This window comes from Kluyvera sp. 142486, assembly GCF_046569695.1.
In the GTDB taxonomy this organism is placed as follows: Bacteria; Pseudomonadota; Gammaproteobacteria; order Enterobacterales; family Enterobacteriaceae; genus Kluyvera.
The window spans coordinates 1-57351 of the sequence record NZ_JBKHUI010000002.1; the positions used below are offsets into that span (position 1 = coordinate 1).

48 protein-coding genes (1 of these 48 only partly in view) are annotated in these 57351 nt (G+C 58.6%); 18 read left to right on the forward strand and 30 right to left on the reverse strand.

Annotation, left to right across the window (positions count from 1 at the left end; translation table 11 throughout):
* Positions 1–176: 176 nt before the first annotated feature.
* The 5 genes from entH to entC form a co-directional block, all read right to left on the reverse strand.
* Positions 177–590: a proofreading thioesterase EntH gene (gene entH / locus ACLGE8_RS02270; RefSeq protein ID WP_185669593.1), complete on the reverse strand. Its 414-nt coding sequence runs from the start codon at positions 588–590 to the stop codon at positions 177–179.
* A gap of 1 nt (position 591) precedes the next feature.
* Positions 592–1347, reverse strand: a complete 756-nt coding sequence (entA, locus tag ACLGE8_RS02275; protein WP_410996114.1) for a 2,3-dihydro-2,3-dihydroxybenzoate dehydrogenase EntA — start codon at positions 1345–1347, stop codon at positions 592–594.
* Entirely contained in the window at positions 1347–2201 is an 855-nt protein-coding gene (locus tag ACLGE8_RS02280) for an isochorismatase family protein (RefSeq protein ID WP_410996116.1), read from the reverse strand. Before ACLGE8_RS02280 ends, entA begins: the two co-directional genes overlap by 1 nt.
* A 13-nt stretch (positions 2202–2214) precedes the next feature.
* A complete protein-coding gene (gene entE, locus ACLGE8_RS02285; RefSeq protein WP_410996118.1) occupies positions 2215–3825 on the reverse strand; it encodes a (2,3-dihydroxybenzoyl)adenylate synthase EntE in 1611 nt (536 codons plus the stop codon).
* Positions 3826–3981: 156 nt separating this feature from the next.
* Positions 3982–5163: an isochorismate synthase EntC gene (entC, locus tag ACLGE8_RS02290; protein WP_410996120.1), complete on the reverse strand. Its 1182-nt coding sequence runs from the start codon at positions 5161–5163 to the stop codon at positions 3982–3984.
* Positions 5164–5396: 233 nt separating this feature from the next.
* Between entC and fepB the strand changes: the two genes are divergently transcribed.
* Positions 5397–6356, forward strand: a complete 960-nt coding sequence (fepB, locus tag ACLGE8_RS02295) for a Fe2+-enterobactin ABC transporter substrate-binding protein (protein WP_410996122.1) — start codon at positions 5397–5399, stop codon at positions 6354–6356.
* Between the two features lie 99 nt (positions 6357–6455).
* Here the strand turns inward: fepB and entS are convergent, their stop codons facing one another.
* On the reverse strand, positions 6456–7694 hold the full coding sequence (entS, locus tag ACLGE8_RS02300; protein WP_410996124.1) for an enterobactin transporter EntS: 1239 nt from the start codon (positions 7692–7694) through the stop codon (positions 6456–6458).
* Between the two features lie 110 nt (positions 7695–7804).
* On the opposite strand from entS, the gene fepD reads away from it, so the two are divergent.
* The 3 genes from fepD to fepC are packed head-to-tail and all read left to right on the forward strand — an operon-like array spanning position 7805 to position 10592.
* Complete coding sequence (gene fepD, locus ACLGE8_RS02305) at positions 7805–8812, forward strand: Fe(3+)-siderophore ABC transporter permease (protein ID WP_410996126.1); 1008 nt, start codon at positions 7805–7807, stop codon at positions 8810–8812.
* A complete protein-coding gene (fepG, locus tag ACLGE8_RS02310; RefSeq protein WP_410996128.1) occupies positions 8809–9801 on the forward strand; it encodes an iron-enterobactin ABC transporter permease in 993 nt (330 codons plus the stop codon). Before fepD ends, fepG begins: the two co-directional genes overlap by 4 nt.
* Positions 9798–10592 carry an iron-enterobactin ABC transporter ATP-binding protein gene (gene fepC, locus ACLGE8_RS02315; RefSeq protein WP_410996130.1) on the forward strand — a complete coding sequence of 265 codons (795 nt, stop codon included), beginning with the start codon at positions 9798–9800 and terminating at the stop codon, positions 10590–10592. Before fepG ends, fepC begins: the two co-directional genes overlap by 4 nt.
* A 134-nt stretch (positions 10593–10726) precedes the next feature.
* Here the strand turns inward: fepC and entF are convergent, their stop codons facing one another.
* Genes entF through fes form a run of 3 tightly spaced genes read right to left on the reverse strand, consistent with a single transcriptional unit; the run spans position 10727 to position 16035 of the window.
* A complete protein-coding gene (entF, locus tag ACLGE8_RS02320) occupies positions 10727–14590 on the reverse strand; it encodes an enterobactin non-ribosomal peptide synthetase EntF (protein WP_410996132.1) in 3864 nt (1287 codons plus the stop codon).
* Positions 14587–14805, reverse strand: a complete 219-nt coding sequence (locus ACLGE8_RS02325; protein ID WP_410996134.1) for an MbtH family protein — start codon at positions 14803–14805, stop codon at positions 14587–14589. The genes entF and ACLGE8_RS02325 overlap by 4 nt, the downstream gene beginning before the upstream one ends.
* 15 nt (positions 14806–14820) lie before the next feature.
* Positions 14821–16035, reverse strand: coding sequence for an enterochelin esterase (fes, locus tag ACLGE8_RS02330; protein WP_410996136.1), 1215 nt, complete (start codon positions 16033–16035; stop codon positions 14821–14823).
* A gap of 195 nt (positions 16036–16230) precedes the next feature.
* Between fes and ACLGE8_RS02335 the strand changes: the two genes are divergently transcribed.
* The 3 genes from ACLGE8_RS02335 to ACLGE8_RS02345 all read left to right on the forward strand — a co-directional run bounded on the left by ACLGE8_RS02335 (position 16231) and on the right by ACLGE8_RS02345 (position 20929).
* Positions 16231–18504: a TonB-dependent siderophore receptor gene (locus tag ACLGE8_RS02335; protein ID WP_410996138.1), complete on the forward strand. Its 2274-nt coding sequence runs from the start codon at positions 16231–16233 to the stop codon at positions 18502–18504.
* A 47-nt stretch (positions 18505–18551) separates the two neighbouring features.
* Entirely contained in the window at positions 18552–19175 is a 624-nt protein-coding gene (gene entD, locus ACLGE8_RS02340; protein ID WP_410996140.1) for an enterobactin synthase subunit EntD, read from the forward strand.
* Positions 19176–19366: 191 nt separating this feature from the next.
* Positions 19367–20929, forward strand: a complete 1563-nt coding sequence (locus ACLGE8_RS02345; RefSeq protein WP_410996142.1) for an AbgT family transporter — start codon at positions 19367–19369, stop codon at positions 20927–20929.
* Positions 20930–21038: 109 nt separating this feature from the next.
* On the opposite strand, the gene ACLGE8_RS02350 is transcribed toward ACLGE8_RS02345, so the two are convergent.
* The gene (locus ACLGE8_RS02350) at positions 21039–22355 is read right to left on the reverse strand and encodes an aspartate aminotransferase family protein (RefSeq protein ID WP_410996144.1); all 1317 of its coding nucleotides are present in this window, start codon (positions 22353–22355) and stop codon (positions 21039–21041) included.
* 181 nt (positions 22356–22536) lie between these two features.
* Between ACLGE8_RS02350 and ACLGE8_RS02355 the strand changes: the two genes are divergently transcribed.
* Positions 22537–23301: an SDR family NAD(P)-dependent oxidoreductase gene (locus ACLGE8_RS02355; RefSeq protein ID WP_410996146.1), complete on the forward strand. Its 765-nt coding sequence runs from the start codon at positions 22537–22539 to the stop codon at positions 23299–23301.
* Between the two features lie 620 nt (positions 23302–23921).
* On the opposite strand, the gene ACLGE8_RS02360 is transcribed toward ACLGE8_RS02355, so the two are convergent.
* The 4 genes from ACLGE8_RS02360 to ACLGE8_RS02375 form a co-directional block, all read right to left on the reverse strand.
* A complete protein-coding gene (locus tag ACLGE8_RS02360) occupies positions 23922–24683 on the reverse strand; it encodes an amino acid ABC transporter ATP-binding protein (protein WP_410996148.1) in 762 nt (253 codons plus the stop codon).
* Positions 24676–25341: an amino acid ABC transporter permease gene (locus ACLGE8_RS02365; protein WP_123650079.1), complete on the reverse strand. Its 666-nt coding sequence runs from the start codon at positions 25339–25341 to the stop codon at positions 24676–24678. The genes ACLGE8_RS02360 and ACLGE8_RS02365 overlap by 8 nt, the downstream gene beginning before the upstream one ends.
* 15 nt (positions 25342–25356) lie before the next feature.
* A complete protein-coding gene (locus tag ACLGE8_RS02370; RefSeq protein WP_185669560.1) occupies positions 25357–25998 on the reverse strand; it encodes an amino acid ABC transporter permease in 642 nt (213 codons plus the stop codon).
* Between the two features lie 65 nt (positions 25999–26063).
* Positions 26064–26915 carry a transporter substrate-binding domain-containing protein gene (locus ACLGE8_RS02375; protein ID WP_410996151.1) on the reverse strand — a complete coding sequence of 284 codons (852 nt, stop codon included), beginning with the start codon at positions 26913–26915 and terminating at the stop codon, positions 26064–26066.
* A gap of 235 nt (positions 26916–27150) precedes the next feature.
* Between ACLGE8_RS02375 and ACLGE8_RS02380 the strand changes: the two genes are divergently transcribed.
* Entirely contained in the window at positions 27151–28614 is a 1464-nt protein-coding gene (locus tag ACLGE8_RS02380) for a PLP-dependent aminotransferase family protein (RefSeq protein ID WP_410996153.1), read from the forward strand.
* Here the strand turns inward: ACLGE8_RS02380 and ACLGE8_RS02385 are convergent.
* From ACLGE8_RS02385 to ACLGE8_RS02395, 3 genes are read right to left on the reverse strand one after another with little or no spacing between them, the layout of a single operon-like run.
* Positions 28611–31706, reverse strand: coding sequence for an efflux RND transporter permease subunit (locus tag ACLGE8_RS02385; protein ID WP_410996155.1), 3096 nt, complete (start codon positions 31704–31706; stop codon positions 28611–28613). The two genes, ACLGE8_RS02380 and ACLGE8_RS02385, sit on opposite strands and share 4 nt — an antisense overlap.
* A gap of 9 nt (positions 31707–31715) precedes the next feature.
* A complete protein-coding gene (locus ACLGE8_RS02390) occupies positions 31716–32786 on the reverse strand; it encodes an efflux RND transporter periplasmic adaptor subunit (RefSeq protein WP_410996157.1) in 1071 nt (356 codons plus the stop codon).
* Positions 32787–32841: 55 nt separating this feature from the next.
* Positions 32842–35559 (reverse strand): cation-transporting P-type ATPase, encoded by a 2718-nt coding sequence (locus ACLGE8_RS02395; RefSeq protein ID WP_410996621.1) that lies wholly within the window; start codon positions 35557–35559, stop codon positions 32842–32844.
* A 515-nt stretch (positions 35560–36074) separates the two neighbouring features.
* Here ACLGE8_RS02395 and ACLGE8_RS02400 point away from each other — a divergent pair.
* A complete protein-coding gene (locus ACLGE8_RS02400; RefSeq protein WP_185669556.1) occupies positions 36075–36323 on the forward strand; it encodes a DUF1158 domain-containing protein in 249 nt (82 codons plus the stop codon).
* 99 nt (positions 36324–36422) lie between these two features.
* On the opposite strand, the gene ACLGE8_RS02405 is transcribed toward ACLGE8_RS02400, so the two are convergent.
* Both ACLGE8_RS02405 and ACLGE8_RS02410 read right to left on the reverse strand, forming a co-directional pair.
* Complete coding sequence (locus tag ACLGE8_RS02405; RefSeq protein ID WP_410996159.1) at positions 36423–36770, reverse strand: RamA family antibiotic efflux transcriptional regulator; 348 nt, start codon at positions 36768–36770, stop codon at positions 36423–36425.
* A 34-nt stretch (positions 36771–36804) separates the two neighbouring features.
* Complete coding sequence (locus ACLGE8_RS02410; protein WP_410996161.1) at positions 36805–37905, reverse strand: MBL fold metallo-hydrolase; 1101 nt, start codon at positions 37903–37905, stop codon at positions 36805–36807.
* Positions 37906–38094: 189 nt separating this feature from the next.
* Here ACLGE8_RS02410 and ACLGE8_RS02415 point away from each other — a divergent pair, with 189 nt between their 5' ends.
* The 3 genes from ACLGE8_RS02415 (at position 38095) to nfsB (ending at position 39814) form a co-directional block, all read left to right on the forward strand.
* Entirely contained in the window at positions 38095–38670 is a 576-nt protein-coding gene (locus ACLGE8_RS02415) for a TetR/AcrR family transcriptional regulator (protein WP_410996163.1), read from the forward strand.
* Positions 38670–39038 (forward strand): MmcQ/YjbR family DNA-binding protein, encoded by a 369-nt coding sequence (locus tag ACLGE8_RS02420; protein ID WP_410996165.1) that lies wholly within the window; start codon positions 38670–38672, stop codon positions 39036–39038. The genes ACLGE8_RS02415 and ACLGE8_RS02420 overlap by 1 nt, the downstream gene beginning before the upstream one ends.
* Positions 39039–39160: 122 nt before the next feature.
* A complete protein-coding gene (nfsB, locus tag ACLGE8_RS02425) occupies positions 39161–39814 on the forward strand; it encodes an oxygen-insensitive NAD(P)H nitroreductase (protein WP_185669551.1) in 654 nt (217 codons plus the stop codon).
* Between the two features lie 76 nt (positions 39815–39890).
* Here nfsB and ACLGE8_RS02430 read toward each other — a convergent pair whose 3' ends face one another.
* The 3 genes from ACLGE8_RS02430 to ACLGE8_RS02440 form a co-directional block, all read right to left on the reverse strand.
* A complete protein-coding gene (locus ACLGE8_RS02430) occupies positions 39891–40178 on the reverse strand; it encodes a helix-turn-helix domain-containing protein (RefSeq protein WP_410996167.1) in 288 nt (95 codons plus the stop codon).
* Complete coding sequence (locus ACLGE8_RS02435) at positions 40159–40488, reverse strand: type II toxin-antitoxin system RelE/ParE family toxin (protein ID WP_410996169.1); 330 nt, start codon at positions 40486–40488, stop codon at positions 40159–40161. Before ACLGE8_RS02435 ends, ACLGE8_RS02430 begins: the two co-directional genes overlap by 20 nt.
* Positions 40489–40673: 185 nt before the next feature.
* Positions 40674–41513, reverse strand: coding sequence for a helix-turn-helix transcriptional regulator (locus ACLGE8_RS02440; protein ID WP_410996622.1), 840 nt, complete (start codon positions 41511–41513; stop codon positions 40674–40676).
* 131 nt (positions 41514–41644) lie between these two features.
* On the opposite strand from ACLGE8_RS02440, the gene ACLGE8_RS02445 reads away from it, so the two are divergent.
* A complete protein-coding gene (locus tag ACLGE8_RS02445) occupies positions 41645–43072 on the forward strand; it encodes an MFS transporter (RefSeq protein ID WP_410996171.1) in 1428 nt (475 codons plus the stop codon).
* Positions 43073–43150: 78 nt separating this feature from the next.
* Positions 43151–44395, forward strand: coding sequence for a mechanosensitive ion channel family protein (locus ACLGE8_RS02450; protein WP_410996173.1), 1245 nt, complete (start codon positions 43151–43153; stop codon positions 44393–44395).
* Here the strand turns inward: ACLGE8_RS02450 and ACLGE8_RS02455 are convergent, their stop codons facing one another.
* Positions 44396–45295, reverse strand: a complete 900-nt coding sequence (locus ACLGE8_RS02455; RefSeq protein WP_410996175.1) for a LysR family transcriptional regulator — start codon at positions 45293–45295, stop codon at positions 44396–44398.
* Between the two features lie 133 nt (positions 45296–45428).
* Here ACLGE8_RS02455 and ACLGE8_RS02460 point away from each other — a divergent pair, with 133 nt between their 5' ends.
* Complete coding sequence (locus ACLGE8_RS02460) at positions 45429–46235, forward strand: alpha/beta fold hydrolase (protein ID WP_410996177.1); 807 nt, start codon at positions 45429–45431, stop codon at positions 46233–46235.
* Entirely contained in the window at positions 46232–47128 is an 897-nt protein-coding gene (locus ACLGE8_RS02465) for a DMT family transporter (RefSeq protein ID WP_410996179.1), read from the forward strand. Before ACLGE8_RS02460 ends, ACLGE8_RS02465 begins: the two co-directional genes overlap by 4 nt.
* Before the next feature lie 123 nt (positions 47129–47251).
* Here the strand turns inward: ACLGE8_RS02465 and ACLGE8_RS02470 are convergent, their stop codons facing one another.
* The 6 genes from ACLGE8_RS02470 to ACLGE8_RS02495 all read right to left on the reverse strand — a co-directional run bounded on the left by ACLGE8_RS02470 (position 47252) and on the right by ACLGE8_RS02495 (position 55712).
* Positions 47252–48232, reverse strand: a complete 981-nt coding sequence (locus tag ACLGE8_RS02470; RefSeq protein WP_410996181.1) for a LacI family DNA-binding transcriptional regulator — start codon at positions 48230–48232, stop codon at positions 47252–47254.
* Positions 48233–48307: 75 nt separating this feature from the next.
* Complete coding sequence (locus ACLGE8_RS02475; RefSeq protein ID WP_410996183.1) at positions 48308–49459, reverse strand: Gfo/Idh/MocA family protein; 1152 nt, start codon at positions 49457–49459, stop codon at positions 48308–48310.
* On the reverse strand, positions 49456–50484 hold the full coding sequence (locus ACLGE8_RS02480) for a sugar phosphate isomerase/epimerase family protein (RefSeq protein ID WP_410996185.1): 1029 nt from the start codon (positions 50482–50484) through the stop codon (positions 49456–49458). The genes ACLGE8_RS02475 and ACLGE8_RS02480 overlap by 4 nt, the downstream gene beginning before the upstream one ends.
* 21 nt (positions 50485–50505) lie before the next feature.
* Positions 50506–51747, reverse strand: coding sequence for an MFS transporter (locus tag ACLGE8_RS02485; RefSeq protein ID WP_410996187.1), 1242 nt, complete (start codon positions 51745–51747; stop codon positions 50506–50508).
* A 236-nt stretch (positions 51748–51983) separates the two neighbouring features.
* Positions 51984–53375 (reverse strand): phenylalanine transporter, encoded by a 1392-nt coding sequence (pheP, locus tag ACLGE8_RS02490; RefSeq protein WP_410996189.1) that lies wholly within the window; start codon positions 53373–53375, stop codon positions 51984–51986.
* A 144-nt stretch (positions 53376–53519) separates the two neighbouring features.
* On the reverse strand, positions 53520–55712 hold the full coding sequence (locus ACLGE8_RS02495; RefSeq protein ID WP_410996191.1) for a TonB-dependent receptor: 2193 nt from the start codon (positions 55710–55712) through the stop codon (positions 53520–53522).
* A 310-nt stretch (positions 55713–56022) separates the two neighbouring features.
* Here ACLGE8_RS02495 and ACLGE8_RS02500 point away from each other — a divergent pair, with 310 nt between their 5' ends.
* The gene (locus tag ACLGE8_RS02500) at positions 56023–56853 is read left to right on the forward strand and encodes an EamA family transporter (RefSeq protein ID WP_410996193.1); all 831 of its coding nucleotides are present in this window, start codon (positions 56023–56025) and stop codon (positions 56851–56853) included.
* Here the strand turns inward: ACLGE8_RS02500 and ACLGE8_RS02505 are convergent.
* On the reverse strand, positions 56850–57351 hold the 3' portion of the coding sequence (locus ACLGE8_RS02505) for a LysR family transcriptional regulator (RefSeq protein ID WP_410996195.1). Its footprint extends 401 nt past the window's final position; 502 of the gene's 903 nt are visible here — the last part of the coding sequence; its start codon lies off the right edge, out of view; it ends in the stop codon at positions 56850–56852. The two genes, ACLGE8_RS02500 and ACLGE8_RS02505, sit on opposite strands and share 4 nt — an antisense overlap.

The window sequence follows — 57351 nt, forward strand, 5'->3', positions numbered from 1 at the left end:
CAGTCCAGGGCATAGCGAGTCTCCTCTTCTATGCCAGTTATAACTGTTACCCATGTATCCGGTCTAAAGTGTTACCTATGTTTCCGGTTCATACCGCAGCGCCATCCGGCAATGTGCCGCATCATGCCGGATGGCGCTTCGCTTATCCGGCCTACGGCTTATTCGATGCTCGAAATCTAACCAAGCACCGCCGTGCCTAACCGGCAGGTACAGCAACGCCGCCCCTGCTCGTCAAAAACGACAATCTCCCAGCTCTGACTCTGACGCCCCAGATGCAGCGGCTGGCACACCGCCCGAACCTGCCCTTGAGAGACCGGGCGGTGGTGAGAGGCGTTAAGCTCGGTGCCTACCACACACTGCCCTTCGCGGGTCATCAGAAAACCCGCCATCGAGCCCAGCGTCTCCGCCAGTGCCGCCGATGCGCCGCCGTGCAGCAGGCCAAACGGCTGATGGGTACGGCTATCCACCGGCATCACCGCTTCCAGGCTGTCGTCACCGATATGGGTATAAACAATCCCCAGATGCGCCACCATGGTGTTCTCACTGGTGGCGTTCAGTTCATCGAGGGTTAAATGACGTTTCCAGATCATCCTACGCTCCCAGCGTTGAGCCGCCATCCACCACGATATCCTGCAGCGTGATGTGGCTGGCGCTGCTCGACGCGAGGAACAGAATGGTATTGGCGATTTCCTGCGGGCGGGCAATTTTCCCCAACGGAATGCCGAGCTTAAACTGCTCGCCAAAGCCGCGAATACGCTGCTGTTCGGCATCGTCGCTGACCCACAGTACGCGCTGCATATCGGTGTCGGTCGAACCCGGCGAGACGATGTTACAGCGCACGCCGGCGCTGGAAAGTTCCAACCCGACGGTCAGCGCCAGGCTTTTCAGCGCCGCCTTCGACGCACCATACGCGCTCATGCCGATACGCGGCGTATGCGCCGCGTCGGATGCCACGGTGACAATCGCCCCGCCCTGCTGACGGCGGAACTGCGCCATCGTCTGCTGGAACAGGTTGAACGCGCCGCCGACGTTGACCGCAAAGGTCTGCTGCCAGTCTTCCAGGCTCAACGCATCCGTAGCGCCCATCCGCAAAATTCCGGCGGCGTTGACCAGCACGTCCAGCCGCTCAGTGGTGGCGAGCAGGCGTTCGCACACCTGCGCCACCTGCTGGGCATCCGCCACGTTCAGCACTTCGGTGGCGAACGGATAATCCTCGCCGTCGAAGGCCAGGTCGAAGCCCGTCACCTTCGCGCCCGCTTCCACAAACGCCAGCGCGGTAGCGTAACCGATACCTTTCCCGGCCCCGGTCACCCACACGGTCTGGCCGTTAAAATCGAACCCGGCCATTACTTCACCTCGCGGGAGAGCAGCGCCCACCAGGCGTCGATGCTTGGATTTTTTGCCAGCATCACAAAGTCGATATCGCCGTGCACCTTACGCCAGCGAGCGGCCAGCGCCATCATGCGCACGGAGTCGAGACCGTAATCAATCAGGTTATCATCGTCGAGCGGCTCGTCAGATTCATCCAGCAGCGGCAGCACCAGCGCACGCAGCGCCGCTTTGCTGGTTGGGACAGACGGCAGCAGCTCATCGGTCATCACCACGCGGCCGCTACGACCGGCAACGTATTTCAGCGACATCAGGTGCTCATCGCGGCTAAAGTCCGCCAGCGCATCGGCGACAAAGAACGGCTTAATGTCGCGCATAAACGCGTCGGTGGCGGTGGTCATGCAGCCAATGTGCGCATACACGCCGGTGATGATCAGCTGATTACGCCCGGTCTCTTTGAGCATCTGCTCCAGCGGCGAGCGGTGGAACGCGCTGTAGCGCCACTTCACCAGCACGGTATCCTGCGTATCTGGCGCCAGCGCCGCAATCACCTGCTGCTGCTCCGGTGAACGGGTCAGCCCCGGCCCCCACATATCGTTCAGCAGCGCGCGGTCTTCATCGCTCTGCTCTTTCGGCTGGGCGGTGTAGTACACCGGAATGCCGTTTTTCTTACAGAAATCACGCAGCGCGGCAATGTTCGCCACCACGGTCTCCATCATTTCGCTATCGTCGCCCCAGAAGTTGAGGAAATACTCCTGCATATCGTGGATCAACAGCGCGGCGCGCGAGGGTTCAAACGCCCAGTTAACCTTGTTCTCGGGAAGATCCAGCGCGGTTGGCAGCGCGTAGCCCTGTAGTTTTGGAATCGCCATGTTGTTCTCTCCTTCAGCCCTGCGAGCGGCTCGCTAGCCACTGACGTAATTGTTTTTTATCGACTTTCCCGACGTGGGTCAGCGGCAGTTCATCTACGCACTCGACGCGGTCAGGCAGTTTAAATTCGGCCACGCCCTGCTCGCGCAGGAAACGGCGGACGGCCACGGCGCGCAGGGGTTCTTTCACCACCAGATAGGCGCAGCTTTTCTCGCCGAGCAGGCTGTCTTCCATGCTCACCAAGGCCGCGTAGACCACCGCGTCATGACGCAGCAGCAGGTTCTCGATCTCTTCGGCGGCAATCTTCTCGCCGCCGCGGTTAATCTGATCTTTCTCGCGCCCTTCCACGGTGATGTAGCCATCTTCGTCGATGGAGATAAGATCGCCCGAGCAATAAAAGCCGTCGGCATCAAAGGCGCTGGCGTTATGCTGCGGGCTCTTGTAGTAGCCGCGGAAGGTGTACGGGCCACGAGTCATCAGGCGACCCACTTCACCGCGCGGCAGCGGGTTGCCGTCGGCATCCGCCACCCACACTTCGTCGTCCGGGCACATCGGGTAGCCCTGGGTGTTGAGGATCTTCTCCTCTGCATCGTCCAGACGGGTGTAGTTCACCAGCCCTTCCGCCATGCCGAAGACCTGCTGCAGCTGGCAGCCAATCTCCGCCGGAATACGTGCCGCCAGGGTCGCAGACAGACGCGCGCCGCCCACCTGGAGCAGCGTCAGCGAACGTAGCTGGGCGTTGCTCCCCCACTCGGTAATCGCCTGCAACCACAGGCTGACCGCAGGCGGCACCAGCGCCGCCACGTTGACCTGATGCTTTTCAATCAACGGGAAGCAAAGCGTGGCGCTTGGGTCAGCCGCCAGCACCACCGTGCCTTGCGCCAGGAACACACCCAGCGCACCAGGCGAGCTCATGGCGTAGTTATGCGCCGACGGGATCGCGCACAGATAGCGCGTCTGCGCATCAAAGCGGCAAATCTCATTACTGCGGCGAATGCTGTAGTAATAGTCGTTGTGGGTGCGGGGGATAAGCTTCGGCGTGCCGGTACTGCCGCCGGAAAGCTGAAAAAAGGCCACTTCGTCGGCGGCGGTGGGCGTTGGGGTAAAATCAACGGCCGGACGCGCAATCGCCGCTTCCAGCGCGTGTTCACCCTCGCCTTTGCGCAGCAGCACCATGCGCAGGGAGCGATGTTGTTCGCAAAACGCGTTGAGGAAACTATCGTCACTAAACAACGTATGCGAACGGTCAGCAATCAGCGCCGCCGGGGCAATCTGCTCGGCGTAGGCGTTCAGCTCGCTGCGCTGATGGCTGAACAGCGCGTTCACCGGCGCCACGCCCAGTTTCAGCAGCGCAAACAGCGTGATGTAAAACTCGACGATATTGCCCAACTGCACCAGCGCGGTTTCGCCACGCTTAAGGCCTTTGTGCTGCAACGAAGCCGCCAGGTTATCGACGTAATGATTCAGCTGGCGATAGCTAATCTGATGGTCGCCATCAATCACCGCAACCGCGTCGCTGTCCGCGTGGCGGGTCAGCATTTCGGTGAGCGGCAGATCCTGCCAGTAGCCTTTTTCGCGGTAGCGCGCCGCCAGCGCATCCGGCCAGCGGGTAAATTCCACGGTCATTCTGATTCCTTGCCGCCTATCCCTGTAGGCGTAATTGTTGAAGCCAGTTTGACATCGGACAGCGTGCAGAAACCGGAACGTACACATAGTACGTGAGGATTTCGAGCACTGCCCGGCGCCAAAATGGCGAATAAAATAGCCTAATGGGATAGGCTCTTAATGCAGGCCGAAAACATTTAGCATGGTCGAAAGTTTGACGCCGGTTTCACGCCACTCGGACTCCGGCGATGACGCCGGCACAATGCCCGCCCCGGCAAACAGACGCACGCTATTGGCTTTAACGCGCGCGCAGCGGATAGTCACTACCCACTCGCCGTTACCTTCGGCGTCACACCAGCCGACAATGCCGCCGAACAGGTCTCGCTCGAACGGCTCCAGTTCAGCAATCAGCTGCTTCGCCGCCTGATGCGGGAAACCGCTCAACGCCGGCGTTGGGTGCAGCAGGCAGGCCAGCGTCAGTGCGTTTTCTTCCGCTTTGGCCTGGCCTTCAATTGGCGTCGCGAGGTGCCACAAGGTTGGCGTGGTGATCAACTGCGGCGTGCTCGGCAGCGTAAGCTGCAGGCTGCGCGGTGCCAGCGTCTTTTTCATCGACTGGGTCACCAACTCATGCTCGTGACGGTCTTTTTCTGAAGCCAGCAGGCGATTACCCGCTTCGCGATCCAGCATGTCGTCCGGCTGACGGCGCGCGGAGCCCGCCAGCGGCAGAGAATGGAACATCGCCCCTTCTTTACGCAGCAGCAGTTCCGGGCTCGCGCCCAGCAGCACGCCGCCATCCGGCAGCGGCACGTGAAAGTTAAAGCTCGCCGGGTTTTGCGCCACCAGACGCTCCAGCAGCGCGCCGCTGTCCAGCGTCTGCTCGGCTTCAATATCAATCAGGCGGGAAAGCACCACTTTATTGACCTGCGGGGTCGCAGTCAGCGCCGCCGCGCGGGCTACCATATCGAGGAACAGCGGGCTTTCGGGGATTTCACGGCGCGCCACAACCGCCAGCGGATCGCGCGAGGCGTGATAGCGGGAAGAGTGTTGCTTTGCGGTACGCGAAAACGCGTCACAGCGTTCAGGGATATACAGCGCGGAAGGCTGCGTGGTGTCGAACGGGATGGCACCGACCATCACCGGATTGGCAATCCCGGCGGCTTTGGCTGCGGCAAACGCCGAGGCTAGCCCCTGCTGGAATGCGCTATCTGGCGCATCGCCGCCTTCAGCCGGGCAGGTGAAGCGCTGAAAGCAGCCCGAGGTGGTAAAACTACGGAACGGCGACATAAAGAAAAAGCTATCGGCCGAGAGCGTAGCCTGGTGGTGTTGTTCTTGTGTATCCGCAGCAAGTGACGTTTCCATATCATCCTCCAAAAACGATAAAGATATTACGAATAATTATCATTTATATTTTGGTTGGGTAACCTAAAAGTAAACGCCTCGTATGTCAACAGCGCTAAGCAGCATCTTGTGCTTAATAAAAAGCGCGTAGCCCTGATATTGCCCTGCCCCGACGATGGAAGAGGGCTTGCATCCAGCGCGAACAATAGTTGAAAATGAGAAGCATTAACCAATAACAATCAGGATGCTTATTCGTGAATTTCTCCGCTTTATGGCGCACCGTCGCGCTCATCGCCGGTTTCAGTGTTTTAGGAATATCCTCAGCCCAGGCAGCCGAATGGCCGCGCCAGATTAGCGACAGCCACGGCGTCCACACGCTGGAGCACAAGCCGACGCGCATCGTTTCCACCAGCGTCACCCTCACCGGTTCTCTGCTGGCGATTGATGCGCCGGTGATTGCTAGCGGCGCGACTACACCTAATAACCGCGTAGCCGATGATCAGGGCTTCCTGCGCCAGTGGGGCGACGTCGCAAAAGCGCGTAAGGTATCCCGTCTTTATATCGGCGAACCAAGCGCTGAAGCCGTCGCCGCACAAATGCCGGACCTGATCCTGATTAGCGCTACCGGCGGCGACTCCGCGCTGGCGCTGTACGACCAGCTCTCCACCATCGCCCCAACGCTTATCGTTAACTACGACGATAAAAGCTGGCAGGCGCTGTTAACCCAGCTTGGTACCATTACCGGGCAGGAGAAGCAGGCTGCCGCGCGTATAGCCGAGTTTGATAAGCAACTGGCGACGGTGAAACAGCAGATGAAACTGCCGCCGCAGCCGGTAAGCGCGCTGGTCTATACCGCCGCCGCGCATAGCGCCAACCTGTGGACCAGCGAGTCCGCGCAGGGGCAATTCCTCTCCCAGCTCGGCTTTACCCTTGCTACGCTGCCGGAAGGTCTGCACGCCAGCCAAAGCCAGGGTAAACGCCACGACATCATCCAGCTTGGCGGTGAAAACCTGGCAACCGGTCTGAACGGTAACAGCCTGTTCCTGTTCGCCGGTGACCAGAAAGACGTGGACGCGATCTACGCCAACCCGCTGCTGGCGCACCTGCCCGCGGTAAAAGAGAAACAGGTTTACGCGTTAGGCACCGAGACGTTCCGCCTTGATTATTACAGTGCGACGCGAGTGTTAGCACGGTTGTCGGCGCTGTTTGGTTAAGCTCCGAGCCGTTCCCGGCGGCGCTTCGCCTGGCCGGGCTACACGGTTTCAGTAGGCCGGATAAGGCGAAGCCGCCATCCGGCATCCCGGACGAAGCGTTTACGCCGACTCCGGGATCTCGCGCCGGAACCGTCGCAACTCGCCCAGCACCAACAGCAAAATCCCACCAACCATCGCCAGCCCCCAGCCGCTCACGCTTGCCGACGCCACCGGGGTCAACATCGCCCCCAGCCCGCCGAGCAGCGCCGCGCCGATGGCATCACCGGTGACGTTCTGCGCCGTCCACAGCCCGTTAATGCGCCCGAGCATCGCTTCCGGCGTCTGGGTCTGAATCAAGGTATATTGCAGCAGCGAACTGATGGCGCTCAGCCAGCCAAACAGCGCCAGACAGACCATCCCCAACGCCCAGTGCGGCATCATGGCAAACAGCCCGATCGCCACAAACGCGCCAACCGTCGCCAGCAGCATGATCCAGCCCGGACGCTCGTTCTGCGCTAGCCTTCCGCTGGTGAGCGCACCAAAAGCCGCCCCCAGTGGGATAGCCGCATACAGCAGGCCAATCTGTGCCGCCGACATCTGCCAGCCCTGCGCCAGCGCGGGATAAAGCACGCGCACGGCGCTGGCCATCGTCACCAGCCCGCCCAGCAGCGCAATGCCGCCAATCAGCGGGCTACCGAGCAGAAAACGGAACCCGGCCACCAGGGAAGAGAACGGATGTTCGCGCTTCTGCGGCGGTGGCGGCAGCTGCGGTAAACGCAGCAGCGTCAACGTGGTGATAAAAGTACCCAGCGCCGCCAGCAGGTAGTTCCACGACACGCCACCGGAAGCCAGCAGCAGGCCGCCGACCATCGGCGAAATCACCGAACCCAGGCGCACCGTCAGCATGGTGATCGCCCCGGCCTGCATCAGGTTTTCACGCCCCACCAGCGCAGGCGTCGCGGCCAGCAGCGCCGTTACGCCCAGCGAGGCAAAGAAACCATCCCATAATCCCAGCAGATAAATCGCCACCAGCGACGGCTCCGGCAGCAGCGCGTTCAGCCACAGGCCGATAAACCCCACGCCGCAGGTACCGCGCGCCAGCAGAATCAGCTTGCGGCGCTCGTAGCGATCAGCCAGCACGCCGCCGACCATCAGCCCGACAAACATCGCCCCGCCGGTCAGCGTGACCGAAAGCCCCACCTGCCAGGTGGAGTGGGTCATCATCTGGATTTGAACGGGTACCGCCACGCCGAGCAGGCCAAGCGAGAGAATGGAGATAAAGCGAGCAATAAAGACGGCGCGAAAGGCCGGATGCGTTTTTAGCAGGCTCAGATTCAGCAGCCAGGATTGTCGATTCATTACAAAACCTTGAACGTTTTTTCTTACCCTTTCCGAGGGCGCTCATGCTAACATAAGCGAATAAGATAGATAACGATAATTACTATCATTATCAAATCAGGGATGTCGCCATGTCGTTTTCCACCCCGGTGCTGCGCGCCCTTGCGCTGCCTGGATTGTTGATACTGCTGTTTCTCGCCGCCACGCTCAGTTTATTGATTGGTGCTAAGCCGCTCCCGGTTCACGTCGTTATCGACGCGCTTAGTGGCACCTGCCAGGGCGCCGACTGCACCATCGTGCTTGATGCCCGACTGCCGCGAACGCTGGCCGGTCTGCTGGCCGGTGGCGCGCTGGGGCTTGCCGGGGCGCTGATGCAAACCCTCACCCGCAACCCGCTTGCCGATCCCGGCATTCTTGGCGTTAACGCCGGCGCTAGCTTTGCCATCGTGTTAGGGGCAGCGCTGCTCGGCATTACTTCGCCGCAGGAACAGCTGGCGATGGCCTTTTGCGGCGCCTTGGTGGCCTCATTAATCGTCGCCTTTACCGGCAGCCAGGGCGGCGGCCAGCTTAGCCCGGTGCGCTTAACGCTGGCAGGCGTGGCGCTCGCCGCCGTGCTGGAAGGTTTCTCCAGCGGCATCGCCCTGCTCAATCAGGATGTCTACGATCAGCTGCGCTTCTGGCAGGCCGGTTCATTGGATATTCGCACCCTGCAACCCCTGAAAACGGTGCTGATCCCGGTGCTGATTGCCGGTGCCGTCGCGCTGATGATGAGCCGCTCGCTTAACAGCCTGAGCCTGGGTGCCGACACCGCTACCGCGCTCGGCAGCAAAGTGGCACGCACGCAAATTATGGGGCTGCTGGTGATCACCATTCTGTGCGCCAGCGCGACCTCGGTGGTAGGCCCGATTGCCTTTATCGGCCTGATGATGCCGCACATTGCCCGCTGGCTGGTGGGTTCAGATCACCGCTGGTCGCTGCCGGTTACACTGCTCGCCACGCCGTCGCTGCTGCTGTTTGCCGATATTATTGGTCGCCTGCTGGTGCCAGGCGAACTGCGGGTCTCGGTGGTCAGCGCCTTTATCGGCGCGCCGGTGCTGATTTTCCTCGTCCGCCGTAAATCGAACGGAGGTGGCCGATGAACGCCCCTTCTCGTCGTCTGGTCGCCAGCTGTCTTCTGCTGGTCGCCGCATGCCTGCTGCTCACGCTGCTGAGCCTGCGCAGCGGTGCGGTTACGCTGGAATTTTCCCAAATCTTCGCCGCGCTGTTCGGCGACGCGCCGCGCGCCATCACCCTGGTCGTGACCGAGTGGCGTCTGCCGCGCGTGTTGATGGCGTTATTGATTGGCGCCGCGCTCGGCGTCAGCGGCGCGATTTTCCAGTCGCTGATGCGCAACCCACTGGGCAGCCCGGATGTGATGGGCTTTAACACCGGGGCGTGGAGCGGCGTATTGGTGGCTTTGGTCTTCTTCGGCCAGAACCTCACCACCATCACCCTCGCCGCCATGGCAGGCGGCATCGCCACCTCGCTTATCGTCTGGGCGCTGGCGTGGCGCGACGGTATTGAAACCTTCCGGCTGATTATTATCGGCATCGGCATCCGCGCGATGCTGATGGCTTTCAACACCTGGCTACTGCTGCGCGCATCGCTGGAGACCGCCGTCTCCGCCGGGCTGTGGTTTGCCGGTTCGCTTAACGGCCTGACGTGGGCCAAAATCTGGCCCGCCGCACCGATGATGGTCATCGCCCTCGCCTGCTCAGCGCTGTTGGTACGCCGTCTGCGCCTGTTAGAAATGGGCGATGACAGCGCCTGTGCGCTGGGGGTTCGCGTCGAGTGGTCTCGTCTGCTGCTGATGCTGGTCGCCGTGGTGTTGACCGCCACCGCCACCGCGCTGGCCGGGCCAATTTCCTTTATTGCGCTGGTCGCCCCGCACATCGCCCGCCGCCTCTGCGGCACCGCGCGCTGGGGTCTTACCCAGGCGGCGCTCTGCGGCGCGCTGCTGCTGGCCGCCGCCGATTACTGCGCCCAGCAGCTGTTCTTGCCTTACCAGCTTCAGGTGGGCGTGGTCACCGTTAGCCTTGGCGGTATCTACCTCATCGTGCTGCTTATTCAGGAGTCTCGTAAAAAATGACCGACACCGTCGCTCGCCTGCGCGGCGAGGGGTTAACCCTTGCCTACGGTAAAAAGACCATCGCCGAGTCGCTGAACGTCACCATTCCTGACGGTCATTTCACCGCCATTATCGGCCCCAACGGCTGCGGAAAATCAACGCTGCTGCGCACGCTCAGCCGCCTGATGACGCCGGTTCACGGCCATGTCTATCTCGACGGTGAAGAGATCCAGCGCTACGCCAGCAAAGAAGTAGCGCGTCGCGTCGGCCTGCTGGCGCAAAACGCCACCACGCCGGGCGATATTTCGGTACAGGAGCTGGTTGCGCGTGGCCGCTATCCGCATCAGCCGCTGTTTACCCGCTGGCGGCAGGAAGATGAGGACGCGGTGCAGCGTGCAATGAAGGCCACCGGCATTATTAATCTGGCAGGTCAGAGCGTGGATACCCTCTCCGGCGGCCAACGTCAGCGCGCGTGGATAGCCATGGTGCTGGCGCAGGATACGTCGATTATGCTGCTTGACGAGCCAACGACCTGGCTTGATATCAGCCATCAGATTGACCTGCTGGAGTTATTAAGCGAACTGAACCGCGAGCGCGGCTATACGCTGGCGGCGGTGTTGCACGATTTAAACCAGGCGTGCCGCTACGCGACGCACCTGATTGCACTCCGTGATGGAAAAATTGTGGCGGAAGGCGCGCCGAAAGAGATAGTCACTCCGGCGCTGATTGAGGCGATTTACGGCCTGCGCTGCATGATTATTGATGACCCAGTGGCAAATACGCCGCTGGTGGTGCCACTCGGGCGGCGATAGTACTCCCTCTCCCTTCCAGGGAGAGGGCCGGGGTGAGGGTACATCGCGCATATTTCCCCTCACCCTAACCCTCGCCCCAAAGGGGCGAGGGGATCAAACCGGACGCGCTTTCCGGACGGAGAAAAATCGTACACCTACCCCAATATCTCCCGCATCACCGGCCCAATCGCCTCAAATGCCGCAGGCGTAATGATGTCGACGTGTGCACAATCCTGACTGTACACCTCCAGCTCACCCACCCACGGCCCCCAGGCCGCCTGCGGGTCCGCCTGGCGGGTTTTCTCAGCGACAAACAACGTCGCTTTGCCATCAAACGTCGCGCTGTGCGCGGTGGTCAGCAGGCGCACGGCGTCGGCGTAGTTGCCTTCAATTGCGCTGAACAATTCACTGGAGCCTTGCCCCTGCTGGGCAGCGATAAACGCTTCACGCTCGCGGTCAATCTCTGCCAATACCGCCGGGTCGAGACCGTTAGCCTCTTTTTCCGCCCAGTTCTGCGTTTCCGGCGGCCAGGTATCCAGCAGGCCGAGGAACGCCACCGCTTCACCGCGCTGACGTAAACGCGCGGCAATACCCTGCGCCAGCGTACCGCCGAGCGAATAGCCGAGCAGGTAATACGGCCCGTGCGGCTGCTGGGCGAGCAAGGTTGCCAGATGATGCTCGCACACTTCGTCCAGCGTCGTGGCGGTCTGCATTGGCCCTTCCGGGCGCGGCGACTGAATGCCGGTAATCGACCAGCGCGGTGACAGATAGCGCGACAGTACGCTGAACTGCCAGGCAAAACCGGATGCTGGATGGAAGCAAAACAGCGTCGGGCCATCGCCGGTGCGCAGCGGCAGCAGCGGCTCATAGCCCAGACGCTGCGCCTGCTCGTCGTCGCTATTTTCCAACAGCGCGCTGAGCTGGCCGACGGTCGATGACACCATCACCTGCCCCGGCGTCACCTTGCGCCCGGTTTGCTGGCTCAGCGTGGCGGCAAGCCGCATGGCGAGCAGCGAGTGGCCGCCAAGCGCGAAGAAATCGGCGTCGATATCCTGAATGTCGCAGCCGAGCAGTTGGCTGAACGCCGCGGCGACCTGCACTTCGGTTGCCGTTTGCGGCGCGCGGCCGCTGGTTTTCTGCGTCAGCGACGGCAGCGGCAGCGCTTTACGATCCAGCTTGCCGTTGGCGCTCAGCGGCAGTTCGCTCAGCTGTAACAGCACCACCGGCACCATGTGCGGCGGTAGCTGTTCGCACAGGCGAGCCAGGAGCGCATCGGTATCTAGCGGTAGACCGGAAATCGACACCACATAGCCCACCAGCTGGCGGGCATCGCCGCCGGTAGCTGCCGCCTGATTGATAACACAAGCATGCGTCACCGCCTGCTCCACGTCCGGCAGGCTCTGCATCACCCGGTCGATTTCGCCAAGCTCGATGCGCTGACCGCGGATTTTGAGCTGATCGTCGCTGCGGCCGAGATATTCCACCGCACCGTTATCCAGCCAGCGCGCCACGTCGCCGGTACGGTACATCCGCTCGCCGGGGGCAAACGGGTCGGCAATAAAGCGGCTGGCGGTGAGATCCGGTCTGCCCAGATAGCCCTGCGCCAATTGAATGCCGGTGAGATAGAGATCGCCCGCCACGCCAAACGGCACCGGGCGCATCATGGCGTCGAGGATACGCAGGCCGGTATTCCATACCGGGAAGCCAATCGGCACGCTGTTACCGGACACCGCCGCCAGCGTTTCACCGTAGGCCGGGTACCAGCTCACGTCCACCGCCGCTTCCGTTGGCCCATATAGGTTGTGCAGCGGCACGTGGGTCAGCACTTCCCACTCGCGGCATAGCGCGGTCGGCAGCGCTTCACCGCTACAGAACACCCGCTGTAGCGAGCAGCAGCTATCCACCGTTTCCGGCGTCAGCGACGCCACAAAAGCCGCCAGCATCGACGGCACGAAATGGGTCGTGGTGACGCCGTAGTCGGCAAAGAAGCGCTGCATCGCCAGCGGGTCGCGGTGCGCTTCCGGCTCGGCCATCACCAGGCTTGCGCCGGTAATAAACGGCCACCAGAATTCCCATACCGAAACGTCAAAACTGCACGGGGTTTTCTGCGCCACCACGTCATCGGCGGTCAGCGGATAGTGATCCTGCATCCACAGCAGGCGGTTAACGATAGCCTCATGGCCGACCATCACCCCTTTAGGGCGGCCGGTTGAGCCTGAGGTAAAGATGATATAGGCCGTCTGTTCCGGCGTCGCCAGCGCGAGCGGTTGGTCATCGCCCGCCGCCAGCGGCGCGTTCAGGCACAGGCTGTCGATATTCGGGAAGCGGTGCAACTGATCGGCGGCGGTGATCAGCAAGGTCGGGCGCGCGTCTTCCAGCATCATTTGCAGGCGGTCGTCCGGGTAGCCGGTATCGAGCGGCAGCCAGGCCGCACCGGCCTCAACAATGGCGTGCAGCGCCAGCGTCAGGAATACCGAACGCGGCAATGCGACGGCGACGCTATCACCGGGCTTCACCCCGCGTTCACGCAGGATGTTTGCCAGCGCGACCACCTGCTGGCGCATCTCGCGGTAGGTGAAGCGATAGTTCGCGTCCACCAGCGCTACGGCATCCGGCGTTTTCGCCGCCTGCTCAGCCACCAGCGAACTGAGCGTGGCGCGCGGCAGGGATTTTTCGGTAGCGTTAATTTGCGCCAGACGCTGATATTCGTCAGGCGAAAGCAGTTCTGCATCGGCACACATCAGCGCTGGATTATCGGCGAACTGCTGTAAAAGTGCGGTTAAACGAGCGATATGCTGGTGCAACGTCGCTTCATCATAGCGCTGCTGGTTGGCTAGAATTTCCAGCGACAGGCCGCCCTCTTCATCGGGGAACAGCGCCAGCTCAAGATCGTTGACCGGCCCGGTGGCAAGCGTATGCGTTATTGCCTCAACGTCGGCGAAACCGAGACGATAATCAAACATCTTGACGTTAAATACCGGTCCGAACAGCGCTTCATCGCCTGCCGCTTTTCCGGCATCGCGCACAATCTGCTCTGCATCATAGCGCTGATGGCGGCGCATCTTTTTCAGTTGCCCGGAGAGGCGAGTGGCTAGCTCCGGCAAGGTTTCCTGACCGTTTAGCGTCACCCCCAGCGGCAGCACGTTAAGCACCGGCCCGGTGGCCGTTAGCGCGGCCGATCCCATGCGGCGCATAAAGATAAACCCGGCGGCATAATCGCTGCGCCCGCAAAGACGACCCAGCCAGAGTGCCACCAGCGCCAGCGCCAGGTCCGCGGGCTGGCACTGCGGAGCGGAGACGGTCAGGCGGGTAAACGCCCGACGGTCGGCGGTGAGCTTCAGCCGCCAGATAGCGGTGCTTTGCGCGCGACCCGGCAGCGGCGCAGAGGAGAGCGAGGTCGGAGACGGCAAGGCTTTACGCTGCTCGGCCCAGAAGGTTTTATCGCGCTGGAACGCCTCGCTGTCACGGTAGCGTTGATACTCGTCCACTACTTCGGTAAACGGTGTGAACGCTGGTTCCGGCAGCGTATCACCCGTGACCAGCGCCTGGTAAATCAGGCTTATCTGGCGCGTTATTGCCGGGAAGCTGAAGCCGTCTACCAGCAGATGATGGTAACGCTGATACCAGAACCACTGGTTTTCGCCCACGCGGAAAAGCTGATGGCAATAGAGCGGGTTGCCGCTGTCAACGCGGCTATTTTGCGAGAGGTCACGCTGCATCAGGGCCAGCGCCGCCTGCTGTGGGTCAGACTCACCGCGCAGGTCGTGGCACGCCGGTTCGGCAATCGCCATGCTTTCATCCAGCCACTGCCAGACTTCGCCGTTCTCTTCGCTAAAGCGCATGCGCAGCGTGTCGGCCTGATTCAGACCCATCACGATAGCGCGCGCCAGCAGGCCGCCGTCAATCTTCCCGTTCAGCTCAACGTAGTGCGCCACGCTCCAGGCGTTAGGTAATGTCGACAGCGCTTCCGCCATCCAGATCCCCGGTTGAGCGGCAATCAGCGGTAAACGCGGGCTCATGAGCGGCCTCCAGCGGCGGAGAAATGGTCAGGATAAAGCGTCGTCCAGTTATGGGTGAGCCAGGCGTTGCATGCCTCAAGTGGCTGCGGCTCGCAGACCACCGTCCAGCCTTCCGGCACTGAACACTGCTGGGGCCAGAGGCTGAACTGCCGTTGAGGATTTTGCAGAAGGTAAAACTGCCCTTGCGCCACGTCGAAGGGGTTACTGACTTGCATACCAAACTCCTGTCGTTAATCGCGCGTTGCCGCCTGGGGGTTCCAGAGCGTTATCAGCCCGGCGGTCAGCCCGCCGCGCCAGCAAAGCGCATCATGTCCGCCATCAACCTGATGCCAGAAAATCGGCTGCTGTGTGCGCTGTAACTGCGCCAAAAGCGCCTGGTTGGCGCGAAAAATAATCGGTTCACGGATGCCCGCTTCCAGCACAATCCGCAGCCCCTGCGGGTTCAACTCACCGCTTTCAAGCTGCTGTATAACTTCTCCGGTCTGCTGCCCGCCGCGATGCGGCCACCAGTACGAGCCCGACTGGCTAAGCACGCAGCCAAAGCGTTCCGGCCAATGCAGCCCGGCGTAAAGCGCAGAGAGACCGCCGAAGCTTTGCCCGGCAACGATCGTCCGGTCAGCGCGGTTGCTGAACGGCGCTATTGTCTGTACCTGCGGCAGCAATTCCTGCTGCACCGCCAGCCAGAAATCCGCATTGCAGGGCAGTTCGACGCTGCGGAGCGCGTTATCAATCACGTCAATCAGCAGATAGACCGCGGCGGGCAGTTTTTTGGCTTCGGTGAGCGAGGTTAACGCGGGCCATACCGGCATGCTTTCGGCCCAGAACTGGCCGTCGAGCAGCACCGCCAGCGGTCTCTCGGTTTCGTTGACGTCGCCGGTGGTAAAAATCCACACCCGACGCTGGTTACCCAGCCGTTCGCTTTGCCAGGTGATGCACTGCGGTTCGGGCCAGATTGTCGCAGGTGCAGACCAGCCGGGCTGTTCCGGGGCCTGCGGCATTTCCAGCGCGGAAACCGCATGGCCGCGCCCGCCCTTCCAGCTTTGTGGATTCAGCGGGTCAGAGATGGCCTGCGGCAACAGCTTGCGCCAGCCTTCGCGCAGCTTCTGACGATCGGGCTCGGCGGCGGTAAAAATGTCAGGGGAGAAATCATCGTCGCGCTCGCTGGGAGCAAAGCAGTAGCTGCCGCGCCAGGTGGATGGCAGCGTGGTTGTCCAGCGCCAGACGTCGGTATCGGGAACACGTTCAAGAGTCTGCGGGGCAGAGTTGTGGTGGTGATCGGTGACGCCGGTAATGTAAATCCATACCCGGCGAATAGGCGATGTAAGCGGGCCTCCAGCAGGGTCGCGCCACCAGAACGTGACACGATAATTATCATCAACCCGTTCATATTGTGGGCCTTTTATGGTTTCCCACCACGCATCACTTCCTGTTGCTAACTTTTCCACCACGTTAACCCCATGTTTCTTGTGGAATTTATTTTTACATCTTAAAATTTATTGATAATATTATTGATAACTATTTGCATTTGCAATAGCGTATTGCCGCGCACTTTCACATGCTTCTGGCATACAACCTTGCCGCGTCTCCCCTTTTGGGAATGGATCACGACGGGACGTTGGCGACGAAAAGCAGGACACACAATGAATAATAAAATCAAATCCCTGGCCTTCCTGGTCAACCTGGGTATTTATGGCGTTGCATCTCCGGCTTTTGCCGCCGAGACTACCAGCAATAAAGACGTCGACGGTGAAACCATGGTCGTGACCGCTGCCGAGCAGAACCTGCAGGCACCGGGCGTCTCCACCATCACCGCCGACGAAATTCGCAAGCGCCCACCGGCTCGCGATGTTTCTGAAATCATCCGTACCATGCCGGGCGTTAACCTGACCGGTAACTCCACCAGCGGCCAGCGCGGTAACAACCGCCAGATCGATATTCGCGGTATGGGTCCGGAAAACACCCTGATTCTGATCGACGGCAAGCCGGTCACCAGCCGTAACTCGGTCCGTCAGGGCTGGCGTGGCGAGCGTGATACCCGTGGCGACACCGGCTGGGTGCCGCCAGAAATGATTGAACGCATTGAAGTCCTGCGTGGCCCAGCGGCTGCTCGTTACGGTAACGGCGCGGCGGGCGGCGTGGTGAATATCATCACCAAAAAAGGCGGTGATGAGTGGCACGGTTCCTGGAACACCTATTTCAACGCACCGGAGCACAAAGAAGAAGGCTCCACCAAGCGTACTAACTTCAGCCTGACTGGCCCGATGGGCGAAGGTTTCAGCTTCCGCCTGTACGGTAACCTCGATAAAACGCAGGCCGATGCCTGGGACATCAACGATGGGCATCAGTCAGAGCGTACCAAGGCCTACGCCGATACGATGCCAGCCGGTCGTGAAGGGGTGGAAAACAAGGACATCAACGGCCAGCTGCGCTGGGACTTTGCCCCGATGCAGTCGCTGGAATTTGAAGCGGGCTACAGCCGTCAGGGCAACCTGTACGCTGGAGATACCCAGAACACCAATAACGACAACACCGGCAAAGGCCTGGTGAAAAAATACTACGGTAAAGAGACTAACCGTATGTATCGCCAGAACTATGCGCTGACCTGGAACGGCGGCTGGGATAACGGCATCACCACCAGCAACTGGGCACAGTACGAACACACCCGTAACTCCCGTCTTGGTGAAGGTCTGGCCGGTGGCCTGGAAGGGCTGTTTAACAGCGACCAGTTCAGCGATACGGATCTGGCTGATGTGACGCTGCACAGTGAAATCAACATTCCATTCGATTTCGTGGTGAATCAGAACCTGACACTGGGCACCGAGTGGAACCAGCAGCGTATGAAGGACTCCAGTTCCAACACGCAGACCTTTATGGGCGGTAATATTCCGGGCTACAGCAGCACCGACCGTAGCCCGTATTCTCAGGCGGAGATCTTCTCGCTGTTTGCTGAGAACAACATGGAAGTGACCGACAGTACCATGCTGACCCCGGCGCTGCGCTTCGATCACCACAGCGTCGTGGGTAACAACTGGAGCCCATCGCTGAACCTGTCTCAGGGCTTAGGCGATGACTTCACGCTGAAAATGGGCATTGCTCGTGCTTATAAAGCACCGAGCCTGTATCAGCTCAACCCGAACTACATTCTGTACAGCAAAGGCCAGGGCTGTTACGCCACCGGCGCAGCTACCGGCATTGGCTGTTACATGCTGGGTAACGATGACCTGAAGGCCGAGACCAGTATCAACAAAGAAATTGGTCTGGAGTTCAAACGTGACGGCTGGCTGGCGGGCGTGACCTGGTTCCGTAACGATTACCGCAACAAAATTGAAGCGGGTACCACTCCGCTGAGCCGCACCTCCATTACCAGCGGCACGACCACCACCTACACCGACATCTACCAGTGGGAAAATATTCCTAAAGCGGTGGTTGAAGGGCTGGAAGGGACGCTGAACGTTCCGGTAAGCGAGACGGTGAGCTGGACCAACAACATCACCTACATGCTGCAAAGTAAGAACAAAGAGACCGGCGAACGTCTGTCGATCATTCCTGAGTACACGCTGAACTCTACTCTGAGCTGGCAGGTTCGTCAGGATGTGTCGCTGCAGTCTACCTTTACCTGGTACGGCAAACAGCAGCCTAAGAAATATGACTACCAGGGCAAACCGGTTACTGGCACCTCCGCCTCAGAAGTCAGCCCGTACAGCATCGTGGGCCTGAGCGCGACCTGGGACGTCAACAAAAACGTCAGCCTGACCGGCGGCGTGGACAACGTCTTCGACAAACGCCTGTGGCGTGAAGGTAACGCCCAGACCGTGAGCGACACCAAAACCGGTGCCTACATGGCCGGTGCGGGTGCTTACACCTACAACGAACCGGGCCGTACCTGGTACATGAGTATCAACACCCACTTCTGATAATCTGTTCTTCCCCTCCCCCTCCGGGGAGGGTTTTCAGGAGCCCTATGCTTACCCACCACAGCACGTTTCACGCCATTCAGCGTATCGACTTCCAGCCTGAAACCTTCGTACCGCAGGATCTGCTGTGGCTTCCCCATCACGCGCAGCTTTCCCGTACGGGTAAAAAACGTCAAACCGAGCATCTGGCCGGGCGCATTGCCGCCGTTTACGCACTACAAACCGTAGGTGAGAAATCAGTGCCAGGCATCGGAGAAAACCGTGAGCCGCTTTGGCCAGCCAGGATTTTTGGCAGCATCAGCCACTGTGGGCATACGGCACTGGCTATTGTCTCCCGCTTGCCCGTCGGAATTGATATGGAAGAAGCGCTAACTGATTCGCTTGCTGAATCTCTCGCAGACCAGATAGTTGATGGCCCAGAACTCACTTATCTCCGTGCCAATACGCTCCCCTTCCCACTGGCGTTGACGCTGGCCTTTTCCGCAAAAGAGAGTTTGTACAAAGCCCTTTCCGCCCATTACCCTCATCTGCTCCATTTTTACGATGCCGCCGTTACCCATCTTGACGCACAGCGCATTACCCTGCACGTCCCGACGATTAAACGCACGTTCACGCTTAACTGGTATGCCGCTGATGCCCAACGCATCATCACCCTATACCATCAGCCATAAATATGACCAGCCATCGAAAATACCGAACCAACCGCCAGTCATAACCTCGTTGATAAAATAAAAAATCAAAAAATGCGGCTTTAGTCAGATTTATCCACCACAAAAATATAGTTCCGCGCGGCAATTACCCCTATTATTCCTCTGAAACATTCATACAAACAATGAAACAATTGTCTGAATTAAGGAACCGAATGAATACCCAAACACGGACACGGAATGAAGTGGGTGAAAGCCGCCTGATGACGGGCTTTCTTAACGCGATTGAAAAAGCCGGTAACCGGTTACCCGAACCGGCGCTGATTTTCTTCTACTTTTTACTGGTGGTGATGGGCCTGTCGGCAGTGCTGTCGATGGTGACCTTTGATGTGATAAACCCGATGACCCAGGAAGCGGTGAAGGTGAATAACCTGCTCTCTCCTGAAGCGCTGACCAATACGCTGGCTAATATGGTCACCACCTTCACCGGCTTTGCACCGCTGGGGATCGTGCTGGTGGCAATGCTGGGCGTAGGCGTGGCGGAAAGCTCCGGCTTTATTAACGTCGCGCTGAAAAAGATGCTGCGCGTCACGCCAAAGCGCCTGCTGACGCCAATGCTGATTTTTGTGGCGATGTTCAGCCACGTGGCGGCAGATGCGGGCTACGTGCTGGTTATTCCGCTGGGCGCGATTATCTTTATGTCTGCCGGTCGTCACCCGCTGGTGGGGATTGCCGCCGCATTCTCCGGCGTATCCGGTGGCTTTGCTGCCAACATGGTACCCACCGGTAACGATGCGCTGCTGCAAGGCTTTACCCAGGCTGCCGCCCAACTGCTGGACAGCACCTACACCGTAAACACGCTGTGTAACCTGTTCTTCGGCATCGCCTCCTCCATCATCATTACGCTGGTTGGCTGGTGGGTCACCGAGCGTATCGTCGAGCCACGCGTCAGCAAAATGGCTATCGACGGCGACTTCAAACACGATGAAGATATGTCCAGCGTCACCCCGCAGGAGAGCCGCGCCTTTAGCCGAGCTTCCCTGGTGATGCTGCTGGGTCTGGCGGCGCTGGCCGCGGCAGCCTGGCCGGAAGGGTCGATGCTGCGTGGCACCGACGGTTCACTGACTTCCTATAGCGCGCCGATCATGAAGTCTATCGTGCCGCTGATTTTCCTGATCTTTATTCTGCCGGGTATCGTCTACGGCTTTGTCTCCGGGACCTTTAAATCTGGCAAAGACGTGATTGGCGCAATGAACGATTCCATGAGCAAAATGGGTTCGTACATGGTGATGGCCTTCTTCTGCGCCATGTTTATCAAAGCGTTCAGCGACTCTAATATCGGTACGCTGGTGGCACTGATGGGCGCCGACGGTCTGAAAGCGCTTGCGCTGCCGGGTCAGGCAACGATTATCGGTATGATTGTACTGACGGCGGTGGTGAACCTGCTGATTGGATCGGCATCGGCTAAATGGGCGCTGCTGTCGCCAATTATGGTGCCAATGCTGATGGCGGTAGGGATTTCTCCGGAACTGACTCAGGCGGCGTTCCGTATCGGCGACTCCTGCACCAACATCATCACCCCGCTGATGGTCTTCTTCCCGCTGATCGTTATCTACTGCCAGCGCTACGTGAAAGGCGCGGGTGTGGGTACGCTGGTCTCGATGATGATGCCGTACTCCATCGCCTTCTTCGTGGCGTGGAGCATTCTGCTGCTGGTGTGGTGGGGTGTGGGAATGCCGCTGGGTATCGCGGCGCCGTATACCTGGAGCCCGAGTTAAGCATCAGGTTCAACGTTGCCCCCTCACCCTAACCCTCTCCCCAATGGGGAGAGGGAACCGATCGTAGCCCGGACGAGGCGCAGCCGACTCCGGGGAACCCCGGCACAAACTACACGGCTAAATGGGCAAAATTGCCTAATACGTTGTGCAAAATCCCCACCCCTTTCTGCACCTGCTCGGCGCTGATGGTACATGGCGGCACCACGTGAATCCGGTTTTCCACCACAAAGCTCAACAGCCCCGCTTCGGTTAACGCGCCTTTAATTTCCGCCATATCCCCGGCAGCCAGCGGCGTTTTCTTCACCCGGTCGCTCACCAGTTCCAGCGCCTGGAATACGCCACGCCCGCGCACTTCACCTATCAGCGGTGACGCTGCGGCCAGCGCCTCCAGCCCCTGACGCAGCACGCCGTTGCCGATACGCGCCGCATTCTCCACGATCCCTTCGTCCTTCATCGCATCAAGGGTGGCAATAATCGCCGCCATCGCCAGCGGATGCCCGGAATAGGTCAGCCCACCGGCAAAGAAGTGATCGTCAAAATAGTGGGCGATCTTGTCGCTAATGATCACCCCACCGGCCGGAACGTACCCGGCGTTCACCCCTTTAGCGAAGGTGACAAGATCCGGCACGATCCCATCCTGCTCGAAGGCAAACCAGCTGCCGGTGCGTCCAAACCCGGCCATCACTTCATCGAGGATCAGGATAATCCCGAACTCATCCGCCAGCGCCCGCACGCCCTTCATATAGCCTTCCGGCGGCACCAGAATCCCCGCCGTGCCCGGAATGGATTCCAGTAAAATGGCGGCAATGGAAGATGGGCCTTCGCACTCGATCATCCGCCGCAGGTGCGCCAGCGCGCGGCTGCACTCCTCCTGCTCGGAGATGGCGTTAAATTCCGTGCGGTAGAGGTACGGGTTAAAGAAGTGGACGTGACCGCGCGAATATTCGTTTGGCACGCGACGCCAGTCGCCGGTGGCGGCAATCGCGCTGCCGGTGTTGCCGTGATAGGAGCGGTAGGCCGACAGCACCTTATCTCGCCCGGTGTAAAGACGCGCCATACGGATGGCGTTCTCATTGGCATCAGCCCCGGCGTTAGTAAAGAACACCTTGCTAAAGCCCTCCGGCGCCAGCCCAATAATGCGTTTTGCCGCTTCGCCGCGCGCCAGGTTGGCGGTGGCCGGGGCAATCGTCACCAGCGATTCGAGCTGATCTTTCATTGCTGCCAGCACGCGAGGGTGCTGGTAGCCGAGGTTAACGTTCACCAGTTGGCTGCTGAAATCCAGATAGGTTTTCCCATCGTAATCCCACAGTTCGCACCCTTTCGCACCGGCAATCACCAGCGGGCTCAGGTTGCCCTGCATCGACCAGGAATGAAAAACATACTCTCTGTCCAGTTGGCGAACCGCTTTGTTGTTCAACTCTGTCATTCGTCGTTCCTCGCATACCGTTGGCTGTGATTCATTATGTCGTCGGCGGAAAAAAAAGTGATAGAGCCAGTGTAGCTGCGGCGCTGTGACAACGGTGTCACATCGTCATGCGCCGACTGGCTCTCGGCAGCCCGCGCGACGGTTTTTATAGTGGCCGGAACAACCTGCACAGGAGAGCACAATGCAAAAGCGTAAAGTGGTGTTTATTACCGGAGCGACCTCCGGTTTTGGGGAAGCGGCGGCGCACGTGTTTGCACGCGCTGGCTGGGCGTTGGTGCTGAGCGGGCGGCGGCTGGCGAGGCTACAGGCGCTACAGGCCGAGCTGGCATCGCGGGTGCCGGTGCATGTGATTGAGCTGGACGTGCGCGACAGCGCCGCAGTCGACGCCGCCGTCGCCGCGCTGCCGCTGGATTTTGCCGATGTCACCGCGCTTATCAACAACGCCGGGCTGGCGCTGGCACCGCAGCCGGCGCAAAAGGTGGATCTGTCCGACTGGCATACCATGATTGATACCAACGTCACCGGGCTGGTGAACGTCACCCACGCCCTGCTGCCAACGCTGATTCGCCACGGTGCGGGGGCGAGCATTATTAATATCGGCTCGATTGCCGGACAATGGCCCTATCCCGGCAGCCACGTTTACGGCGCCAGCAAGGCGTTTGTGAAGCAGTTCAGCTATAACCTGCGCTGTGACCTGTTAGGCACCGGCGTGCGCGTCACCGACCTGGCGCCGGGGATTGCCGAGACCGAGTTTACGCTGGTGCGCACCAAGGGAGACCAGGCGGCATCCGATGCGCTGTATCGCGGCACCACGCCGCTGTCGGCAATGGATATCGCCGAGCAGATGTTCTATATCGCCACCCTGCCGGATCATATGAATATTAACCGCGTGGAGGTGATGCCGGTGCGTCAGGCGTGGCAGCCATTTGCGATTGATAGAGATTAATGGGGTTTTCTCCATAAGTGGAGATGCATTTGGGTTGAGCACTCTGTTGCGCTCTCTTCCAGCACCAGCCATATAAATTGCGCTGGCGCAGAGAGCGCGCAAGGGGCGGCCAATCGCCGCCGCCCCCTGCACCCCCGGGCTCTGGCGGCAAAATCGCCACTTCGTGGTTCCCTCAGCTTATCCCTTTCGGCTTCGGCGATTTAGACGCCACCAAAAACCGTGCGGTCTTTCAGTTAACAGCAAAAATCAGTCTTTCTGAAACCGATGAGTCCCCGCTGGAAATCGGCGAGACGGAGAATGGAAGACAAGGTCAGGACGCCATGGATGGCGGACTGAGGCGAACCGAGACAGGACGTCGAGTTTCGCCGTGCCGCAGGCTGGAGTTCGTAGGCGAGCGCAGTGCGAAGCACCGATTTCCCTGCGGGGCCGCGGGGATTGTTAAGGGGGATGCGGTTATCCCCCTTAACACGTTCACCGGTGAAGAGCCTTCATATTCCACCGGACGTATAGTGAACGGAACCTATCACTAGACTGGCATATATTCAGTTTTTCCCCTGAAGTTTGTGTAAAAGAGACCGCATCTAGGGGGAAAAGCTGGAGAGCAGCCCGCGCTGCTTGTATTAACGACTGCTTTGCAAAAACTGCCTCACACGCTCCGACTTCGGCGCGGTAAAGAAAATCTCCGGCGGCGCTTTCTCAATCAAAATCCCCTTCTCCAGAAACACCACTTCGTTCGACACCTGGCGGGCAAACTCCATTTCGTGCGTCACCACCACCATGGTATACCCCTCCGCCGCCAGCGATTTCATCACGCTCAGCACTTCGTTCACGCGCTCCGGGTCGAGCGCCGAGGTCGGTTCATCAAACAGCAGCACCTCTGGCGACATCGCCAGCGAACGAGCAATCGCCACCCGCTGCTTTTGCCCACCGGAGAGCGTAATCGGATAGGCATCCGCTTTATGCTCCATCCCCACCTTCTCCAGTTGCTGATGGGCAATCTGCCGCGCGTCGTCGCGCTTCATGCCTTTTACATGCAGCAGCGCTTCCATCACGTTTTGCAACACCGTCAGGTGTGGCCACAGGTTGAAGCTCTGGAACACCATCCCTACCCGCTCGCGAATCTTCGACAGCTCGCGGTGCGACATGCTTTTCCCGGAGCGTTCGTCAACGCCAATGCGCTGCCCGCCGATGCGGATTTCACCGCGGTCGGGCTGCTCCAGCCAGTTCATGCAGCGCAGCAGCGTTGATTTTCCTGAACCGGACGAGCCGAGAATGCTGACCACCGTCCCCTTCTCCACCGTCAGGTTGATATCGCGTAGCACCTCAACGTTATCAAACTGCTTGGAGACATTTTTTACGCTTACCGCCGTGGTATCAGACATGGCTCATTCCTCTTTTGGCGCTATAAACACTCAACCGTTTCACCAGCAGTTCCAGCACGATGCTGATAGCCCAATACAGCGCAATGGCGACAATAAAGGCGTTAAACGGAATAAAATAGGTTGCCTGCACGCTGTTCGCGGCGGCGGTAATTTCCTGCACGGTAATAATGCTGAGAAACGCGGTGTCCTTCAGGCAGATAATCAGCTGATTACCCAGAAGCGGCAGCGCGGAGGAGAAAATATTCGGCAGGACGATGCGGCGGAAAATAGTGTAGCGGGAAAAACCCTGCACCACGGCGGCCTCAATATAGCCGTTGGAGAATACTCGCCGCTGGCTGCGGAGAATTTCAAAGAAATAAGCGCCGTGGTAGATAATTAACGCCACCAGCCCCGCCGTCCACGCGTCCAGGCTAATCCCCAGTTCCGGCAGACCGTAATAGAGCAAATAGGCCAGAATCAAAAACGGAATCGCCCGCATCAGATTCACAAACCCGACAATAACGTTATTCAGCACCCGCTTCTGGTATTCGGTGAAATAGCACAGCAGCGTGCCAATCAATAACCCACAGACGGCGGCAATAATAAACAGTTCAAGCGTCGCCAGCAGCCCGGCAATAAAATTGTCGTGCTCGGCCCAAATAATGGCCCATTGGTTCATATGTCCTCCCGAGGCTTATCGCGCCAGTCGTTTCGCTTTGCGTTCCGCCATGCTCTGAAGCTTGAGCAGCAGGCCAATAATCACCACGTACAGCAGGCCCGCCGCTAGGATGGGTGACAGCGGTTCATAGGTGACGGAGGCGATGCGGTTGGTGACACGGGTGAGATCCACCACGCCTATCACCGCGATCGCCGGGCTGCCCTTAATCAGGAAGGACATTTCGTTCACCAGCGCGGGCAGGCTCTCCAGCCACATTTGCGGCAGCATGATGTAGCGGAAATAGGGCCAGCGGCGCATTCCCACCGACTCCGCCGCTTCGCGCTGTTCACGCGGGAAGGTGCGAAAGGCGTTGCGCCAGATTTCAGCGTTAAACGCCGAGGTATTGAGGGTCAGCGCAACGATAGCCGCCACCGTTTTGTCGAGATTAATGCCCACCGTCGGCAGCGATAAAAAGAGAAACAGCACCAGAGTCACCAGCGGCGTGGCGCGGGCAAGGCTGATATAGATAACCAGAATCTGGTCGATGACCGGGATTTTCATCATACGCACAAAGGCGATAATCAGCCCTATCACCACCCCAAAGGCGATGGCGATGGCCGAAATCCAGAGGGTCGTCCATGCGCCTTCAATCAGTAACTGCCATGCTATTGCGTCCATGGTGCCCTCCTGAGATTAATTGGGTGACGTACCCGGCGTCGCGCTGCTCGGCCGGGCGACACAACTTACTGTCCGGCGAGATTGTGGAACTGCGCGGCGCTGGTGATAGGTTCTGTTGGCAGGTCGTCATAGGTTTCGCCAAACCATTTTTTCTGCAGCTCGGCGAGCTTGCCGGTTTCACGCATGTGATTGATAAATTTGGTCATGTACGCCAGCAGTTCCGGCGAGTTTTTCGGAATTGGCCAGGCCATATAGCCCGGACCGGAGACCGGCAGCCCCTTGGCGAACACTTTCGGCTTGGCTTTTACCAGGTCGTTGACGGAAATCACCACGTTAATCACGTAGTCGAGACGTTTATTGGCTAAATCGGCGTAGGCTTCCGGGTAAGACGGGTATTCCACCACCGGGCCCAGTTTGCCACCGGTTTTCTCAATCATCGCTTTCAGTTCCGGCAGGCGAGCTAATAGCGCGCTGCCCGCCTGGAGGCCGACTTTTTTACCGCTGAGATCGGCAATGGTATTTAACGAATTATCGCCTGCACGCTTCACGAAATAGTGCTGCGCCGAAGCCCACGGCGGGGTGAAATTAAAGACATTGAGGCGTTCGTCGGTCACCACGGCACCGGTTAATGCCATATCGTATTGCCCGGTGGAGACCGCCGCTAATAACCCGGTCCACGGCAGAATACTTTGCGTAACGTTGAATTTGGCGTATTCGCGCAGCGCCGCCAGCATATCTTTGTTAAACCCATCGGCATTGCCGTTATTCATAAAGTTAAACGGCGCGTAATCATCCTCGGTGGCCACTTTTAAGGTCCCGGACTTTTCAATTTCTGGCAAATCAGCGGCGGCGACCTGTAATGAAAAGGTCATCGCCATCACGGCGGCCAGATAATACGAACCCATCGTTTTTTTCATCGTTTGACCCCTACGTAAATATGCCGAACACGTTTATTCCAGACGCCCTGAAAGCGTTGCAAGATGTGTGCCGCCTGGCGCCATTTTTTTTAATCTGGCTGACGACGTTTTTACTGTAGGGAGACTTTTTGCATTCTGAATAGAGCCAGTTTTCGCGCGCGCTTGTGTCAGACAATTTCAGGCTGGTACAGAAATTGCTGCACTCAGGGAAAGCAGATATTGGAAGGAGCAGCGTATGATTCGGCACTTATTGCACGTGGATTTTGACCACCAGCGCGGGTTGCAGGAGCAGGTTCGCGAATCGCTGGTCAACGCCATTCTCGGCGGCATTTTCGCCGTCGACACGCCGCTGCCGTCGTGTCGGCAACTGGCGCAGCAGCTTCAGGTTTCGCGCAACACCACCGCGCTGGTGTTTGAAAGCCTGGTCAACGAAGGCTATCTGGTGAGCCGCCCGCGCAGCGGGTATTACCTTCATCCGGACTACCACGCGCCGCGCCTTTCTGCCGCCGCGCCTGCACCCACCAGCGGCGATTCTGCACCATCGTGGGGCAAACGGCTCAACATTACCCCTAGCCAGCAGGAGTCGATCCTCAAACCCGCCGGCTGGATGAACTACCGCTATCCGTTTATCTACGGCCAGCCCGATACCCGTCAGTTTCCGCTAGCCAGCTGGCGGTCGGCGGCGAACTGGCTGCACGGCGGCATGCGCGACCCGGCGTGGGTCGTCGACCATATCGACCAGGACGTGCCAATGCTGATTGAGCAAATCCGCACCCGCGTGCTGCCCAAGCGCGGCATCGTCGCCGCGCCGGATGAAATTTTGATTACCCTCGGTTCACAGAATGCGCTCTACCTGCTCACCCGCCTGCTGATGTCGCGCCAGACCCGCGTCGGCGTAGAGAACCCCGGATTTCGCGAGGCGATTAATACCTTTTTGCTTGGTGAGAGCAACATCGTGCCGCACCCGGTGGATGAAGAAGGGATCGTGCTCAGCAACGCGCCGTGCGATTACTACTACGTGACGCCCGGCCATCAGGTGCCGACCGGCGTTACCATGAGCAAGGCCAGACGCAGCCAGCTGCTGGCGCACGCCGCGCAGCATGATGCGGTGATTATCGAGGATGATTACGATTCGGAGAGTAACTTCCAGGCCAATCCACTGCCCGCGCTGAAGGCCAGCGACCGCAGCGGACGGGTGATTTACGTCAGCAGCCTGTCGAAGGCGCTATCGCCCGGATTACGGTTAGGATTTATGGTCGCCGACCCGGATCTGATTGATGAAGCCCGCGCGCTGCGCCGGCTGGTTTACCGCCATCCGCCGACCAACATTCAGTACCAGATGGCGCACTTTCTTGCCCAGGGCCATTACGAAACGCACCTGCGGCGCTACCGTGATGATTCCGCCCGGCGCTGGGACCGGCTGCATACCGCCCTGTCTACCCTGTTGCCGGAGTGTCAGCCGCTGCCCGGCAGCGAACACGCCAACGCCTTCTGGCTGCGTACGCCAGCCAGCATCAGCACCCAGCAGCTCACCTGGCGCGCGGCCCATACCGGGGTACTAATCGAACCCGGTGCGCGGCATTTTCTTGATGCCACGCCGCCGGACAATTTCTTCCGTATGGGCTTTCACGCCATTAACCCCGACGCCATTGCGCCGGGGGTGGATGTGCTGCGCAGCCAACTGGCGCAGATGGGTTAGCCCGCCTTGCGGTGCGCCCACTCGCGCAGACGCTGGAACAGAACGTAGAGCGACGGGATAAACAGGATGCCAATCACCGTCGCCACCAGCATACCGCTAAACACCGTGGTGCCGATGATCCGGCGGCTCTGCGCCCCGGCCCCGGTGGAGAACATCATCGGCATGATACCGATAATAAACGACACTGCGGTCATCATCACCGCCCGGAAGCGGCGCGTTGCCCCTTCGCGAGCGGCCTCAACGATAGAGAGCCCCGACTGCCTGCGCTCGCGGGCAAACTCAACGATTAATATCGCGTTTTTTGCCGCCAGCGCGATAAGTAGCACCAGGCCAATCTGCACGTACACGTCGTTAGCGTAACCCGCCGACCACAGCCACAGCAGCGCGCCGCCGATGGCAAACAGCACAGACAGCATCACGCTCGCCGGTAGCGTCCAGCTCTCATACTGGGCGACAAGGAACAGCCACGCCATTGCCACCGCCGCCAGCACAATCCACACCGCCTGGTTGCCGGTCTGCTGCTCCTGCCAGGAGAGCCCGCTCCAGGCGTAGTCGTAGCCTTCCGGCAGATTGGCCTTAAGCAGGTTTTCCATCTCGGTCATCGCCGTACGGCTGCTGACGCCTTCCGCTGCCGAACCGCTGACCGATACCGACGGGAACTGGTTGAACTGCTGGATAAACGGCGCGCCGACGGTTGGCGTTACCGTCACCAGGTTGCTCAGGCGCACTCGCTCGCCCTGGTTGCTGCGCACAAACAGCTCACTGATTTGCTCAGCGCGCTCGCGCCACTGCATCTCGTTTTGCATCACCACGTGGTAGACGCGGTTGTTGATGCTGAAGTCGCCGGCACGCGCGCCGCCAAAGGCCGTTTGCAGGCTGTTAAAGATGCGCGAAACCGGCACGTCCAGCCGCGCGGCCTGATCGCGGTCGACGGTTAAGGTCAACTGCGGAACGTTGCTGCTCCAGGTGGTGAACACGCGGCTCAGCTGCGGGTGCTGGTTGGCCTTCATCAGAATGGTGCGCGTCACCTGCTCCAGCTCGGCAGGCGTTTGCCCGGCCTGCGCCAGAATACGTAGATCGAAACCTGCGGCGCTGCCAAGCCCCGGCAGCGTCGGTGGCGCAAACAGCATAATGTTGGCTTCCGGCATCGCCATCAATTGGCGCTGAAGCTCGCCCATCACCGTTTCCAGCGGCGCACGCTGTGACCAGTCTTTCAGCATCAGCGAGATAAAGCCGCCGTTCGACGCGCTGGTGCCGCTCAGGATGCTAAAGCCGGACACCTGAATCACATCCTCTACCGCCGGATGTGCGCCCAGAAGCTCGCGTGCCTGCGCCATCACCGCTTCGGTTCGCTCCAGCGACGCGGATTCCGGCAGCTGAATATTGGCAAACAGATAGCCCTGATCTTCCTGCGGCAGGAAGCCTTTCGGCATACTGGTGAAGCTAAACGCCACCAGCAGCGCGGCGAGCGTCGTCGCGACCACCGCCACCAGCGGGCGACGGTTCATCCACGCTACCAGCCTGCCGTAGCCGTCGCGGGTGGCGTTCAGCCCGAGATTAAACCCCTGGAAGAAACGGGCAGGCTGCTTGAGACGCGGGCGCAGCAGCAGCACGCACAGCGCCGGGGTCAGCGTCAGCGCCACAATACTGGAGAGCGTGACCGCCGTAGAGAGCGTGACCGCAAACTGGCGATACAGCTCGCCAACAATGCCCGGCAGCATCGCCACCGGCACAAACACCGCCAGCAGCACCAGCGTAGTGGCAATCACCGGCCCGGCAATCTGGCGCAGCGCCAGCCCGGTGGCCTCCAGGCGGTTCATCCCTTCCGCCATATGCCCTTCGACGCTTTCTACCACCACGATGGCGTCATCCACCACCATGGTCAGCGCCAGAATAATCGCGAACAGGCTGAGCGTGTTGGCGCTGTAGCCGAGCAGATAGAGCACGGCAAAGGTACCCACCAGCGACACCGGGATCGCCAGCGCCACAATCAGCGTGGCACGCAGGCTTTGCAGGAACAGGGAGACGACCGCTACTACCGCCAGCAGCGTCAGCGCCAGCGAGGTGCCGATCTCTTTAATCGTCGCCGCCACAAAGCGGGTGGTATCGAACTTCACTTCCCACATCAGATCCGCCGGGAAGCGGCTTTGCAGACGGGTGAGTTCGGCACGCACCACGTTTGCCACCTGTAAGGCGTTGGCGGTTGGCGTGGGATAAATCCCCATATATGCCGACTCCACGCCGTTAAGCTGAGCGCTGGAGCTGTAGCTACGCGCGCCAAGCTCAATGGTCGCCACGTCGGACAGTCGCACCAGTTGGCCCTGCTCGCCGCTGCGCACCACGATGCGGCTAAACTCATCGGCGTCGGTCAGGCGACCCAGGCCGTTAATGGTCAGCGTCTGCTGCTGGCCGTTAAATACCGGCGGCGTACCGATTTGCCCGGATGCCCCCTGCACGTGCTGTTCGTTGAGCGCCTGGGCGATATCGTCACTGGTGATATTCATCGCGTTCATACGGTCCGGCCGCAGCCAGATGCGCATGCTGTAGTCGCGTGCGCCGAACATCTGTACCTGGCCGACGCCCGGCAGACGCGCCAGCGCTTCGCGCACCTGCGTGCTGGCGTAGTTGCTTATCTGTAAGGCAGAGAGCGAGCCTTTCGGCGAGTAGAGGCTAACCCCCATAAGCAGGTTGCTGGCGCGTTTACGCACCTGCACGCCGTTCTGCTGCGCTTCGGTAGGTAGCTGTGCGACCGCCTGAGAGACGCGGTTCTGCACATCAATCGCCGCCATATCCGGATCGGTGCCGGCGGCGAAGGTCAGGTTCAGGCTGTAGCCGCCGTCGTCTGAGCTGGTCGACTCCATATAGAGCATGTGATCAACGCCGTTCAGCTGCGTTTCCAGCGGCGCGGCGATGGCTTCGGCGACATCCTGCGCGCTGGCGCCCGGCCAGCTGGCGCTGACGTTAACCACCGGCGGGGTGATCTGCGGATACTGCTCTACCGGAATGAGCTTCAGCGCGACCGCACCGACAAAGGTCATCAGCAGCGCGATCACCATCGCAAAACGCGGGCGACGAATAAAGAAGGTCAGCATACTCTCTCCTTAATTCAGCAACGTCACGGCGGCACCGTCGCTCAGGCGCTGCGCGCCCTCCACGACCACGCGCTCACCCGCGGTTAGCCCCTGCGCGACCGCAAAGGTTTGTCCCTGCTGGCCGTCAAGCGTTAGACGACGCTGCCCGGCCTTATTCTCTGGCGTCAGCACCCAGCTAAAGTAGCCCTGCGCGTCCTGCTGGACCGCCGCCGCCGGGATCATCACTCGCTCGCTCGCCACCTGCGGACGCAGCGTGACCGACACGTTACCACCCGGCAGCAAACGGTGCTGAGGGTTAGCGAACTCCGCCCGCATCGTCACGCTGGCGGTGCGGGCATCAATCCGATTGTCGACCGAGGTCAGCACGCCATCTTCACGCTGGCCGTCGAGGGTGATTTGCGCCCGCCACGCTGCCTTCAGCGCGCGGATATCCGCATGCTGCCCGGCTTTGGTATAGAACGCCGACTCATCCAACGCGAAGCTCACGCGGATCGGTTCAAGCTGCACCACTTCTGCCAGCACGCCGCTGGCCGGGTTAACCAGCGTCCCGACGTGAAAGGCGCTGTGACCGACGCGTCCGCTGACCGGCGCGATGATGCGGGTGTAATCGAGGGTAATTTGCTGGGCAGAGATGCGAGCCTTCGCCTGTTCAACGGACGCCGCCGCCACGTCACGCTGCATCTGCGCATTGTCGACATCGTTACGGCTGATAGCCTGGCTGGTTTTCAAACTCTGATAGCGCGAAAGCAACTGCTGTGCCTGACGCAGCGAGGCCTGCGCACTTTTTAGTTCCGCCTGCGCCAGCGCTAGCGCCGCCCGGGGCTGGGCATCATCAAGGGTGAACAGCAGGTCACCTTTGTTGACCTCCTGCCCGTCCTGGAAATGGCGCTGCACGATAGTCCCTTCGGTTCGGGCGCGGATCTCGACCGCATGAATGGCCTCAACGCGGCCCGGTACCTGACGCTCGGCAGCGTGCGGCGCCTGTTCAACGGTGATGATGCGCACCGGCACCGAGGCGGAAGCCTGCACGCAGGCGGCCAGGCCACAGGCCAGCAGGGCGAGGCGGAAAGTGTTTTTCATGGAGATAATCCTTGCAGGGCAAGCGCCCCTCTCCAGGCGGAGAGGGGCGTATCAATTACGAGGTCGTTTTACGGAAGCGGCGGGTCAGACGTTTTTCCACTTCAACCACCAGGAACATCGCGACGCCAATCACCAGGGTAATGCCCCAGTAGCGCAGCGGCAGCGCTTCGGTGCCAAACAGCGTCTGCATCAGCGGCAAGTAGATAATCGCCAGCTGGAGCAGAAGCAGCACGCCGGTTACCAGCCAGATGCCTTTGTTCTTCAGCAGGCCGCGGTTCAGGGAGAAGCGGTCGCTGCTGCGGCAGTTGATCATGTAGACCCACTGCGCGGTCACCAGCATCTGCAACAGCACGGTGCGCACGAACTCGGCGCTGTGACCGCGCGGTGCCAGCCACGCCTCAAGGATAAAGGCGGCAATGGCAATCATCGAACCGACAAAGGCAACGCGCCAGACGGCAAAGGCATCCATCACGTGCTGGCCGGTTTTACGCGGCGGGCGGTTCATCACATTACGCTCGGCGGCTTCAAAGGCCAGGCCGAAGGAGAGCGTGGCGGAGGTCGCCATGTTCATCCACAGAATCAACACCGGGGTCAACGGGATGATATTGCCTGCCAGAAGGGCGATGATAATCAGCAGCCCCTGCGCCAGGTTGGTTGGCATGATGAACAGAATCGTCTTCTTCAGGTTGTCGTAAACGCGACGCCCCTCTTTGACCGAACTGGCGATGGTCGCAAAGTTGTCATCGGTCAGGACCATGTCGGCGGCCTCTTTGGTCACCTCGGTGCCTTTGATACCCATCGCGATACCGACGTCTGCCTGACGCAGCGCGGGCGCATCGTTCACCCCGTCGCCGGTCATGCCGACGATTTCGCCGTTCTCCTGCAGCGCTTTCACCAGGCGCAGCTTATGCTCCGGGCTGGTGCGGGCAAAGATGTCATACTCCACCGCCGCTTTTGCCAGCTCGGCGTCGTCCATGTGCTCCAGCTGGTAACCGGTCATGGCTTCGCTGCTGTTGCGGATCCCCAACATCTGACCAATGCTCATGGCGGTCTGCGGGTGATCGCCGGTGATCATCTTCACGCGGATCCCGGCATTCTGGCAGGTGTGGATCGCCTCTACCGCTTCCGGGCGCGGCGGGTCCATCATCCCGGCAATGCCGAGGAACACCAGTCCTTCCTGCAGGTCGCTATGGTCGAGGGTTTTCGCCCCCGACGCGGCTGGCTTGGTCGCCGCGGCCACCATACGCAGGCCCTGACTGGCAAAGCGCGCCATCTCCGCTTCCCAGTAGCTGCGGTCGAACGGGGCGACGCCGCGTGAGGTTTGCTGCTGCTGACAAAGGGCAAAGAGCACGTCCGGCGCACCGGTCACCATCACCACCTCGTCATCAGCAAGCTGGAAGTGGGTGGACATGTATTTGTACTGCGAGTCGAACGGGATCTTGGCAACCAGTTGGGTACGCATCGGCTCAAGGTTGGCCTTCGCCGCCAGCACTTTGAGCGCACCCTCGGTTGGGCCGCCGGTAATGCCCCAGTGGCCCTGCGCATCCTGAATCAACTGGCTGTCGTTGCACAGGTCGATGGTGCGCAGGTATTTCTCCAGCACGGTATACGGCTGTACTTTGACCGGCTCGTTGCTGCCTTCCAGGTAGATGTTGCCGTGCGGCTCGTAGCTGTTGCCGTCGACGCGGTAGCAGCAGTCAGCGGTAATGATCGCTTTAACGGTCATTTCGTTCATGGTCAGGGTGCCGGTTTTGTCCGAGCAGACCACGGTCATCGCTCCCAGAGTTTCAACGGTTGGCAGCTTGCGGATAATCGCCCGCTTGCGCGCCATCGCCTGAACGCCCAGCGACAGAATAATCGATATAATCGCCGGCAGACCTTCCGGTACCGCAGCAACCGCGAGGCTAATCAGCGACAACAGCAGCTCGCCCAGCGGAATGTCGCGCAGCACCATGCTGAAGACAAATAGCGCGCCCATCATCGCCAGGATGATGGCGAAAATCGCTTTGCCGAGCTTGTCCATCTGCACCAGCAGCGGCGTGCGGTGCTTTTCAATACCGGCCATCATCTGGTTGATGTGGCCCAGTTCGGTCTCCTGCCCGGTCGCCACGACTACGCCCACGCCGCCACCAGCGCTGACGGTGGTGCCGGAGAAGACCATATTGGTACGGTCGCCCAGCGGCAGTTCGCCGTGCAGCACGTCGGTGTGCTTGTCGACGACGGTGGATTCGCCGGTGAGGATCGCCTCTTCCACGCGCAGGTTGTGCGCCTCAATCAGGCGCATGTCCGCCGGGATACGGTCGCCCGCACGCAGTACCACGATATCGCCCGGCACCAGGTCGGTGGTCGCCACCGTTTTATGGCTACCGCCGCGAATGGCGCGCGCGTCGCTGGAGAGCATATTGCGGATGCTTTTCAGCGATTTCTCCGCATTGCTTTCCTGGATGTGACCAATCAGGGCGTTAATCACCGTGACGCCAAGAATGACAAAGGTATCGACCCAGTGGCCCATCACGGCGGTCAGCGCCGCCGCGGCCAGCAGGACGTAAATCAGCACATCGTTAAAGTGTGCGAGGAAACGCAGCCACGCTGGCTTGCCTTTTTTCTCTGGCAGCGCGTTCGGGCCGTAGGTGTTCAGACGCGCGGCGGCGTCGTCCATGCTCAGACCGTCAGGCTGGCTGTTCAGCTGCGACAGCACCTGCTCGGTGGTCTGCTGGTAGGCGTGCTCATGCGGGGCGTGACCCGCGTGCGGTACATTCCGGGAGTTCATCATTTTAGACACAATAAGGTTTCCTTTTAAATTCCTGCGAACGGAAAGCCTGAATTCCATTTCTGGCCAAGGCGATATCACTGAATAATATTTACCAGCAAAAAACATTTATTCGATCACAATGTTTTTTGCTTTTTAAATTTCAGAATGACATTAAGTTGATTTACTAATATTAATATTACAGAATGTTCCTAAACCCCATCTAAACGAGGTTATTATGTTTGGAATCTACAGAGGACGCCGCCTGGCGCTATACGTGGCGCTGGCTATCGTGATTGCCACGCTGATTGGATATAGTACTTATACTTTTGTAAAAATATTATCTGTAGCATGACGTTAATTTACGAAAGCTATATTTAATTTAATCCAGATTATTATTTCATTTATCGACGTACGATTATTATCGTAAGTCTGGTTATTTATATTAATTATTCGCTAAGGGATTTGTTTAATTAGAAACATTGCGTTCCATTAAAAATTACCGGACAATAATATCTTTAACCAAAGATTAACATTATATGAAGCATCCGCTCGAATCCCTGATGACCGCCGCCGGCATTTTATTGCTGGCGCTCCTCTCCTGCCTGCTGCTGCCAGCGCCATCGCTGGGGCTGACGCTGGCGCAAAAGCTGGTTGAGACCTTCCATTTTATGGATCTGAGCCAGTTGTACACCGTGCTGTTCTGCGTGTGGTTTCTGGCGCTGGGGACAATTGAGTATCTGGTGATTCGTTTCGTATGGCGGCGCTGGTTTTCGCTGGCGGATTGATCGCCGTGATTCCCCGGCGTCGCTGCGCTCGGCCGGGCTACGGGGTATGAGATGGTTGGGTAGCCCGGGCGAGGCGTTTACGCCGACCCCGGGGCCGAATCAATGCGTCTGCGGACGATGATTCTCTTTGCGGTAGGCACCCGGCGACTGATGGAATGTGCGGGTGAAAATGCGGGTAAAGGTCTGCTGGGAATCAAACCCGTACTTCAGACAGATATCGTAGACCTTTTGATCGGTCGTACAGAGTTCATCCGCCGCCATATTCAGCTTCCGGTGGCGAATGTAGCGCCCCAGACTCTCCCCTTTATGCTGCAGGAAAATGCGCTGTAAATGCCATTTCGAGTACCCTGCCCGACGGGCAATTTCATCAATGCGCAGTGGCTGATGCAGATTATCGTCAATCCATTCGACCAGTGTGTCGACAACCTGAGTGGCTAATTCGGTCATACACCCCTCCCCCTCGTTTAACTTCAGCCGGTGGTTATTCCCACCAGGCCCGGAATGTTTGTGTTGAGTCAGCAAGCCATACCGGCTCGCCCTGCATCGGCGTTAACAGCCGATACGCTTTGTCTTTGCTGGCCTGCACCAGACGTTTATACGGGTCGTCCCAGGTGTGTTTTGCCAGCACGAAGCGCCCGGCATGTCCCGGCAGCACGCGCTGAGCGTTGAGATCCACCGCCGCCTGCGCCGTTTGCTCCGGCATCATGTGGATGTAACGCCAGTCCTGGTCGTACTGACCGTCTTCCAGAATGGCGACATCAACGCGGCCAAACTGCTCGCCAATCGCCTTAAAGTGCGGGCCGTAGCCGGTATCGCCGCTGTAATAAATATTCTGCGTCGGCGTCACGAACATAAAGCTCGCCCACAGCGTCTGGTTGCGCTTCAGGCCGCGGCCGGAGAAGTGGCGCGCGGGCAGCACGTGCACGCTCAGCGCATCGCTGATGGTGACGCTCTGCTGCCAGTCTGCTTCGGTAATCACCTCATCTTTCATCCCCCAGTAACGCAGGTGTGAACCCACGCCCAGCGGCACCAGGGCACGTTTGATCTTCGGCATCAGCCCCTTGATGGTGGCGTAATCCAGGTGATCGTAGTGGTCGTGAGAGATGATCAGCAGGTCTATCTCCGGCATGTTCTCGGCGCGCCATGGGTAGTTACCGGGAAACGCTTTGTTCAGAAAAGAGAACGGCGCGGCATAGCTGCTGAACACCGGGTCAATCAGAATGCGTTTACCCGACAGCTGCAAATACCATGAGGAGTGGCCGAGCCAAATCATGGTGTCCTGCCCCTGCGGCAGGCTGGCGAGATCGGTCGGCACCATCGGCAGCGGCTGCGTCGGGCGAGCATTCTCGCGTTTGGCGGTTAAAAACTCCCACCATGCCATCACCATGTTTTTGTCACCGGTAAAGCCAGGCGTAGGCAGGGTGTTCTGGAACGCGCCGTCACGGTAGTTCGGCGAACGTTCAATCTGACTCTTCTCAACCCCTTGCGGCGCCTGACCAAAACCGGCGTTCAGGACGAAGGGTAAACTTGCAGCACTGGCGATAAGCATGATGGCAACCACACTGATGATAAAAGGTTTCATATCCTGACCCTGGAACGGCTTCGTCCAGGAAGCCACACTAAAAAGGTTGATTATGAGTGAGTAGGCACTCATTATAGAAAGGCGGGGAAAAAATCGTCAAGCAATTTTCAAATTTTGACAATCGACGTTGAAGTCCCCGGGGTCGGCATGTTTCAATCACGTTTTTTACAGTCAGAGAGGTAAAGTGTAGTGGCTCGTCCGAAGAGTGAAGATAAAAAGCAAGCGTTACTGGAAGCTGCGACCAGCGCCATTGCCCAATCCGGCATTGCCGCATCAACTGCGCTGATTGCGCGCAGTGCGGGGGTTGCAGAGGGTACGCTGTTTCGCTATTTCGCCACCAAAGACGACCTGCTTAATGCGCTTTATCTGCATCTGAAAACCGGCCTTTGCGAAGCAATGAAAGCCGGGCTGGTGGATACTGAATCACCAAAAGAGTTTACCCATAGCATCTGGAACAGCTACATCGACTGGGGCGTTCGAAACCCGACCGGGCACCACGCGCTGCGTAGAATGGCGGTGAGCGAAAAAATCACCGAAGAGACCATCACCCAGGTCAGAGCGATGTTCCCGGAGCTGCAAAAGCTCTGCCAGCGTTCGGTGCGCCCGGTATTTATGTCCGATGACTTCCGCGCCTTCGGCGATGCGCTGTTCCTGTCGCTGGCGGAAACCACGATTGAATTCGCCAGTCGCGAACCGCTGCGCGCCGATAAGTTCAAAGCATTAGGCTTCGAAGCGATGTGGCTGGCGCTGGCTGAAGGTGAGTAATGGACGGTAAAACGCTACATGAACGTGCGCACGAGTTTGCGCTGACCCTGCCCTTCTCCGACATCTACTGGCCTTTCGGCCCGGAGTACGATGTGTTCACGGTCGAGGGCAAAATGTTTATGCTCAAAGCCTATCTGCGCGGCGAACCTATCATCAACCTCAAGGTTGACCCGGAGCAATCGCTGCTGCATCAGGCCATCTACCCGCATATTAAACCGGGCTACCATATGAACAAAAAGCACTGGATTTCGGTTCATCCCGGCGATGAGATCACGGTCGATCTGCTCAACAGCCTGATTGAAGATTCATGGAACCTGGTGGTGAACAAGCTGCCAAAACGCGTGCAACAGCGCGTGTGCCCCGTCTGATTTTGCGTTAAATGCGATAAGTGTTATCGCATTTAACACCCTTCTCATTTGTTAAATCGCGCGGTACCCTGCTTTGATACGACGCACCGATTTGCGGTGCTTTTTATCATTCAGGAGTGTTTATGGACATCGTTTCCGTTGCTAAAGCGCGCTATTCCACCAAAGCCTTTGATGCCAGCAAAAAGCTGACCACCGAGCAGGCTGCTGCTCTGAAAACCCTGCTGCGCTATAGCCCTTCCAGCACCAACTCCCAGCCGTGGCACTTTATCGTCGCCAGCACCGACGAAGGTAAAGCGCGCGTGGCGAAATCCGCGGCGGGCGGCTACGTGTTCAACGAACGCAAAATGTTGGATGCTTCTCACGTGGTGGTATTCTGCGCGAAAACCGCGATCGACGATGCCTGGCTGGAAAAAGTGGTGGATCAGGAAGATGCCGATGGCCGTTTCGCCACGCCAGAAGCCAAAGCCGCTAACCACAAAGGCCGCACCTTCTTCGCCGACCTGCACCGTAAAGAACGTCACGACGATGCGCAGTGGGCAGCTAACCAGACCTACCTGAACGTGGGTAATTTCCTGCTAGCGATGGGCGCAATGGGCCTCGATGCGGTACCAATCGAAGGTTTCGACGCCGAGATTATGGACGCCGAGTTTGGTCTGAAAGAGAAAGGCTTCACCAGCCTGGTAGTGGTGCCGGTTGGGCATCACAGCGTGGAAGACTTCAACAAAGCGCTGCCAAAATCTCGTCTGCCGGAAGAAGCGGTGATTACCGAGATCTGATTTAGCGTCTGTACCTTTCCGGCGGCGCTTCGCCTGGCCGGGCTACAATATTCGAGTAGCCCGGCCAGGCGCCATATCAATACAGCAAAATCTGCGGATGTTTCACCCCGCAAGCGAGCGCATAGCGCGTCAGCGTATCAAGGCTTGCCCGCGTTACGTTAGCTTCCATTCTTGAGACCGTTGGGGCACTCACCCCCATTCGCTGCGCAACCTGCGCCCGCGTCAGTCCTGCATAGCTACGCCACTGCGCCAGCATGTCTCGCAGACGCTCCTGTCGTTCCTGCGCATCAAATGCCGCCTTCACGTCTGACCGTTCCAGCATTTCTGTTCTCAGGTCATCCCAATCAATTACCTTCTTGCTCATCCTGCATCTCCTGTAGCCGTTTTAATGCCAGACGGAGTTCCGCTGGAGGTGTTTTTTGCGTTTTTTTAATAAATACACGCAGTAAGAAAATCGTCTGCCCCTGCTGAAAGGCATAGATACCGCGACAATGAATCATCCCTACCGTACGTATTTCAAAAAGGCCGTGAGGTAGAGGTTTACTGTCTGGCTCTCGTAGAGCGGTTGGATTTAGACGAAGTTTTTCTATTTTGCCGATCATCTTCGCTTGCACAGAAGCGGGCAGTGTCAGCATTTCCTCTCTGGCATCTGCATGAACAAGGATTTTGAACACGATTTTCGTCCCTGAATATTAGCATATAAGGCAAATTGCATTAAAGGTTAATTCACCCGTTTTGCATCAACCTACTCCTGCTAGCATCAAAGTTCAGATTCCGGTTTTAAACATGGATAGCGGATCGTAAAACGCATACACTTGGTAACCCGGCCAGGCGAAGCGCCGCCGGGATCGTCTCCGTACTATAACCCCGCCAACACCCTTTCCCCTACCTCATCTACCGGTAAATAGACCAGCAATCGCGAGCCGTTGCGCGGCGCGGAGTACCAGTACATCTGCTGTAGCTGAAATTCGCCGAAATCGGGATGGCGGAAGGTTTTGATCTGATTTTCGACGCCACGGACTTCGTAGCGCTGGTGCCAGAGCGCTTCAAATTCAGCAGAGGCGGCGAAGAAGCGAGCAAGCTTATTCTCCCACGCCGGTTCTCCCCGATGCTCAGCCATCGCGGCGCGAAAATAGGAGACGAAGTTGCCTAGAACGTCGGGATTGGCCAGGCGACTACGCCAGCCGGGGTGGGTCAGATACAGGTAGATACAATTTCGTTCATCTTCGGGGATGATGGAAAAATCGACGCCCATCAGCCGACAAAATGCGTCATTCCATGCCACGATATCGAAGTTTGGCTTCTGAATACTAGCCGGTTGAGTCAGCAAACTGTCCAGCATACGGCGCGTGCCGGGGCTGATACCCTCGCACTGGGGTACATTTAAAGATTCCAGCGGCGTTAACCCCGCCAGCACAAACAGATGGCGCATTTCCAGCTCGCTGCACTGGAGCGCTTCGGCGACCGCTTGCATTACCGCCACCGACGGATTAACCTCGCGCCCCTGCTCAAGCCAGGTATACCAGGTCACGCCAACATCTGCCAGCATCGCCACCTCTTCGCGACGCAGGCCCGGCGTGCGCCGTCGCCCGCTGCGCGGTAGCCCCAACCGCTGCGGGTCGAGACTTTCCCGTCGCGCCCGAAGAAATGCACCCAACTGCTTACGGTTATCCATCTGCCGTGTCTGCAATACGTCCATTTCACTGTGGCTGATGAGGCTCATGGTATCTCCAGCATAGTAGTGCCAGTACCAGTATAACCAGGAACTGGTACCCGTTTATTTAATCAGCGATGCTACGTCCAATCGCTGAATGACGCAATGGAGTCACCATGAAAACGTCTGCTGTTTCACCCGGTCGCGCAGGGCTTTTCCTGCTGCTGACCGGCCTGATGTTGCCGCAAATCGATACCTCGATTACCAACGTCGCCCTCGATTCCATCACCGAGTCGCTGCATGCCAGCCCCACCCAGCTTGAGCTGATTGTGGCGCTGTACGGCGTGGCGTTCGCCGTCTGTCTGGCGATGGGCAGCAAGCTTGGCGACAACTACGGTCGCCGCCGCCTGTTTATGTGGGGCGTGGCGATTTTTAGCCTCGCTTCGCTGCTGTGCGGCGTCGCTAACTCAATCACTGCCCTGCTTGCCGCCCGTACGCTTCAGGGTGCCGGTGCGGCGCTTATCGTGCCGCAGATCCTCGCCACGCTGCACGTCACGCTGAAAGGGACGGCGCACGCCCGCGCTATTAGCCTCTACGGCGGTATTGGCGGCATTTCATTTATCGTCGGGCAGATGTTCGGCGGCTGGCTGGTGTCGGCGGATATCGCCGGAATGGGCTGGCGTAACGCCTTCTTTATCAACGTACCGATTGGCCTGTTGGTGCTGGCATTCAGCCGCCGCTACGTGCCGGAAACCCGCCGCGATGAACACTCAACCATCGACTGGCAAGGTACCTTTAGTCTTGGGCTTATTCTCTGCTGCCTGCTGTTCCCAATGGCGCTGGGGCCGGAACTGCACTGGCCGTGGTCGATGCGCCTGATGCTGCTGGCGATTATCCCGCTGCTGTTCTGGATGCGCGCCACCGCACTGCGCAAAGAGCAGCGCGGCGAGCACCCGCTACTGCCGCCACGTCTGTTGCAGCTGGCCAGCATTCGCTTCGGCATGGTGATTGCGCTGCTGTTCTTCAGCGCCTGGTCAGGGTTTATGTTCTGTATGGCGCTGACCATGCAGTCCGGCCTCGGCATGGCGCCATGGCAGTCGGGGAACAGCTTTATCGCCCTTGGCGTGGCCTACTTCCTGTCGGCAATGTACGCGCCGAAGCTGATTGCCCGCCACAGTATGGGACGCATTCTGGTCGCCGGTCTGGTGGTACAAATTAGCGGCCTGCTGCTACTGATGGAGACCTTCCACCACTATGGACAGGCGACCACCACGCTGACGCTGGTACCCGCCACGGCGTTGATTGGCTACGGCCAGGCGCTGATTGTGAACTGTTTCTACCGGGTGGGAATGCGCGATATCACCGCCAACGATGCGGGGGCGGGCAGTGCGCTGCTGAGTACCTTGCAGCAGGCCACGCTGGGGCTTGGCCCGGCGGTGTTTGGCTCACTGTTGCTGATGCTGATGCGCAACCATCACGGTAGCTATCCGCAGGCAATGATCGGTTTTCTCGGCGTAGAGGCGGTGATGATGCTACTGCTGGCGGTGATTGCGGTTGGCCTTCGCCATCATTTAAACCGTAGCCCGGTGATGGCAACTTCCTGATTATTAAGTTCCTGTATACCTGTTTGCATATTATAGCCAGCCTGGTCATTATTAAAGGCTGGCTATATAGGAGACGTTATGCAGGAACTCATTTCCCAGATAGAAGAGATAGGCATTGAAATAAACCATACCAATTCGCTCGTTATCATCTTTGGTATTATTTTTCTCACTGCCATCATTGTTCATCTGATTTTACACCGTCTGGTGCTGCGCACCTTCGAAAAGCGGGCGCAGGCCAGTAGCCATTTATGGCTGCAAATCATCACGCAGAATAAGCTGTTTCACCGGCTGGCATTTACGTTACAGGGGATCATTGTTAACGTGCAGGCCGTGCTGTGGCTGCAAAAAGGCAGTGAAGCGGCAGAAATATTAACCACGGTGGCGCAGCTGTGGGTGATGCTATATGCCCTGCTGTCGTTCTTCTCGCTGCTGGACGTTATTTTCAATCTGTCGCAGAAACTCTCCTTCTCTTCTCAGCTTCCGCTTAAAGGCATATTCCAGGGCGTGAAACTGGTGAGCGCGATCCTGATTGGCATCCTGATGATCTCCCTGCTGCTGGGGCAGTCACCGGCGATTCTGATAAGCGGTCTGGGGGCCATGGCCGCGGTGCTGATGCTGGTGTTTAAAGACCCTATCCTCGGTCTGGTGGCCGGGATTCAGCTGTCGGCGAACGATATGCTGAAGCTCGGCGACTGGCTGGAGATGCCAAAATATGGCGCAGACGGCGCGGTAACGGACATCGGTTTAACCACGGTCAAAGTGCGTAACTGGGATAACACCATTACCACGATCCCCACCTGGTCGCTGGTCTCTGATTCATTTAAAAACTGGAGCGGCATGTCGGCTTCCGGCGGGCGTCGAATTAAGCGCAGCCTGAACATTGATACCACCAGCGTCCATTTCCTTGATGAGCAAGAGCAGCGGCGCTTAATTCAGGCTCGACTGTTAAAACCCTATATGGACTCTCGTTATCAGGAAATAAGCCTATGGAATCAGGAGTACGGCAGCGATGATTCGGTGCTTAACCTGCGTAAAATGACCAATATCGGTACCTTCCGCGCCTATCTCAACGAATATCTTCGTAACCATCCGAAGATTCGCAAGGATATGACGCTGATGGTACGCCAGCTGGCACCGGATAATAACGGCCTGCCAATTGAGATATATGCCTTTACCAACACCGTTATCTGGGCGGAATATGAGAGTATTCAGGCGGATATTTTCGACCATATTTTCGCCGTGGTCGAAGAGTTTGGCCTGAGAATACATCAGTCGCCGACCGGTAATGATATTCGCGCCCTTGCGGGCGCTATCGGGCAGTAATCACCCCACCTCAGGCGACTGAATCAGGGCGATAAACTTGTCAGCCAGCGGGTTTTTCCGGCTGGCTGACCAGGCCACCGCGGTAGTGATCACCTCAATCGACCGGTCAAGCGGCACTGTCACCACGTTGGCCGGTGACAGACGCTCCAGCGACTCCGGCACCAGCGCAATGCCCTGCCCGCAGCCAACGAAAGCAATCTGTGAAGAGACCGAGCGTACGTGGTGAATAATCCGTGGCGAGAAGCCTTCGCTGCGACAGGCGGCAGTAATGCTGTCGAAATAGACCGGGCTCAGGTGACGCGAGAACATCACCCACTCTTCCTGCATCAAATCACGCAGCGCAATCTGCGACTCACCGGCCAGCCGATGCTGACGAGGCAACGCCACCACCAGTTCAGCGCTGGACAGCGGCAGCAGCGTAATACCCTCGCCCATCTCCCCGGTCAGGCGCGCAAAGGCCAGATCGATCTCGCCGTTTTGCAGCGCCAGCACCGCTTCGGCACTGTCGATCTCCTTAATGGAAATCACGATATCGGGGTAGCGCGCTTTCATCTTATCAATCAGCGGCGGCAGCACGTCGAGCATGGCGGTGCTGATGGCCCCGATGGTTAGCATGCCGGTATGCCCGGCCACCGCTTCGTTCACCGCCAGCTCCAGCCGTTCAACCTGCTCGGCAAAGCGTTTGACCGCAGGTAGAATGGCGAGCCCTACGGGCGTGAGCTGCACGTTGCGCTTTGAACGGTCAAAAAGCTGCACCTTCAGCGACTGCTCCAGCACCTGAATCTGCTGGGTTAAGGGCGGTTGCGTCATACCAAGCCGCTTCGCCGCGCGGCCAAAATGCTTCTCCTCCGCCACGGCGAGGAACAGCCACATATGGCGAATAATGCGAAAATTGATCATCTCTGCATGGCTCCCTTCAATACTTGCACCAACCGATATTAAAAATATATCAGAGCATTACTTTAATACGATTTTACATATCAGAGAATCACGGCGACGATAGCCACCCCACGAATGCATAAGAAGAGTGACCATGCCCCACGAATTTCACCGCGCGCGACTTTCGCTAACGGTACAAGCGACGCCGATGCAGGTGTCTGCCATTCACCGTTCCGGTAGCCGTGAACCGATTGTGTTTCTCCACGGCTTCGGTTCAACCAAAGAAGACTATGCCGATATCGTGCGCCACGTCGCGTTCGACGGGCGGCCGTTTCTCGCCTACGACGCCCCCGGCTGCGGGGAGACGCAATGCCCAGACATGCAGAAAATTTCGATTCCGTTTTTAGTCGAGACGGCGCTCGCGATGATTGACCAGATGGGCTTCCAGCGTTTCCACCTCGTCGGCCACTCCATGGGTGGGCTGACCGCGCTGATGCTGGCGCATACCCATCCCGACCGGGTTCTGAGCTTTGTGGATATCGAAGGGAATATCGCGCCGGAAGATTGCTTCCTGAGCCGCCAGGCGATTGATTATCCGCACGGCGACGATGAGCAGTTCTTCGCGAATTTTATCGCCCGTACTCATCAATCTCCGGCGTGGGCCAGCGCGCTGTATGCCGCCAGCCTCAAGCATAAAGTGCGAGCAGCCGCGGTCAGGCCCATTTTTACCTCGATGGTGGACTATTCCGACCACGGCGATCTGATGGCGAAGTTTTTAAATCTGCCCTTCCCAAAAATGTTTATGTACGGTGAGCAGAACAGCACGCTGAGCTATCTGGCAGATATCGAACAGCGCGGTGTAACGCTTGCTGAAATTCCCCACTGCGGGCACTTCCCGATGTATTCCAACCCGGTAGTGATGTGGGAAAAAATCAGCGAACTTCAGGAACGCATAGGATGAAGTTGCATCTTACGTCCCGGGTTGCCGGATTTTCGCTGGCGATTCTCGCCGCCTTCGGCTTTTCGTTTAAGGCGATATTCGTCAAGCTGGCATACCAGGTTGCGCCGGTCGACCCGGTCACGCTGCTGATGCTGCGCATGTCGATGTCGCTGCCGCTAATTGCCCTTACTGCGCTGCCGGTGCTGCGTAAAATACCAACGCTACATCGCAAAGATTACGTGCTGCTGACGGTATTAGGGGTGGCAGGCTATTACGCTTCGGCGATGCTCGATTTTATGGGCTTGCAGTACATTACCGCCGGGCTTGAGCGGCTGATTCTGTTTACCTACCCGATGCTGACCATCCTGATTGGCGTCTTTTTTCTCGGCAAAACCTTTGAGAAGAAGTTGCTGCTGGCAATACTGCTCTCCTACGGCGGCATTCTAATTGCCTTTGTGCACGACCTCGGCCTCACCGCCGATAGCCATTCGGTGCTGATCGGCGGTTCGCTGGTGTTTGGCTGCGCTATCACCTACGCCATTTACAATGCCGGGGCGGAAGTCGCTATCGGACGCATGGGGGCGATCCCGTTTTCAATGCTGGCGCTGCTGGTGTCGATTGCGGCAACGCTGGTGCACTTTTTTGCCACTCGTCCCGTTGCCGCGCTCAATCTGCCCTGGCAGGTGTATGCCTACAGCGCAGGGATGGCGGTATTTTCCACGGTGATGCCGATATTCTGGCTGTCGTCGGCCATTCATCGCATCGGCGCGGCGAAGGCGGTACTGATAGGGCTAATCGGCCCGATTCTGACTATTCTGTTTAGCTGGTGGCTGCTGGACGAGCCGCTGTCGGTGGAGCAGTTACTGGGGACGGGGCTGGTGGTGTGTGGGCTTCTGGTGGTTATCAGGCGGTAGGTGAAACATTGCCGGATGGCGCTGCGCTTATCCGGCCTACAACAGCTGTCGGGTCGTCCGGTCCACAATGCGATCTCCTGTAGGCCGGATAAGGCGTTTCGCCGCCATCCGGCAACACTAACATCAGGCGCTGGCGCGAGGAATAAAGCGCCACTCCAGCATCACCCGCTCTGGGGCAACGTCCGGGTTATCAATTTTGTTGAGCAGCAGCGTCACCGCTTTGGCGCCAATCTCTCTTGAGGGCTGCTGCACGGTGGTGAGCTGCGGCGAGACCATTTCCGCTAGCTCCGTGCCGTCGAAACCCACCACGGCGATATCTTCCGGTACGCGCAGCCCGGCTTGCTCAATAGCGCGGATAGCCCCTGCAGCCAATGAGTCCGAGATGGCAAACACCGCATCCGGGCGCGGGTTCAGCGCCAGCAGGTTTTTCATCGCCGCCTTTCCTGCCGCCGCGCTGAGATCGTCGGCATATTCCACCGCCGCGAAATCAAGCCCCTGCTGTTGTAGCACGTCCTGATAGCCCTGTTCGCGCAGACGAGCGTATTTATAGCTTAAATCATGGTTAATCAAGGCAATACGCTGGTGTCCCTGCGCCGCCAGATAGCCAACCGCATGTTGGGCCGCATCAACGTCGTTAATACCCACGCAGGAAACATCCCCTGCATCGGCGTATTCCGCGCACTGTACCCAAGGCGCGTCGCCAATCACCGTGGTCAGTTCCGGCAGACGGGCAAACGCATCCATGGTGATAATGCCGTCGACCATTTTGCCGGTCAGCAGACGCAGGCCTGACTTCGAACGTTCGATATCAGAACCAGAGTTGCAGAGCAAAATACGGTAGCCGTTTTTCTCAGCTTCCTCTTCAATACCCTTCACCACTTCTGCGCAAAACGGGTTAGCGATGTTTGACACCATCACCAGGATCATCGAGCTACGCGCCGTGCGCAGCTGGCGCGCCAGCAGGTTCGGTTGATAGTTACTCTCTTTGATAGCCTGAAGCACCCGCTCGCGGTTCTTCGCTTTCACCGTATCGCTGTTGTTCAACACCCGCGATACGGTGGCTACCGACACCCCCGCCAGCTGGGCGATTTTCTGAATTGACATACTACGCCGTTCCCTGCAATTAACGCTTTGCGTGCAGGCTACCATAAAAACGGGCCCGGCGTACCGGGCACAGGGTTATTGTTCGACGCTGACCCAGCGCCGCTGTTGATGGCTTTTCACAATTGCATCAATGATATACATCACGTTCGCCCCCTCGCTGAATGAGGCAAAGCGGCGCTCATGCTCCTGCGGCATCGCCCCTGCACGCACCGCCTGGTAGAAATTGAGCATCATGTTTTTAAACGCGTCCGGCCAGCCTTCGTTATGCCCACCGGGGAAGTGCGCCTGCCCGGCGACGTCGCGGTTCAACAGGCTCGGGTCATCGCTCAGCAGCTGGTTGGGTTGGCTACGATGACCAACCCACAGCTGCTGCGGCGTTTCCTGATCCCAGGCCAGTGAACAGGCGCTGGCGTTGATATCAAAATGGAGGCGGTTTTTGCGCCCGGCGCTCACCTGCGAGACGCTAAAGCAGCCTTTACTGCCGTCGTCAAAGCGGAACAGCACCGAGCCGGCATCTTCGGTGGTCACCGGCACGTCCTGGTAACCGGAGGAATCAGGTTGTTCGCTGAAGGTCGCCTGCGTCCCAAGGCTGGCTTTGCGGGTCGGCCAGACGATAGCGAGGTCGGCCATCACCTCGACAATGCGCCGCCCGGTGACAAACTGCACCGTATCGCACCAGTGCGAGCCGATATCCGCCACCGCCCGGGAAACGCCGCCCTGCTGCGCATCCACGCGCCAGTTGAAGTCGTTTTCCAGCAGCATCCAGTCCTGGTGGTAGCCGCCGTAGGCGGAGAAAAGTCGCCCGGCGCTGCCATCGCGCATCATGCTCGCCGCCTGCTGCACCATCGCAAACTGGCGATATACAAAGCTCACGCCGTGCACCACACCCGCCGCTTGCGCCATCTTAACCAGCTCTCGCGCCTCTTCTGAGGTCATACATAACGGCTTTTCAGAGAAGACATGTTTCCCCGCCCGCAGGATCTGCCGGTTCACCTCGGCATGCAAAAAGTTCGGGGTGCAGTTATGCACCACCTGTAACCCCGGGTGCGCTAGCAATGCGTCAACATCGCCATAAGCGTGCGGAATATTAAGCTGCTGCGCCTTCTCCTGCGCCTGTGCAAGCGAAGCGTCGCACAGCGCCACCACCTCAACCAACCCCAGACGGCGTAGCGCTTCAATATGAGCCGGGCCAATAAAACCTGAGCCAACAATACCGACCTGAATCATCCGCGTACCTCGCTGCCCGCGGCAAAGTCATCAAAGGCCCGTGCGGATACGGGAATGATATGCCGTTTGATAAATTCGCTGCCTTCACGCGCGCCGGTCTGCGCGTCTTTCAGGCAGCACTCCCACTCCATCACCGCCCAGCCGTCAAAATCGTACTGGCTGAGCTTGCTGAAGATCTTTTTAAAATCGATATCGCCGTCGCCCAGCGAGCGAAAACGCCCGGCGCGCGCCAGCCAGTTCTGATAGCCGCCGTAGACGCCGCTGCGCCCGTTGCGCTCGAACTCCGCGTCCTTGACGTGGAACGCCCGAATGCGCGAATGGTAGATATCGAGATACGCCAGGTAGTCGATATTCTGCAAATGCAGATGGCTCGGGTCGTAGAGCATGTGGCAGCGCGAATGGTTATCGACCTTCGCCAGGAAGCGCTCGAAGGTCACGCCGTCGTGCAGGTCTTCACCGGGGTGAATTTCGTAGCACAGATCGACGCCGTGCTCATCAAAGCAGTCCAGAATAGGCCGCCAGCGGCTAGCCAGCTCGTTAAACGCTTCGTCCAGCAGCGCCGCATTGTGCGGCGGCCACGGGTAGAAGTAAGGCCACGCCAGCGCCCCGGAGAAAGTGGCATGTGCCTTCAACCCCAGACGCGCCGACGCTCGCGCCGCATTTTTCACGCTCTCAACCGCCCACTGCTGGCGCGCCGCCGGGTTACCGCGTAGCGCCGTCGGGGCAAAAGCATCAAACGCGCTGTCGTAGGCGGAGTTCACGGCCACCAGTTGGCCTTCAAGGTGCGTAGAAAGTTCGCTAATGACCAGCCCGCGCTCGGCAAGCCTTCCGGCGATGTCGTCACAGTAAGTCTGGCTGGTCGCAGCCTGCGGTAAGTCAAAAATCGCCGGGTGGTTGCACGGCAGCTGCAGCGCCTTAAACCCCAGCCCCGCCGCCCATTGGGCTAGCCCATCGAGCGTATTAAACGGCGGCTCTGCGCCAATAAACTGCGCCAGAAAAATGCCCGGTCCCTTGATGGTTTTCATACCCCCCTCCTTTCAGAAAAATTACGCCTGCGCTTTCTCGTCATATTTGAACGAGACAAGGAAAATCAGTGCAATAACCACCGCGGCCACCGCCGGGATCCACCAGAAATTCACCCAGGCCGCCGGAATGGTTTGCCCGGCCACCAGATGGTTGTAGAGCGAGCCGGAAATCTGCGAGCCCAGCAGCATACCGATGCCATAGGTGAACATCACCACCATACTCTGCGCCTGCCCTTTCACCTTTTCGCCCGCCACACGGTCGGTGTAGATAAAGCCCACCACAAAGAAGAAGTCATAGCAGACACCGTGCAGCAGGATACCGAGGTACAGCAGGAAGCGCGTCTCTTCGTTGATGCCCAGCGCAAAGAACATATAGCGCACAAACCACGCCAGCATGCCGATCAGCAGCATGTACTTCACGCCCAGACGGCGGAACAACAGCGGAATAATCAGCATGAAGAAGATTTCCGACATCTGCCCGAAGGACATGGCGGTACTGACATCCGCGACGCCCGCGTCCGCGAGGAACGAGGCGGTGTAGGCGTAGTAGGTGCCAAGCGGCACGGAAATCAGCGTGGCGCAGACGGCAAACACCAGGAAGTGACGGGTTTTGAGTAACGCAAAGGCGTCGGCGCAGAACAGATCGCGCAGCTTAAGCGGCTGCCCTTTCGCCGGTGCCGGCGTGTGCGGCAGCGTCAGGCTATAGACCGCCAGCACCACCGAGCACAGCGCCGCCAGCGTGAAGATACCGGTGGTGTCGGAGATGCCGGTCACGCCGATAAAGATCCCGGCAACAATCCAGCCGATAGTGCCGAACACGCGCACCACCGGGAAAGTTTTGTCGATATTGCTCAGGCTGTTGAACGCGATGTTGTTGGTCAGCGCCAGCGTGGGCATGTAGCACAGCGTGTAGCCGAACAGCAGCGCAATCAACAGCGCGCCGTTTTCCGCCACCAGTGCCTGCGGCACAAACCATAGAATCGCCGCGCCCAGCAGGTGCATCACCGCCATCACCTTTTGCGACGGGAAGAAGCGGTCAACCAGCATCCCGAGGACAAACGGCGACAGGATCGAGGCAATCGGCCCCGCCGAGAAGGCATCGCCAATCAGCAGCGACATGTTGTACTGGGTCATCACCAGGCCAAGCGTCACCGACCAGCTTCCCCAGATAAAAAACTGCATAAACATCATTAACGACAGGCGCGGGACTAACAGCCGGTGCTGTACGCCGCTTTGAACACGACTTTCCGTTGTAGACACCATGTTTTCACCCTCAAAAGTAATCGATTACAAAATTAACTCGGAAGAAAAGTAATCGATTACAAAAAGAAGATCCCGTCTGCTGTTGTCAATTTGGGAGAAACATCACGATTAAAAAACAGGCGGCTGTCGGAAGGGAATCGTAGGGGGATATGAACACGATGAAAATGGGCGGTGCATTCCCGGGGTCGTATACGCTCGCCCGGGCTACGTGAGATTAGCAGCCCGGGCGGGAAAACTTACGCTTTGCGGCGCAACGTTTTAAACGCGACAAACAGGAACACCACCCACACCGGCAGCAGAATCGCCGACAGTCGCATGCCGTCCATGGTGCACATCAGCACGAGGATCATCAGCAGGAAGGCGATGCAAATATAGTTGCTGGCCGGAGCCCACAGCGCTTTGAACTTCGCTTCGCGGCCTTTACGGCGCATGGCGGCGCGGAACTTGAGGTGCGCCATGCAGATCATAATCCAGTTCAGCAGCAGCGTTGCCACCACCAGCGCCATCAGCAGACCAAAGGCTTTTTGCGGCAGCAGATAGTTAACCAATACCACCAGCGAAGTGATAGCACCGGAGAGCAGCAGTGAGTTTACCGGCACGCCACGTTTGCTGACCTTAGTCAGGAAGCGCGGGGCGTTACCCTGCACGGAAAGGCCAAACAGCATGCGGCTGTTGGAATAGACGCCGCTGTTGTAGACCGACAGCGAAGCCACCAGAATGACGAAGTTCAGCGCAGAAGCGACAACGTTACTGTCCAGATTGTGGAAGATCATCACAAACGGGCTGCTGTCGGATTGAATGCCCTGCCACGGGTAGAGTGCCAGCAGCACAATCAGCGAGCCAATATAGAACAGCAGAATACGGTATACCACCTGGTTCACCGCTTTCGGGATCGTGGTCTCCGGGCTGCGCGCTTCCGCCGCCGTAATACCGATAAGTTCCAGCCCGCCGAAGGAGAACATGATCACCGCCAGCGACAGAATCAGCCCTTTCCAGCCGGTGGCGAGGAAGCCGCCATCGCGCCAGAGGTTGCTGATACTGGCATGCTCGCCGCCGTTGCCGGTCGTCAGCATCCAGATACCGAAGCCAATCATGCCGATAATCGCCAGCACTTTAATCAGCGCAAACCAGAACTCGGTTTCGCCATACAGGCGCACGTTGACCAGATTCACGGCGTTAATCAGCACAAAGAAGCCCGCCGCCCAGATCCAGGTTGGGACGTGCGGCAGCCAATATTGCATATAGATCCCGGCGGCGGTCAGTTCGGCCATGCCTACCAGCACGAACATTACCCAGTAGTTCCAGCCAGAGAGAAATCCGGCGAACGGCCCCCAGTATTTATAAGCAAAATGGGCAAATGACCCGGATACCGGCTCTTCCACTACCATCTCGCCAAGCTGGCGCATGATCAGAAAAGCGATAACGCCAGCGATAGCGTAACCCAGCACAACGGCCGGGCCTGCCATTTGAATGGCCGGGCCAATACCGAGGAACAGGCCGGTGCCGATAGCGCCCCCGAGAGCGATTAATTGAATATGGCGGTTCTGTAATCCGCGGTGAAGCGTCGGGCTATTATCCGACGATGCATCCGGTTGATTCTGGCTGGATGCTGATGACGCGTTTTTCACGTCTATCCCCTTAGCATTTTTATGAAGGGGCACCTTTTAACACTTAGCGCCGCTTGCCGCAAGGCCATCAGCACCGGCTCCCCAGAGGTAAAAAGCCCCGAAAAGCACGTGCTTTCGGGGCAATAACCCTATTTTAGCAATGACTTAGAAGTCGTAGCTGACCGAGACTTTTAAGGTGCGCGGCTCGCCCTGGTAGATATAGACGCCGGTGTCATCAGCGCCAGACCAGTAGTTCTGGTTGGTTACGTTGGTCACGCCCACGCGCCACACCAGATCGTTCTGTTCCTGGTTCAGGTGCATGCGGTAGCGCATTCCCAGATCCAGCGTCGTGTAGCTATCGAGCTTTTTGGTGTTGGCGGTATCAGCATACTGAGAGCCAGTGTGGTTTACTCGCGCGGTGGCCGTCAGCCCATCAATCGGCTTGATGTCGTATTCTGCCCCCAGCACCGCGTAGAAGCGGGATACGCCAATCGCATCGTTACCATCATTAGTACCGCCAGCGGTTTTGGTTAATTCAGGGTCAATCCACAGCGTACTGCCAGTCAGGCGCAGGCCGAGCACCGGTTCACCAAACACGTTCAACTCCACGCCGCGGTTACGCTGCTCGCCGTCCATCCGGTAGTACTTATCGCTATCCAGCACGCCGGATGGCTTGGTTATCTGGAACAGCGACAGCGAGCCCCCCACGCGCTGGTAGTCAATTTTTATGCCCACTTCATCCTGCTTAGAGTGGGCAATGCCGATGCTCTGACCGTAGTTTTTCGCCGTTATCGGCGCATTGTTTGCAGGCTGCAGCGCTTCGGTATGGTTGGCGTACAGCGAGAGCGTCTCCCACGGTTTGTACACCAGGCCAAACGTTGGCATCCAGCGGCTTTCGGTAAAGCTTGAGGTGGTGGTTTCAAGACCAGTCTGATTATCATAGTTACGGATCACCACTTTCTGGTGACGCGCTGCGGCGGTAAACAGCAGGCTGTCGTCGAAGAAGCCCAGCGTATCGCTGAGCAGCCAACCCTGGGTGCGGTTGCGCGCGGTAGTCAGTGGATCGTCATAGTGGCCGCCCTTTGGGTTCGGCTTATAATCCGGCATGTCCACATCATGACTGTTGTAGATATTGATAGTCGGGTTTTTAGCGCTATCAGACATGCGCCAGGCGGTCGCATCGCGACGCATCTGCGCCGAGTAGCCCACGTTCACTTTATGGGAGACAACGCCGGTATCAAAGCTACCGCGAATACCGCCCATACCGCTAAAGCTGTCAATAATGCGGTTGGTATCCAGACGACCGACGGTGGCGGTGCCGTCGACGTTAGTCAGCTTCGGCGCCGCGTAGATGCCGAGTTCATGCGCGTGCTGCGCACCCAGCCCGGCGTAGGTTGTCCAGTTATCGGTCAGGTCATACTCGGTTTTAACCATGCCGAATTCGTTTTCGATATCGCTATAGCCCCACTTCTGCGCGTAGCTTTTGGTGGCGTCCGGCACCGCTGGAATTTCGGCAATATTGGCCACGCCCACGCCCATCTCACCGCCGTGGAAGGTCTTTTTCTGATAGCCAAAATCAAGCGAGGAGCGCAAACGGTCACCGCGATAGTCCAGGCCCAGCGATGCCAGGGTGGTACGACGCTTGTCGTTGTCGATACGCCCTTCCCCTTCACGGTGCAGCAGGTTCACGCGCGCGCCAAACTGGTTGTCATCGCCGAAACGACGCCCAACGTCCAGCGAGCCGCCCACCTGGGAGTCAGAGGTATAATCCACGCCGACGCGCGTGGTTGGGATATCTTCAGCACGTTTAGGCTCAAGGTTAATCATCCCGCCCACGCCGGAGCTGGCCGCGCCGTTAACCAGCGCATTCGCCCCTTTAAAGACTTCGATGCGTTCCAGCATCTGGGTGTCTACCACCTGACGAGGTACCACGCCGGAGAGACCGCCCATGGTCATATCATCGCCATCAAGCTTAAAACCACGAATGCGGTAGGTTTCCGCAAAGTTACCGTAGCCCTGCACCGCCTGAACGCCCGCGTCGTTTTTGACCACGTCAGCAATGGTTTTAGCCTGTTGGTCCTGCACCAGCTTCGAGGTATAGCCGATGACGTTGAACGGTACGTCCATCGCCTTCTGCTCGCCCAGCATCCCCAGGCGACCGCCGTGGGCAATTTGTCCATCAAGGTAAGCCGGCACCAGATCTTCGCCGCCCGCTTTGAAATCGCTGCCGTCAACGCCCTGAACTACCATCGTTTCTGGCTGATTTTTCTTGCTTGCGTCATCTTCAGAGGTTGCGGCATAGGCCGCAGGCAGCACGGTGCTTATCGCTAGTGCCAGCACGGAGAGTTTTGTTTTCATGAGAGCATCCCTTGGTATCGAATAAAAAATTCATTGCCGGTCCCAACGGGGTTCTCGCTGCTCACGCCCCAGAATCACCCTGTGAAATGCTCTCACCGATTACTGAGCCAGCTGGATAACAACAATGAATAAAAATGAGATCGAGAACTATACTCATTATCAAATTGTGATCAAGTATCAATCATGAGTAGCAAAGCGGAAATAACCACAAAAATTTCATGCCGTTGTTAACGAATCAGCGCACAAAACTCTTCCGCGCCGCCGTGTGGCTTACTGCATAATGATGTCATCGCCCTCAAAGGACTCTCTCGTGCTGCTCAAAATCATTCTGGCTATGGTCGCCTTTGCCGCCAACTCTCTGCTTTGTCGGCTGGCGCTGAAGGGGCTGCATATGGATGCGGTATCGTTTAGTAGCCTGCGTCTGCTGAGCGGAGCAATAGCGCTTTTTCTGCTGCTGCAGCTACCGGGTCTACGCCGCAAGCCTGAGTTCAACTGGCTTAATGCCGCGCTGCTGGCTACTTACGTGTTTGCCTTCTCGCTGGCCTATCTGTCGTTAACCACCGCCGCCGGGGCGCTGCTGTTGTTCGGCACCGTACAGTGCGTGATGACCGCCTGGGGGTTGATGCGCGGCGAGCGGCTAACCGCGCTGAAGAGTCTTGGCATGCTGGGGGCGATGGGCGGGTTGGCGCTGTTGCTGTTGCCTGGTGCAGGGCATCCTTCCGGCAGCGCGTCGCTGTTGATGATCCTGTCCGGCGCGGCGTGGGCCGTTTACTGCATTACCGGCAAGAGAGTACAAAATGCGGCCGCAGCCACCACCGGGAATTTCATTCTGGCGGCTCCGATGGCGCTGGCGGTGCTGCTGCTGAGCGGCCTTCACGTTCATGTGGATGCCGTGGGACTAATGCTGGCGGTGCTCTCCGGGGCGCTGATGTCCGGCGGGGCCTATTTGCTCTGGTATTCGCTATTACCCCAGCTCAGCCCCACCACGGCCAGTACGCTGCAGCTTAGCGTCCCTTGCCTTGCCGCGCTGGGCGGGCTGCTCTTTATGGGTGAAGCCATTGATATGCGCATGCTGCTGGCGATTGTTATCACCCTTTCCGGTATTGGTCTGGTGATTGTGGCGGACAGGCGGCGGGTTTAATCCGCGCGCGTGCTCACCGCCCGCCACAGCGCAGACAGTCGGGTGAGCGTGTCATCAATCAACATCCGCTTTTCGCTTCCCGGTCGCCAGATTGTCACCATGGTCTGGCTAATACCTTCATTCCCTACCACCGTGGGAATCACCGAAACATGTTTCCAGCGCGCCGCCTCAAAATGGGTCGGTAAAAATCCCCATCCGCACCCGGCTTCCATCAGGCTGCGCAGCATTTCAAGCTCGTTGGCCACAATGATATTGCCGGAGATTTGCAGCCGCCGCGCCATGGGAACGTCGCTTGCAGAGTGCATTACCACCTGCGGCGTCAAAGAGAGGTCAAGCAGTGAACATGGGCGCGCGACATCGGCAAACAGCGACTCTGCGGCGTAAAAATCCATGTCGATGGCCCCGAGCGCGCGCCACTCCATATCGCTGCCGACGCTGTGGTTGTTGGCCTGAAAGAAGCCCAAATCGGCCTGCCCGCTCGCCAGCGCTTTTTCACCT

What these genes read in the sequence shown, in the direction of transcription:
- entH (WP_185669593.1), bottom strand. Translation starts at nt 590, where the DNA reads ATGATCTGGAAACGTCATTTAACCCTCGATGAACTGAACGCCACCAGT.
- entA (WP_410996114.1), bottom strand. Translation starts at nt 1,347, where the DNA reads ATGGCCGGGTTCGATTTTAACGGCCAGACCGTGTGGGTGACCGGGGCC.
- ACLGE8_RS02280 (WP_410996116.1), bottom strand. Translation starts at nt 2,201, where the DNA reads ATGGCGATTCCAAAACTACAGGGCTACGCGCTGCCAACCGCGCTGGAT.
- entE (WP_410996118.1), bottom strand. Translation starts at nt 3,825, where the DNA reads ATGACCGTGGAATTTACCCGCTGGCCGGATGCGCTGGCGGCGCGCTAC.
- entC (WP_410996120.1), bottom strand. Translation starts at nt 5,163, where the DNA reads ATGGAAACGTCACTTGCTGCGGATACACAAGAACAACACCACCAGGCT.
- entS (WP_410996124.1), bottom strand. Translation starts at nt 7,694, where the DNA reads ATGAATCGACAATCCTGGCTGCTGAATCTGAGCCTGCTAAAAACGCAT.
- fepD (WP_410996126.1), top strand. Translation starts at nt 7,805, where the DNA reads ATGTCGTTTTCCACCCCGGTGCTGCGCGCCCTTGCGCTGCCTGGATTG.
- fepG (WP_410996128.1), top strand. Translation starts at nt 8,809, where the DNA reads ATGAACGCCCCTTCTCGTCGTCTGGTCGCCAGCTGTCTTCTGCTGGTC.
- fepC (WP_410996130.1), top strand. Translation starts at nt 9,798, where the DNA reads ATGACCGACACCGTCGCTCGCCTGCGCGGCGAGGGGTTAACCCTTGCC.
- entF (WP_410996132.1), bottom strand. Translation starts at nt 14,590, where the DNA reads ATGAGCCCGCGTTTACCGCTGATTGCCGCTCAACCGGGGATCTGGATG.
- ACLGE8_RS02325 (WP_410996134.1), bottom strand. Translation starts at nt 14,805, where the DNA reads ATGCAAGTCAGTAACCCCTTCGACGTGGCGCAAGGGCAGTTTTACCTT.
- ACLGE8_RS02335 (WP_410996138.1), top strand. Translation starts at nt 16,231, where the DNA reads ATGAATAATAAAATCAAATCCCTGGCCTTCCTGGTCAACCTGGGTATT.
- entD (WP_410996140.1), top strand. Translation starts at nt 18,552, where the DNA reads ATGCTTACCCACCACAGCACGTTTCACGCCATTCAGCGTATCGACTTC.
- ACLGE8_RS02345 (WP_410996142.1), top strand. Translation starts at nt 19,367, where the DNA reads ATGAATACCCAAACACGGACACGGAATGAAGTGGGTGAAAGCCGCCTG.
- ACLGE8_RS02350 (WP_410996144.1), bottom strand. Translation starts at nt 22,355, where the DNA reads ATGACAGAGTTGAACAACAAAGCGGTTCGCCAACTGGACAGAGAGTAT.
- ACLGE8_RS02355 (WP_410996146.1), top strand. Translation starts at nt 22,537, where the DNA reads ATGCAAAAGCGTAAAGTGGTGTTTATTACCGGAGCGACCTCCGGTTTT.
- ACLGE8_RS02360 (WP_410996148.1), bottom strand. Translation starts at nt 24,683, where the DNA reads ATGTCTGATACCACGGCGGTAAGCGTAAAAAATGTCTCCAAGCAGTTT.
- ACLGE8_RS02365 (WP_123650079.1), bottom strand. Translation starts at nt 25,341, where the DNA reads ATGAACCAATGGGCCATTATTTGGGCCGAGCACGACAATTTTATTGCC.
- ACLGE8_RS02370 (WP_185669560.1), bottom strand. Translation starts at nt 25,998, where the DNA reads ATGGACGCAATAGCATGGCAGTTACTGATTGAAGGCGCATGGACGACC.
- ACLGE8_RS02375 (WP_410996151.1), bottom strand. Translation starts at nt 26,915, where the DNA reads ATGAAAAAAACGATGGGTTCGTATTATCTGGCCGCCGTGATGGCGATG.
- ACLGE8_RS02380 (WP_410996153.1), top strand. Translation starts at nt 27,151, where the DNA reads ATGATTCGGCACTTATTGCACGTGGATTTTGACCACCAGCGCGGGTTG.
- ACLGE8_RS02385 (WP_410996155.1), bottom strand. Translation starts at nt 31,706, where the DNA reads ATGCTGACCTTCTTTATTCGTCGCCCGCGTTTTGCGATGGTGATCGCG.
- ACLGE8_RS02390 (WP_410996157.1), bottom strand. Translation starts at nt 32,786, where the DNA reads ATGAAAAACACTTTCCGCCTCGCCCTGCTGGCCTGTGGCCTGGCCGCC.
- ACLGE8_RS02395 (WP_410996621.1), bottom strand. Translation starts at nt 35,559, where the DNA reads ATGATGAACTCCCGGAATGTACCGCACGCGGGTCACGCCCCGCATGAG.
- ACLGE8_RS02400 (WP_185669556.1), top strand. Translation starts at nt 36,075, where the DNA reads ATGAAGCATCCGCTCGAATCCCTGATGACCGCCGCCGGCATTTTATTG.
- ACLGE8_RS02405 (WP_410996159.1), bottom strand. Translation starts at nt 36,770, where the DNA reads ATGACCGAATTAGCCACTCAGGTTGTCGACACACTGGTCGAATGGATT.
- ACLGE8_RS02410 (WP_410996161.1), bottom strand. Translation starts at nt 37,905, where the DNA reads ATGAAACCTTTTATCATCAGTGTGGTTGCCATCATGCTTATCGCCAGT.
- ACLGE8_RS02420 (WP_410996165.1), top strand. Translation starts at nt 38,670, where the DNA reads ATGGACGGTAAAACGCTACATGAACGTGCGCACGAGTTTGCGCTGACC.
- nfsB (WP_185669551.1), top strand. Translation starts at nt 39,161, where the DNA reads ATGGACATCGTTTCCGTTGCTAAAGCGCGCTATTCCACCAAAGCCTTT.
- ACLGE8_RS02430 (WP_410996167.1), bottom strand. Translation starts at nt 40,178, where the DNA reads ATGAGCAAGAAGGTAATTGATTGGGATGACCTGAGAACAGAAATGCTG.
- ACLGE8_RS02440 (WP_410996622.1), bottom strand. Translation starts at nt 41,513, where the DNA reads ATGGACGTATTGCAGACACGGCAGATGGATAACCGTAAGCAGTTGGGT.
- ACLGE8_RS02445 (WP_410996171.1), top strand. Translation starts at nt 41,645, where the DNA reads ATGAAAACGTCTGCTGTTTCACCCGGTCGCGCAGGGCTTTTCCTGCTG.
- ACLGE8_RS02450 (WP_410996173.1), top strand. Translation starts at nt 43,151, where the DNA reads ATGCAGGAACTCATTTCCCAGATAGAAGAGATAGGCATTGAAATAAAC.
- ACLGE8_RS02455 (WP_410996175.1), bottom strand. Translation starts at nt 45,295, where the DNA reads ATGATCAATTTTCGCATTATTCGCCATATGTGGCTGTTCCTCGCCGTG.
- ACLGE8_RS02460 (WP_410996177.1), top strand. Translation starts at nt 45,429, where the DNA reads ATGCCCCACGAATTTCACCGCGCGCGACTTTCGCTAACGGTACAAGCG.
- ACLGE8_RS02465 (WP_410996179.1), top strand. Translation starts at nt 46,232, where the DNA reads ATGAAGTTGCATCTTACGTCCCGGGTTGCCGGATTTTCGCTGGCGATT.
- ACLGE8_RS02470 (WP_410996181.1), bottom strand. Translation starts at nt 48,232, where the DNA reads ATGTCAATTCAGAAAATCGCCCAGCTGGCGGGGGTGTCGGTAGCCACC.
- ACLGE8_RS02475 (WP_410996183.1), bottom strand. Translation starts at nt 49,459, where the DNA reads ATGATTCAGGTCGGTATTGTTGGCTCAGGTTTTATTGGCCCGGCTCAT.
- ACLGE8_RS02480 (WP_410996185.1), bottom strand. Translation starts at nt 50,484, where the DNA reads ATGAAAACCATCAAGGGACCGGGCATTTTTCTGGCGCAGTTTATTGGC.
- ACLGE8_RS02485 (WP_410996187.1), bottom strand. Translation starts at nt 51,747, where the DNA reads ATGGTGTCTACAACGGAAAGTCGTGTTCAAAGCGGCGTACAGCACCGG.
- ACLGE8_RS02495 (WP_410996191.1), bottom strand. Translation starts at nt 55,712, where the DNA reads ATGAAAACAAAACTCTCCGTGCTGGCACTAGCGATAAGCACCGTGCTG.